We start from the raw sequence: 42,127 nt of genomic DNA, 5'->3' as shown, positions 1-42,127 counted from the left end.
TAATTGGTAATTGGTAATTGGTAATTGGTAATTGGTAATTGGTGATTGGTGATTGAGAAAACGCTTCCCCTGCCCCCTGCCCCCTGCATCTTACTGGGGTAAGTAGGCAATCATCATAGCAACTTGAGGGTGATTGCGGGCGATCGCTTCGGGGACATGACCAAGTAGTGAAAATATCTGGGTTTTTTGCGACACAGAACCATTTAACAATAATAAATCATTTGTTTTTAGTAACCGTGACACTTCTTTAACAAAATTACCCTTGACTTTTTTAATTGGTGTATCCGCTGGTATTCCTGCCTCAGTAAAATCAATATCTACTCCTTTTGTGGTGACGACTTCTAATAGTTGTAACGATGCTTTGAGTTCTACAGCCAGATTTTGGGCTAATTTGATACTTTCCCTAAAGGAACTAGCATTGGCTTGTTGGCTGGTGAAAGCTAGAAATACTCTTGATGTATGCTCAATAGGTAAGGGAAAGCGAGTTACCAAAACAGGTATAGAACTACGTTGTACGATTTTATCAATTACGCCGCCAAATAAGTTTTCTTGGTAAGTAGAGTAGCCTTTCCAACCGCAGACTATCACACTTGCTTGTTTTTCTACTGCTACCCGTGCAATGCCTTTGTCAATTGATTCATCAATTCTACCAATGGGTGTAACACTTGTGACTGATGCATGAGCAATCATTTCTGCGGTGGAAAGTAACTGATTTTGTCTGGCTTTAGCATCTGGAGAAATTGGTTCACCTTCCTCGATGATGATATGTAGAGGTAGAAGTGTACCTGCGGCTGATTTAGCTAAGAGGATTGCTAACTTTAACAAGTTATCTTCAGTATTTGGGTTAGCAACAGGAACTAAAACGCGATCGCCTAAACTTCCACCTTCCTGCTTTTGGGGAGTAACATTTTGTATCCTGATTTTTTGTCCCCATTTTGCTGTCACCCAAGGGGAAGCAATGCAGGTAACTAAAATCATAGCGATCGTACCATTCACCGTTAATTGATCAACCAATTTGATATTGTACGCAACGGTAATTGCTGCCAGAGTAGAAGCTGCTTGCGCTACAGATAGCCCAAACATGACCATAATATTGTCGAAGTTATATCCAAATAACTTACCTGCACCCCACGCAGGGATATATTTAGCGACTATAGCCACTGTCACCATTACACCTGAGACGACAAGCGATCGCGGTTCTTGAATCAAAATACCTGGATTCACCAACATTCCCACAGAAATCAGGAAAAATGGTACAAACAGAGTATTGCCAATAAATTGAATCCGATTCATCAAGGGACTAAGCTGGGGAATCAATTGGGTAATGGCAACTCCCGCTAAAAAAGCACCAATAATCGGCTCAATTTGGACTACTTCTGCGCCATAAGATACTACAAACAGGGTAGCGAGAACGAAGGTAAATTCTGCCCCTTCATCATGTCCAAATTTGCGAAAAAACCATTTTCCTAGACGGGGAACACCCCAGAGTGTCAGGAAGGTATAGATGATTAGTGAAGGGATGAGAAATAACCAAAACTGTAAAGTTAAATTTCCTTGATGCGCTCTGACTACCACAGCTAATACTAACAGTGCCAGGATATTAGTGATCAGAGTACCACCGAGAGTAGTAGTCAAAACGGGCGATCGCATAATTCCCAGTTTACTCACCACCGGTAACGCCAGCAGAGTATGGGAAGCAAAACAAGAAGCAACCAGAATAGCAGGTAAAAAACCGTAACCTATTGCCAACATCGCCCCTGTTCCCAATACCATAGGTACAGCAAAGGTGGCTAATCCAAAGATTAATGCCTTATCTGCGTTATATTTCATGTCATCCAGACTGGTTTCCAAACCTGCCATAAACATGAGAAACAACAACCCAACTGTACCTAAAAGGACAATAGTGTTATCTCGTGCTAAAAGTCCCAAACCATTCGGCCCAACAATCACCCCTGCTAAAATTAACCCCACAATCCCCGGTAGCCGCATTTTTTCAAACAGCAGCGGGGCAATGAGCATAATGCCCAAAATCGTCAAAAATACTGGTACGGGTTCTTTAATGGGCGTAGCTACTATCGCAGGAAACAAAAGAGCGAACACGTCTATAATCATAGATATTTCTTAGCTAGTACGTTGGCACTCCACTAAAATATCTAGTAGTTTCTCAAAACACAAATGCCTATGGTAACTATTTTTAGATATATTTTGAACAAAACCTTCAAAAATTCATTCCCATACAGAGTATGGGAACGAGAGAAAAAAGAAACCTATTTCACAGCAGCTAATTCTTTCTGAAAGAAAGCTTGTAAAACAGTTTCTGCGATTTGCCGACTACTTAAACCTAACGCCGCAAAAGATTGATCAGGTGTCGCATGATCTACCAAAATATCTGGTACACCAATCCGCTTCACAGGAACCAAAACATCAGCATCCATTAAAGCTTCAGCTACAGCAGAACCAAAGCCACCCATTAAACAACCTTCTTCTAAAGTGACAACCCGGCCGATTTGTTTAGCCAAAGGTAAAATCAACTCAGTATCCAAAGGCTTAACAAAACGGGCATTAATCACAGTGGCTTCAATACCGTGTTCACTGAGAATTTCTGCCGCTTGCATACTTGGGTAAACCATTGTGCCGTAACCAAGGATTAACACATCGTCACCTTGACGGAGAATTTCCCCTTTACCGATTTCCAAAGGTTCCCAACCTTCTTCCATTAACGGTACACCGTGGCCATTACCACGAGGGAAGCGCATAGAAATTGGACCACTGGTGTGGTTAATGCCTGTCACCACCATCCGTTGTAATTCTGCTTCATCTTTAGGGGCCATCACCACCATATTCGGAATACATCGCAGATACGCAATGTCATACATACCTTGGTGAGTCGGCCCATCAGCACCAACAATTCCAGCCCTATCTAAACAGAAAAATACAGGTAGGTTTTGAATGCAAACATCGTGAATGATTTGGTCGTAAGCGCGTTGTAAGAAGGTGGAATAGATAGCTGCAACAGGACGCATTCCTTCACAGGCTAAACCCGCCGCTAAGGTGATAGCGTGTTGTTCGGCAATACCAACATCAATATATTGATTAGGCAATTTAGCTTGTAGTTTGTCTAAACCCGTACCTGTAGCCATTGCTGCTGTAATACCGACGATTTTCGGGTTTTGTTCAGCAAGTTTGACTAAAGTGTGAGAAAAGACTTTAGCATAAGCAGGAGGTTTGGGTTTATTGGAAGGAATAGCCTTACCAGTAGATACATTGAAGGGGTTTTGGGCGTGATAGCCTACTTGGTCTTTTTCAGCAATTTCATAGCCTTTGCCTTTAGTTGTCACTACATGAACCAAAACAGGGCCTGTCATTTGATGTGCCTGTTGGAAAGTAGCAATTAATTCTTCTAAATTATGTCCATCAACTGGCCCCATGTAAGTAAAGCCCAGTTCTTCAAAAACTGCACCGACTTTAGGAACCGCCAAACGCTTCATCCCTTCTTTGATGCGATCTAGTTCTGGCGAAAGCGACTCACCAACAAAAGGAATGTGTTTAACTTGTTCCTCAAAATTATCTTTGATAAATTGCACCGGTGGGCTAAGGCGCATTTTGTTAAGATAACGGGGAATTGCACCGACATTGGGAGAAATGGACATCTCGTTGTCGTTGAGAACTACCAGCAGGTTGGTTTTGGGTAAGTGTCCCGCATGGTTGATAGCTTCTAAAGCCATACCACCAGTTAAAGCACCATCTCCAATCACCGCTACAGACTTAAATTTTTCCCCTTTTAAGTCACGGGCTAAAGCCATGCCTAAGGCAGCTGAGATACTGGTAGAAGCGTGTCCTGCCCCAAAGTGGTCAAATTTGTTTTCACAACGCTTGAGATAGCCAGCAACTCCGTCTTTTTGTCTGAGGGTATGGAAGTCACTGTAACGACCGGTGAGTAGTTTGTGGGGATAAGCTTGGTGGCCTACATCCCAAATGACTTTATCCCGATCTAAATCCAGCGTCTGGTAAAGCGCTAGGGTTAATTCTACAACTCCCAAACCGGGACCTAAATGCCCTCCAGTTGCGGCAACGGTTTGTAAGTGTTTATCTCGAATTTGATGGGCAATTTGTTGTAATTGTCGAATCGACAAACCGTGCAACTGGTTAGGATGGGTGATTTCACTCAGATGCATATTATAGGATTTCCCTCTCTAAACTCTATTTTTGGCATTCTTTTGATTTTCTCACCTCAGGTGGCGACAAGAATCCTACTGTTACCAATGTTGTTGTTGTAGTATAACTTTTGTTAACAATACATTGTTGGAACAGGGCTATGGATCAGATTTTTGTTTGAATACAAGATTTCCGATGTCGTACTCTCATAGTCACTTGTCTTGTAAGTAACTAAAAATGCTTGTATTTTATGGTATTTTCTACCTTGACAAAAAATTATGGTTGTTGGGGAATGCCGGGAACTACCGGAGTTTCTGGTTGTTTCTGTTGACGTTGCAAATATTTACTTAAGACGTAAGCCAGATCGCCACGGGTCATGGGACTTAATGGGTTAATCTTACCTTGGGGATCTATATTAATTAAATCTTCGCTGATAACGGTTGCGATCGCTCTTCTAGCCCAATTAGGTATAGATGCTGCATCTGGATATGGTGTCAAAATTTCGTTGACGGTTGGCTCAGAAAACTGAAAAACTCCATAAGCTTGGGCAAAAATCGCTAAACCTTCCGCTCTTGTTACCCTTTGGTTTGGGAAAAACATATTGCCCCGATAACCTTTCATGATATCAGTTTTCAGCACTGTCTGAATATCCTTATATGCCCAATAAGAACTAGGTACATCTGGCACAAATATGGGTTTTTCTTGTTTTGCAGCTTGTCGTTTATCTAAATAAAAAGCTTTAACTAAAACTCCTGCTAATTCTGCACGACTAATTAATCTTTCTGGATAAAATTCTCCGTCGGGAAAGTTATCCATTAATTTTGTTTCCAGCACTTTCTGAATATAATCTGATTTGATTACAGGAATATTTTCTTGTGCTTGTGTCAGTTCAATTAATGGAAAGCTTTGTATTAATACAATCAAAGAAATTGTCCCTAGCAAATACTTCATATTTATCACCCTTTCAAATCTGCTTATTTTGGAGAACAATTACACTAGACGAGCAGTTATGTTGATTTGTTGCTATTGATTCATAATTATTTTAATTACTTGTATTAGTTAGTCTAATACCGTTGTATAGCAATCCTATTTGATTTATGTTCACGTAGTGTGCTGGAGGCATCCTGGATTTTCTGATTCTAAGCTAATTACACCTATTAGGCTTTGTGTCCAGGGGTCAAGTTCAGATAAACCTTCTAGGGTATGTTGAGGAGGAATAGAAAATAGTGTTTCTTGTTGAATTGATGCTAGTAAGGTTTGTACAAGAGTCCAGCGTTCTTTGATTGGTAATTCTAATACCTGTTCTTGCAATTCTTGTAATTTAATCATTACTTTGCGGTTAACTTTATCATTCGCCATTATAACAGATAAGAAGATATAACGTATTTATGTTAATCTGTCACCATTAGAGAATAAGGAATAATTTGATTTAAAATTTCTCCTAAACTTCTTTTTGCCTCCATTATTTCATAAGCATTTTGCAATCTTAAAAAATAACCATCTGAAAGTCTAAAATAGCGACAAAGGCGCAAATCTATATCTGCTGTCATTTTAAGTTTACCTGTAATAATTCCTTGAATAGTAGAATAAGTTAAACCTAAGTTAACAGCTAATGTATTTTCACTGATGTCTAATTCTTCTAAAAATTCATATTTTAAAATTTCACCAGCATGGGGATTATGTAGTAAGTTGTTTTCCATGACTTTTTCTCCTAATGGTAATCCACTATTTCTACATTATAAGCATTTCCATTTTCCCAAATGAAACAGATCCGCCATTGCTTTGTAATACGGATACTGTATTCTCCCATTCTATCTCCAGAAAGGGCTTCTAAGCGATTTCCTGGCGGGATAAGCAAGTCATCTAAATTAGCTGATGCTTCCAACTGTCGCAATTTGCGTAATGCTCGTTCTTGGATATCTACTGGTAATTTTCTTGAACTTACGCCCTGCCATATTTTTTCGGTTTCTTTACAACTAAAGGAAACAATCATTATTTTTAATTATTTATTGTCATTAATCCTGCGTTACGCTATTATTGATTATTCTTGGGTTTCCTTGCATCAACCCAACCTACTAAAATACTAGAACGTTAAAAAAATACCGTTCACAACTCAAATAGGATTGCTATGTCATCTCTAATTTACATGATACCTGGTGATGGTAAAATGATATATACTATATATTTGTTTATGCCTACAAATCCTGTTAGGGATATATTACTTAAGTCAACCTAGTGAGAATTTGAATATATGAATCAGCAAGTTTCTAAAGCTTTATTTCAGAAAAAGGCGTTAAAAAATGCTTTGGGTAATTTTAAATTTCCTTCAGATTTAGAGGAACGTCACAAAATTCTTAAAAAATGGGTCGAGGCTTTAAAATCAGGTACTCTTGATCAAGTAAAAGAAGTTTCTTTGCATGGTGATTTTCTCAAAGATATATTTCAAGATGTTTTAGGATATTGTTCTGTTATTGAAGGTGGTGGTAAAGTTTGGGAAATTCACGCTGAACAAACTATTGCTGACGGTGGTGGTTCTGCTGATGCAGCTTTGGGACTTTTTACCGCAACAGAAAATAATAAAGGTAAGGTAAAGTTACAAGGTAAAGTTGTTGCACCAATTGAGTTAAAAGGTACAAAAGATGATTTAGATAGACCTGCATCAGGCAGAAAAGAATCCGCAGTTGATCAGGGTTGGCGTTATGCTAATTATACGCCTGATTGTCACTGGATTATTATTTCTAATTATCGAGAATTGCGATTATATCACACTAATAAAACTCCGGCTTATTATGAACAATTTTTATTAGTTAATTTAGCCGATTTAGAGGAATTTAAAAGATTTTATTTTCTGCTTTGTCGAAAAAGTTTTTTACCAGTTAAAGATGTATCTACAATTGATAGGTTGTTAGCGACTTCTGAAGAAGCACAAGAAGAAATTACCAAGCAGCTTGATGAAGAATATCAGCAAGTTAGATTAAATATAGTTAAAGATTTTCGTTTTCGCTTTCTTAGCAAATTAGATATTCCTAACCCTGACCAAGTATTAATTGAGAAAGCACAAAAGACTTTAGATAGAATTTTATTTATTGCTTTTTGTGAGGATAGGGGACTATTACCAGAAAAGACAATTGCTAAAGCTCATGATAGCAAAGATGCTTATAATCCTAAACCAATTTGGGAAAATTATAAGGCTGTTTTTCGGTGGGTTGATCAAGGTAATGAAGATCCACCAATTCCGGGTTATAATGGTGGTTTATTTCAACATGATCTAATTTTAGATGAACAATTAGATATTCCCGATTCTTTATGTACTCAACTTAAAAAACTGACGCGCTTTGATTTTGATTCAGAAGTATCTGTAGATATTTTGGGGCGTATTTTTGAACAATCAATTACAGATTTAGAAGAATTAAAAGCTGATGTTGCTAAACAAGAATTTGATAAAAAACAAGGTAAACGGAAAAAGTTAGGCGTATTTTACACTCCTGCTTATATTACCCAATATATTGTCAAAGTTGCAATTGGTGGATATTTGCAAAAACGAGAAGATGAATTAAGAGAGAGGTTTCAATTAGAGGAATTTGCAGATACACCCCAAAATCAAAAACGGGAAATTGAATTTTGGGAAAGTTACCGAGATGAAATATTAGTAAAAACGCGAGTTGTTGACCCTGCTTGCGGTTCTGGTGCGTTTTTAATTGCGGCTTTTGATTATTTTGCAAGTCAGTATCAACGAGTTAATGATAATTTGCTATTTCTGAAACATCAAACTACAGAAAATATTGAATTAGATAAAACTATTCTCAGTAATAATCTTTTTGGGGTTGATTTATCCCCAGAGTCGGTAGAAATTACTAAGTTATCTTTGTGGTTAAAAACTGCAACTCAGGGAAAAACTTTAACTTATTTGGATGATAATATTAAAATCGGTAATTCTATCGTTGCTGATTTAGAATTTACGGATTTACCTTTTATTTGGGAAAGTGAATTTTCTCAAGTGTTTAGTGTTCGCGAAGCGTCTCGTAGAGAAGGTGGTTTTGATGTCGTAATTGGAAATCCTCCTTATATTCGTCAGGAGTTGTTATCACCATTTAAGCCTTATTTACAGGAAAATTATCAAACTTATGACGGGGTTGCGGATATTTATATTTATTTCTATGAGAAGGGTTTAAATCTTCTCAAATCGGAAGGAATTCTTTCTTATATTGTGACTAATAAATGGTTACGTTCTGGATATGGTGAACCTTTGAGACGGTTCTTTTCTCAGAAAAGTGTGTTTGAACAAATTATCGATTTTGGTCACGCACCAATTTTTGAAGACGCTGATACTTTTCCCTGTATTATCGCTGCGAAAAAATCTGAAGTTTCTAATCCAGAGAATGAGAAAAAATCGGTTTTAGTTTGTTCTGTTCCCCGTGAGGAGTTGAAAAATATCAACCTCACTCAATATGTGCAAAATCCAGAAAACAGTTACACTATTCCTTGGTCGCGGTTTACTGCTAATGCTTGGAGTTTAGAACCTCCTGCGGTTGATGAGTTAATACAGAAAATTCAACGGGTGGGAATTCCGTTAAAGGAGTTTGCTGGTGTTAAACCATATCGAGGAATACTTACAGGTTTTAATGAGGCGTTTTTAATAGATGAAGCTACTAAGAATAAGCTTGTTCTAGATGATTCTAAATCGGCAGAAATCATTAAACCATTATTGAGAGGCCAAGATATTAAAAGATGGATTCCTGAATGGGATAAACTTTGGATAATTTTTGCTCACAAAGATATAGATATAGAGCAATATCCTGTTATCAAAGAACATTTAGAAATTTATAGAAATAAGTTAGAAGCTAGATCAGGTAAACAGTTATGGTGGCAATGGCAAGCATCACCATCATTTTATCATCTTTTTGAAAGATCTAAACTCATTTATCAAGAAATACAATTTCATCCAGCTTACAGTTATGATACCGATGGATATTTTACAAATAATAAAGGTTTTATTTTGCCGAAAGGTGATTTATATATTCTTGGAGTTCTCAATTCTCCCCTCATATGGTGGCATAATTGGCGATACTTACCACACATGAAAGATGAAGCTTTAACACCTCTTGGTGAGTTAATGGAAACTTTACCTATTGCACAACCAACAGAAGAACTCCGCGCAGAAGTAGAAACAATTGTCACGCGGTTAATTGAAATTACCAAACTCAACAGACAAGTTTATCAAGAAGTATTAGACTGGCTGCAAATAGAATACAAAATTGAGAAACTGGGACAAAAACTAGAAGATTTTGCTGCTTTGGCATTTGCAGACTTTGTAGAAGAAGTTAGAAAAAGAATGCCAAAACCAAAAACTGCTAAAAAATCTTCAGATCCTTTAAGCATACCAGCATTTGCCGCTTTACGTAAAGCCCATAATGATTATGTTCCAGAAATTCAAAGTCGTAAAAACGAAGCTTTAAAATTAGAACATCGACTTTCTGATTTAGTGAATCAAGCTTATCAACTCAAACCAGAAGAAATTGATTTGATGTGGAAAACAGCACCACCAAGAATGCCTATTTCTAGAGTTGATAACTAACGTAAGTTGCTAGTTAGGGAAAATGTCTGAATCAGGATATCCAGGATTTAAGGATTTACAGGATTAAAACAGAAAATTATTCACTAATGACCAATGACCAATGACCAATGACCCATTACCGTTCTCAACTAGATATACTAAAAACGGGTTAAAAGTGTCATTCTGAACGAAGTGTTCGCGTAGCGTGCCGTAGGCTCTAGAATCTCCGAGATACTTCCCTGCACTACGTTACGGTCAGTATGACATAAGTCCAAGTTTGACTCGTTTGCAGTATAAACCATCATAAAATCTGTAAAACTACCAACGTCATATCATCGGTATTTTGCTTATCTGGCCCAATGAATTCCTCAACCTTATCAAATAAATAATCGACAATTTCCTGTGGGCCGTTGCAATAACGACAAGCGAAGTTAAAAGAAGTGATAAAATTTTCTTCATCAAAGCGATCGCCCCCAGCCGCAGCCGCATCCGTCAAACCATCTGTATAATAAATAATCGTATCCCCAGATTCTAACTGAACATGGGCATCTTCATATTGGCTATTAGCATCTAAGCCAATCAGCATCCCTAAAGTATCCAAACGAGTCACATTTTTTGTCGCCGCGTGCCACCACAAAGGAGGATTATGTGCGGCATTACTATACGACAAAATCCGTGTGTGAGGATTATATTCTGAGTAAAACAAAGTCACAAAACGGTGGGAATTTTCCAAATCCGCGTACATGACTCGATTCAAATTTTGCAAAATTCCGGCTGCGGAATTACCATGCAATACTTCACCTCTAAGCATTCCTCGCATCATCGTCATAATCAATCCAGCGGGAACACCTTTACCCATGACATCCCCAATTACCAAACCCCAACAGGCATCTTCTGCACTGCTTTTATGATTAGTTGAAGGCAATTGATGATGATTTGTAGGAATAAAATCGTAATAATCTCCACCGACTCGATTAGCCGGTTTACATCGTGCAGCTAAAACTACACCAGGAATACTAGGACATTGACGCGGTAAAAGTCGGCGTTGAATTTCTGCACCAATTTCTAATTCTTGATCTAAGCGTTCTTTTTTCCTCAGTTCTACTGCTAGTTCATCGTTTTCAATCGCTACAGCCGTTTGATCTGCAACTAATCTCACTAGTTTTTGTCTGGTTTCTGTCCAACTATAATCAGGATCACGGCTTAAAACGTAAAGCCATCCCCGTTCTGTATGCTTAACTAAAATTGCCGTACCAAAAATTTGGACATCTGGCCCCAAATAGTGATGCATCTGAGCATCTAAAATACCTGTAGTTGTTGTTAAAGGAACTGAATTAGGTGCAAGTGTAATTTGACTACTGGCATTTTCTAAGGCTTTGCGAATATTTTTTCTTTGCTGACTATCTTGCCAATGCAGTTGTTCTAGCCTAATTTGACCATTGGGTTTGTAGAGAAAAAGGGCGCTACCTTCGGCATCAGTTACTCTGGTGGCCATCAGTGGAATCAATTCTAAAAACTGATTCAAATTATTGAAGCTTCTGAGAGCGAATCCTAAAGAACTGAGCAAATCTTGAATTTTGTTCTGTTCACGATGCAGCCTAGCCACAAGTTCTTTGAGTGCCACAACTGGAGTGACATCTGTTGTGGCACTACTATTACTTTCGGTGGGGTGAGAAGGCACTTGAGACACAGGTAAATAATTATTGCACTTGATATTAACAGATTGCAGATTTATGATTTTTTACAAGTCCTTTATCTTGGGCATTGTTCAATCATATTGGACAAAATTAGTCATTTTAGCAAGAGTAAAAAAGCTGAGGATGTGATTTTTATGGGTATTATATTGTTAGGAATTTACAGTAACCTCTATATTTATTTGAATATTGAGCAGTAAAAAACTGTAACTAGGATTACGTTCTAGACGGCTTATAATTTTTTCATGACTTAATTTGGTAATTCCTATACCTTGAGAAATAAAACTTTGTTAGCAAAAAAAAGCCATATATTACACTTACAGAGTAAGCCTGAGGAATCTTGCAGCAGTGAATTTTTAGGTTTGTTTATGAGTGGTTTTTTTAGGAGTAAGAAAAAAAAGATTTACCATCCTGCCTGTAAAAGAAAAAATGCAAGTTTATAGATTGCAAACATCTAACCATTTCTTGTCGATACCTTTTGCAGTAATCAAGTAAACCTGCTGCTGCATTAGATAAACTACTTCGATAATGGGCAAAATGGCTTTAGTGTGCAATTCTAGCAGAAGTTAGCCATTAATTGTAAAAAAAATAATTATTTTAGCAAATATACTGTTTTCAGTATTTAATTTTTGCTGAATGCAAGGCAAGAAAACGCTTTCAGCCATTAGCTATGATCCCAATTTGAACTGTAATTTCTACAAATTTGGGTTGGGTTTCATTAATTGTCATACTAATTCTATGTCAGGCTGCTCTTTATTCATCTACGGGTAATTCATAAATTACCCCTGCTACTGCTTATACTTCTTGGTTTTCTGCTCTAACCATTTAATAGTGCTTCAACAAACTCATAGCTAGAAAATGGACGCAAGTCTTCAATGCCTTCCCCAGCACCAATAAAGCGAATGGGTAAACCTAGTTGCTGCACAACTGCTAGGGCGACTCCTCCTTTGGCTGTACCATCTAGCTTTGTTAAGACAACACCGCTAAGTTGGGCTGCTTGGGAAAAGACTTCAGCTTGGCGCAGTCCGTTTTGTCCCAAGGTAGAATCTAAAACCAAGAGTGATTCTATATGAGCATTTGGGGCTTTTTTGTCAATAATTTTCCGAATTTTACTTAATTCGTCCATTAAGTTTTTCTTGTTTTGCAGTCGCCCGGCGGTATCTATTAAGAGTAATTCTGTTCCTCGTGATTGGGCTGCGGCGATCGCATCAAATACCACTGCGGCAGGATCTGTATTTTTGCCTGGATTGGCTATAACCTCTACACCGCTTCTGCTTCCCCAAACTTTGACTTGTTCTACAGCGGCAGCCCGGAAGGTATCAGCCGCACCAATTAAGCATTTATAACCAGATTTTTGGGCTAAATGGGCAATTTTGCCGATTGTGGTGGTTTTACCAGCCCCATTAACTCCGGTAATTAACCAAATGGTCAGGTTTTCTTTATCCGGGGCAAAACTTGGTCTTTCTGCGACTTGATTTGGTGCATCTAGCATATCCCGGAGAATTTTTTTCAGAAATGCGATCGCTTCTTCCGGTGGAGTCACTTCATCTCGCAGTTTTTTCTGTAAGGCATCAATAATAAAATCTGTTGCCTCTACACCCACATCTGCTTGCAGGAGTAATGCTTCAATTTCTGCTACAGCAGCTTGATTAAGAGGCCCTTGACCAACAATTGATTTAAGTTGGTTGAGAATATTCCGCCGAGTTTTATCTAAGCTTTGGCGTAACTTTTTCAGCCAGGTAATTTCTTCTATGGAAACATCTTCAGCCTTTCTTCCTTGGGCTGCCAACACTTCAACTGACCACACAAAGCCATCATCAAATTCTAATTCAGGAATTTCTACTTCTACGTTTGCTGTGGTTGTACTTGATGAAGGAGTCGATGTTGTCTCTGGTTCCTCCAGTTCAATGGCGTTGGCAATTAATCTTTCTTGCTTGGCTTGTCTTTCGGCTGCTGCCCGTTCTAAAAAGGACAAGGCGGCTGGTTGTGTTTCGCTGACTGGCGTTTCTGTAGTTTCTGATCCTTCTATTGCCGCTACTGGAGTTATTTCTTCTATTGCGGCTATTTCTGTAGTTTCTTCAATAACAGCTACTGGAGTTAATTCTTCAGTAACACGTATTTCTTCTATTGCAGTTATTTCTGTAGTTTCTTCAATAATAGGTGTTGCTGTTTCTTCAGAAATTACTTCTGGTGTATCTTCCGAAACAGTTGCAGGTTCTTGGATCTGGGACTGTTGTTTTTGCTGAATATTTTTGTAAGCCGCTTTCGCAAACGCCAGCAAGTCCTCTGTCTCTGGTGTAGTTTCTGCGGCTGGTTCTGGCTGCGTTTCTGGCGCGGGTTGCGTTTCCCCCTGTGGCTGTTGTTCAGGGGTATCGGGGGTATCGTTATGTTGACGGCGGAACCAATTAAAAACCATTGCAGCAGTATTTTTAGTAACTTATTAGTTTTTAGTTTAATTTAATTAGTCACGTTTTCTGGGGATGGAAGTTTTCGGGTTATCCTCACTTGGAAAAAATTCAGGACAGGTGAAGTGAGGATGTTATCCTATGCCGTTTGTTTCTGCTCTGTGACACGGCGCAAAACACCATTAATAAAGCGATGTCCTTCATCTCCACTGTAGCGTTTAGCTAATTCTACAGCTTCGTTGATAGCTATACTGGCGGGAACTCTCATAAATCGCATTTCTGCCACAGCGATTTGCAGAATATCCCGGTCAATTTGTGCTAGACGAGAGACTTGCCAATCTACTAAAGCTTCAGAAATGAATTGATCAATAATACTGCGGTTGTCGTTGACAGTGATGATGATTTCTTTGGCGTAATTGCGGACTTCTTTGTCTTGATTGGCTAACTGGATTAATTCTGGGAAGTCAATGGCTGTGCCTAATTGATTGATGGCTGTTTGGGTACAAGCGATCGCTTCTTGAAGCATGGTTCTCGCTGTATTCAGGTCTGAAGCCCGTGTTTGGCTAGTTAAAAGGCGATCGTTACTGCGTTGGAGTTCACCCGCAGCGTTATCGAGGGTATCTTGTACTTCTGTGGTGAGAGTGCGTACTGCGCCGAGTACTAATTTGGCTACTAATTGTTCATCTGGCAGTTTCTCCAATTTCTTGGGGTTAACTGGCAACTGACTGAGGCTTAATAAAGCTAATTCGCGTGCTATCTGTTGGGGTTTACGAGGTTGCATGATGGTGGGGGTATTTGGTAGGGAAATTAATGAACTAAAAGGGCAAACTCATAATCATATCAATTTCTGCACATTCTAAAGAATAATTTTACAGCAGATTTCAGATAAATGAGGCTTCGCCATGAGCGTCAGCCGATAGCTTGCGTGGCGTAGCCATACGGTACAGGATCTAAATTCAAAGTCAGACACAAAGCCAGTACAGAGCGATGAGTAATAAACAAGTAATAATTAGGAACGAGATTCAACCACTCAATACTCAATACTCGATACTCGATACTCAGTACTCGGTACTCAATATGAGTTTACTGTTCTTCAACAGGAATCACCTGCTGTTTAGTTTCTATGAGTGATACTGATTTTGGTAAAACTAAGGAGGATAGGGGTGCATTGGAGGCAACAATACCACCAGAAACAACTATTTTAAATGCCTCTTCTACAGATAGTGAAAGGTTGACTACTTCATCTTCTGGAACGACTGCATACCATCCGGTGGTAGGGTTGGGGGTGGTGGGGATGAAGACGCTTAACATGGGACGGTTCATCTGCGCTTGGATGTCATTGCTAATTGCACCAGTCACAAATGCGATCGCCCAAATTCCCCGTCTAGGATATTCTAATAAAACTACACGCCGAAATTTACCATTGGAATCTTTGAGTATAGTTTCCAGTAATTGTTTGAGGGTTTTATATACCTGACCTGCCAAAGGAATTGCTTGCAATAACCGCTCACCAAAATCTAGCAACCACTTACCAGCTATATTCCGAGCCATTAAGCCAATGATCAGGATACTTAGTAGTGGTACAGCTAGTCCAACCACTAAATTAAGCACATTGACTAATATAGGATGCAGACCATCAAAGGGATTCACCTGTTTGGGAATTTTGGTGAGAAAATTAACCACCCAACTGGCAATAGTAATAGTCAGCCAGATTGTAGTCGCTAGGGGAATCACCACCAACAAACCAGCAATCAAGTCATTTTTGAAGTCCTGTTTTAGGCGTTCAATTACCAAGCCCCTATTCTCCTTTTTTTGGTTAGTCAAATTGTTGTGATTTTTATCCACACCATTGATTTCTGGGTATTAAGTTAAGAGTTGTTAGCCCGTCCTTAATAATCAGTCCCTATTAACCTGCATATAGACGTACACCAACCAATATTATGGTTGGTTAATCTTTAATAGTGTTACTTTTCTTTATAAAACCTGTAAATGATTGTTGCAAGTTTCTTAGGTAATACTAATCCTAACGTGCCATATCACCAGATGCTCACAATTATAAAAAAAATGCTGCAACTCAGACCAAAACAGGTTTTTACTCCTGACTCCTGACTCCCGACTCCTGACTCCTGACTTCTGACTCCTGACTCCCGACTCCTGACTCCTGACTCCTGCTATATTTCATCTCCCAAACTTTCAGCAAAATCAAGTATTCATAGAATGCTTGCAAAGTACACCAAGCTAAACCGGGCTGTCCGTCTAAGCAACCACCCAAGAAAAAATACATATAGAGAAAGCGTATTAATGGTCTGGCTGGCATACGTAAAGATAAATCTTTCAGGGCGCGTCGTCTTTCTACTTCCGATTTGCCAAAAAATAAATCTCGCCATTTCACATCGCCATTTTCTAATTGATACAAAGTTTCTTGAGCTTCGTCTGTAGAATAACGGTTATGCTTATCAAGCCAGCGGCTCAAACCTTTGCTAGAAGTGTAATGGGGATAGGTTTCTTTTAAAAAGCTGGTTGCACCATCACAAACTTCCCGTTCCGTATGACCATAGTCTGTAAACCAAACTTTACCATGACGGAAAAGACGCAATTGATAGCGGGGATATTGGGTGCTATAACGAATCCAACGATTCATAAACATCACTCTTTCCGCAACGTAGTAGGCGATGTAATCTGGATTTTGGGTTGCGGCGACACATTCTGCAAAAAGTTCTGGTGTCATGCGCTCATCGGCTTCGAGAATGTACACCCATTCATGTTTGGGAAGGACGGACTCTAGCATCCAGGTACGTTGTTTCCCGTGACTTTCAAAGGCGTGTTGGATGACTCGAATAGGATAACCACTGGCTATTTCTATAGTGCGATCGCTACTACAAGAATCTACAACTATGATGTCATCGGATAACATAGCTGATTCAATACAAGCAGCAATATCTAGCTCTTCGTTATATGTGAGTATGTAAATTGAGAACATTTCTGATTTTATAGAGATTTGACTAACCTATTAATTAGTTTGTAGCAGTGATTCTTATAGCAGTTTTCATACCAGTGAGGTACAGTTTGTCATCGCCAAACCCGTAGGGGCGGGGTCTCCCCGCCCTCAATTGTATTACTGAATGCCTCGTAGATTAACGCGCTGGAACCTTACGTTTACTACCTTGCAAAGTACCCATACCTTTTAATCCTGTCCAACCGATGATGATATAACCAATAGACAATAACAAACTGCTCAAACCAATCCGCAGTCCAGACTTCCAAGCATTATCTTTAGCTTCTTTTTCTGCCGTTTCTTTGCGTTGGCGAATTTCGCTCAGTCTTTGATTAGCAACTTCTTTAGGATCTGTTTGTTGAGCAATAAATTTATCAAGCTCTTGGGGATTGGCTTTAAATTTCTTGAGTAATTCTTTTTGTTCTGCGGGAAGTTGGGGGTTTTCAAGTGCTTGCTTATATCTCTGCTCATCTTTAATTAGTTCACTAAACCTAGCTTTAGCTTGGGTTCGCGCTTGCTCTAATTGAGCTTTGGCCTGATCGTTGTTGAGTTGGGCTTCAAATTGGGATAACTGGTTGTTAAGTTGGGTTTCTGCTTGTTGAGCTTGTTGGGAGATGTCTTTGACAGTTTGTGTACTGGCTTGCCGCACGTTATTCAGGTGCAGAGGAAAAATCAACAAAAACATCAATCCTAAGATGCTTGAGAGAATCAGGACTGGAAATCTTAAATCAATACCTCGTGGGCGATCTTCAACTCCATCCATCCAAGATGCAGCAAATATAAATCCTAAACCGACTAGCGGCACAATTCCTCGGTCAACTAGGGCTGTTGCCAAGCCAATTTGTGCTTGCTTATTAGTGGGACTGAAGCCTAACAACAGGATCAGAAAATCAACGAAAAAAGACAAAACGCAGATTATTCCCACAACTTTGAGTGTGAGTGAAGTATTTGAGGCAGCAGCGCGGTTAACCATATTTTTGTAAATTTGTTGTGAATAAAATTGTTTGCTATCTATAAAGTTACAACTCTTGGAGCATAAAACTGAGCAGACTTATCTGCCTCACTGTGGGCTTCACCATCCTTTCTGTGTGACTATCCAATTATAAAAAGCTAAGACAGATTATACAGCAGCAGTCAAAATGTCCTGATCACAATAAGCCCGTAAAGCAGTAAAACCCTTTTGGGGCATGAATTTTCCACTTCATTTACTGTAATGTTTGGTTTTAAACTATACCACAATAGTAGCTTTTATGGGTGTTGTTGCTAAAAAATACTGAGTCTCATCTTTCGACATTTCCTGTCAGGGTTTGTTCCCAAACAGGTAAATCTTCTGGACGGTCTACATCAGCCAGTGTAGGTAAGTATACAAAATACAAATTAAGTTTTTCGACAATTTCTATAGTTTGTCGGCATACTTGAGCAGTTCCCCAGTCGATATGGGAAAATAGCTCTGGGATTGGTTGCTGCAACCCAATTAAATAATAACCACCATCAATTGCGGGGCCAAGTACAAGGTCAAAAGACTTTAGTTGCTCAAAAGCTGTGGCTAAAATCTGTGAATTTACTCCAGGACAGTCTGTACCAATGATAATTACATATTCTGCACTCTTGTTAAAAGCATCGGCAAGCGATCGCACTATCCGTTCACCTAAATCGCCCTCACCTTGACAATTATAAACCAAATCCAACCCCAACCAATCTTGCATCAGTTGCAAATTACCCCCCGCAAATCTCACTTCCACAGAGATAGCAGATGTTTTTTGTAATTCTTTTACCTGCTTGATAGTATATTCCGTCATCTGTCTTTGCAGATTAGCAGCACCAACATCACCCAAAGCAGGTATCATCCGGGTTTTTGTCTTCCCTGATTCTGGATAGCGGGTAAAAATAATGAGGTGCTGTTTCTCGTTAGTTAGTGATTTCAAAATATACTTGGTGTATTTAAACATAATTTTAATAGCAATACTTACCATTTTGAGCAGTAGGACGATCTTTTGCCGTTCGCATTGCCCCTAAAATAGTAGAAGCTATCACACAACGCTTTGCTGTTCCACCAAACTGACTAGATAAAGTCACTCTTCCTAATTGTTGAAGTTTCACACTACCCATATAATCAAATTGAATCTGCCGAACATTATTGACAAGATCCAAATTTGTTTCACTATCTAAGCGGACACTAGAATCTAAACTATTCCATACAGCATTACTGGGGCTAACTGTTGCAGGATGAACAGCCCATTGGACAATACTATTTTGTTCCCTAAAACTAGCTTGCCAAGTCAATTTCTCTTTTTTAGCTTGGATTTGAGCTTCGCGCATTGCTTGGTAAACTTGACCTTGTGCAACGTTCAAACGACGAATATTCACAAAAGCTAACCAACTAGGAGCTGCTATTGCCGATAATATGCCAATTACAAACACAACCACTAAATTTTCTAGCAAAGTAAATCCGCCATTAGATTTACCAAAAGAGTATTTGCGCCTTGTATTCATTGGTCATAGCTATATATTTTTCATACTTCATATATTCACTTGCTTAAGTTAATTTAAATATGAAATTTTCATAAAGAAAGCTTTAATCTCAACAAAAAATTAGCGTATCCCCTCAATATATCGGGAAAAGAGTTATTCAGGCATCCATGCAAAAAATACTCTTCTTCAACCTAAAACAAATTATGATTTTTTATCACAAACCCTGTAGGGGCAGTGTTTCTCCGTCCCCGTTTGCATAATCAAATTGAGTTAATATCTTACGATATCAGTAAAATGTCAGTCCTAATCACTACAAATAACCATGCTTCCAAAGATAGAAAGGACTCACCAAACTACTTAAAAATAATTGCATTTCACAAGATGCAACTAAATCATTTTTTAACCTGTTTCTATATTTGATTAAGTGTAAACAGACTTTACGCAAATCATTAAGCATATAGAGCAACGAAAAAATCGGTTTCTTCCAAGGTTGGATATTTACCATGCGAGTCACATAACGGCTTAGTCCAATACCTCTAAAAAATGGTATTAAATATTCTCTTTTTAAACGAAAACTAGGTATTTTATGATAAATTTCCATTTCCGGGTTATACCAAACTTCCCACCCAGCTTTTTGGATATAAGACAACATTTCTAAATCTTCACTGGTCAGCATATTGTCAGCTACTCTACCAGTTAAAATTGTTGGACTCTGTGCAATGTCTAAACAAGCCTGACGACGGACAACAATTCCAGCAGAAGGAGGAAGTAATCTTTTCTTATTTTCATATAGCAAAGGTAAGTCCCCTCGCTCTGTAATTGCTAAAAATGGGGCAATTCTCTCGAAATTCTCTGGTGGTTTTACCTCCCAGTTAGGATGAATTTGACTACCATAAGCACCAGCTTGGGGATATTGTTGAGCAAAACTATGAGCGGATGAAACCCAGTTAGGGGTTGGGTAATTGTCATCATCTAGAAACCCAATCAATTCACCTTTAGCTTCTGCAATTGCCTTTTTTCTAGCATAAGCTGCTCCCTGTTTGGCTTCAAAGCAGTATTTTAAAGGAAATGAACACAGCCAATTGTCCTGATAGCTTTTCACAATTTTAGCTGTATTATCCGTACTGTTGTTATCAACAACAATAATTTCCCAAGAGATATTTTCTGTATTAATTTGACTTCTTAGTTTTTCTAGTAGCTCAGGTAAACGATGTTCACCGTTGTAAGTAGGAATAGCTACGGTAAAATCAATGCAATTATTCATTGCTTTTAAAGTTATATTTTTACTGAGAGCAATTTTTTCAAGAAATATACAAATTCCCAAAACAGTTACTCAATTTCCAATTTTGCTACTTTTAGCACTCCTTTAGATATAGTTTTTTTACTGAAATTACCTAATTTATTGCTACTAATTGATTTAAGTACAACTAGTGTCTTTTGCTGTTCGCATTCCCCCAATCAGGGTTTCCAGGATAGCACAGCGTCTCAAGTTACCAGCTTGATTAGTTCCTACTGTGGGTATGGCTACCATTATTTTTAAAGGTATGTCAGCATCATTACCATCAGATTTCCGCGCTAAAGCACCCATGTAGTCAAAAGTAATTGTGCCACTTCCAGTTGTAGTCAGAACTATATTCCCACTAGTAGATTTGGTATTCACACCAGTCATATTGCTATAAAATAAAACCTTACTTTTCTCCAAATCACTTCCTAAACTATTCCAACCCGAACTAGGTAGAGTGGTACCCTGATAAATAACATACTCAGGAATTTGACTGGTACTATTGAATCTAAAACTGGCGCTATAGTTCAATTTGCTATTTTTAGCTGATGTCTGAGCTTGCTGTAAAGCTGATAAAACACCGTCGTAAGCTTTATTTAATCGTTGTCGGTTGAGAAATCCCTGCCAACTAGGAGCTACTATTGCCGATAAAACGCCTATCATCAATATAACTACGAGTAGTTCTATTAAGGTAAAGCCAGCATTCTGATCAGTGCATCCAGATTTTAAATTTCTCAGCTTTCTGATAGTATTATTACGGTCGTGATACCATAACTTGACAAGAAAATTTTCCATTCTATAATCAGCAGCCATTTTTTAATCCTCCAATTTTCAGCATTATTTATACAAGTACCCCCGCCCTTGAACTCTGGTGTTTGCAGTAGGAAAATAAGTTTTTTGTCCATCACTATATGCAATGTTATTTCCCTGAGTATTAATACGAGCGAGAGCATTACCACGTATAAATACTTCTGATGTTGTATTAAGTACATCAATGCAAGCATAAAAACTAGTCCTGCTCGTTGGTGCTACTTTTGACCAAGTGATGTCGGCACTTGCTGAGTTAGGACAAGTTGCAAGCGGCGCACCAGTTGTGGTTTGATCAATATAGTCTACAAGTACTAAAGTATCAGCTGTATAAGTAGTTGAGGCTTTTTTTGTCCAGGCATTCATACTTTCGGTTATGGTTCCTTGTTGACTGAGATCAAAGGGTTCAAAACCTGTACTAGGACAATATTTATCGGGATTGCTAGTGGGTCCCTTAACATACCTAGAAGTATATCCAGTACAAAGTTTGCTATCACTATCACTTGTACTAGTAGTGACTACACCATCCCTAATTTGCCATCTACCAATACGAGCGGCTTTAGACCAAGTTGTATCATTATTTTTAATCAAGTAGTAAGCAACTAATGAATACACAAAAGTATCATCTTTATCCGCAGTTCCTGAATTAGCGATTACATCTTCGACTAATTCTCGTTTCCAAAATACAAGAACAGGCGTTCTATCAGTTGGTGCAGGTATTTGCGGTCCGCTATTTGCTGTGCTAGTAAGAGCATTAATACCATCTGCATCATAGATATAGACTGCTTGTTTTAAGTCACGAGCAATATAATCTAGTCCGGCTTGAATTTCTTGCTCAGAATTGGCTTTGGCTTGCTCCTGTTGCTCTGTATTCATGACACTGATCATAAATCCTAGTAAGGGCGTGATGATCAGAAATGCCATTGCCATACCGATCAACAATTCAATCAGGGTAAAACCACTAGCTTGCTGAATGACCTTTGAGGATTTTAGCTGGTTCCTGAGTAGAAGTTTTAGTGTATTCGTCATCATGTGGTCTTTCCTTTACTGAATAGATGCACGCCTTACACGCGTTAACTTGTCCCAAGCTTTTATTGACAGGTTCTGCCAGGTGCAGCACCTAAACGCTTACAGAAAGCCTGAAATGAAGTAAAACGAGTGCTGACATCAGTAGTCATTTCTACTAATGGGGCTTGTTTATTACCTAATCCACCTGTCATTACTGAGGCTTGATTTTTAGTATTTCCTTGGCTGACTAATATAGGGTTGCTAGAATTTCCAAACGCCACATCTCCCCTATATACCCGAATTGCCAACCGATAACCATCATTTATGCCAGCAGATACTACTTCAATTCGACCAGCTTGGACGAAAAAGTTGATGTTGTTAATATCCGCACAATCTGTTGATATGTTACTGATCACATTATCTTTCCTCAAGCAATAGAGACCAGTTGCTGAGGTGGGAGCAGGCATTTTTGTCGTGTTAACTAAGTAGTCACCTGGTGTGGCCGTAATATTTCTGGGTGATCCTGTTGTAGGAACAGAAAGAGTATCAACTACATCTGGGGTTGTAATTGAGCCGGTTATGACACCATCAATAAATGTTTTGGCCGCTTGAGATGCTAGCTCTATCCGTTTCGCTTGAACACGAGTAGCAGTGGATAGAACAATAACTGGTGCGATCGCAGCTAGTAAGATGCTAACTACAACTATCGCTACCAAAGACTCAATAATGGTAAAACCAGAATTGCTATCAGAATGACTTGTTTGCTGTTGTTTACGTCTAATCATTGTTTATCACCAGCTTCTAAGTTTTATGGGCAAGTACCATATTGATCTGAATCAATAGCAAAAGTGTCATCACTAGTACTTGTTGTTCCCTTTGTATCTTTAGCACACAACAAAGTTGCCACCCAGATATCATCCCGACCAACTTCTCGGACATACTCATCTGGCTTATCAGGTGGTATAGTCACCAATTTTTGGGCAAATAAATCGGGTGATTGAGACAGCAAACCTACATCATAACCCCACTGCCTCTCAGGAGGAAGATAGAAGGAACCTCTACCACCGTTAATCCCAATTTGATACAGAAGACTATTAGCTGCACCTTCTAGAGAAGTAGTAAATGATGCAGTGGCATAAGCACTTTTTTTAAGCTGCATAAAAGAACCGTTAATTCTAGCTTTAACGTTAGTTGACGTTGGGTTCCAGTGTTCTAAAAAGCGGGTAAAGTTATGCAGCCCGCCATTATCTTCAGTAGGACGAGCGGGAGTATCACCAGCAGCCATGATGACGTTGAAAGTAGTTTCTGTAGCTACTTGCAACCAATTACTGTTACTATTAGTACCCACATCAGTTGAACTTGAACTTGGAGGAGTACCAAAAGGTGCATCTACTTGTAAAACTGGCAGCAATCGGGGATGGCTGTCCTTAGTTGGATTCAGAGTCTCGTTAGCAAGCACCAACACCTTCCCAGAGGCAACAACTGGATCGTTATTAGTATCGGTTCTTGGGTTGGTAGTATTTGTCGTTGTTTTGAACCATAAAGCATTATTGTTGGTAACAACCCTGGGATTATTAGTATTACTAGCTCCATAGGGATACTCTGCTACGTTACCACTTGAATCAATACCCAATGGGGTAGGACGTTTAAATGTTGTGTTGTTATCAAGAACCAATATTCCATTAGTTAATGGATCTGTACTACTAAGACGTTTGAAAGCAACTCGACGGGGATAGCGTAGAAGTCCAGTAGCAGGGGCATCAACAGTCGTACCAGCATTTAGTGAGGATGCAGGTACAGTACCATCAGTTAGAAGTACATTAGAAGTTGTATCTCCAGTTGGTTTCCATAAGCGAATATTATTAGCTGAACCTGGTGCGTCGTAATTAACATACCAATCGTCAGCAGTACAAGCCGAAACAGGCAATTTCGGACATATTTCCATCAAATACTCATTGAAGGTTGCCCGTCGTTGAATTGGTGTGACAAAGTTGTTGACGTAAGTACTACCTTGAAACGCATTTGGAGTAGATTCCAAGTCTTTTGGATACCCCCTTAGAGTTGCGCCGGTGTTATACCAACTAGCATTTGTGGCGAAGGTGTTAGCAAAAAAGCCAACATTTTTCAATGCTGTGATAGATTCGCTATCTCCCAAGTTATTGTTTAAGTCATAGTCTCCCTCATTGCGGAAGCCCAATCTAAAGTTATTAGAAAGTGCAGTAATGGCATCTGCCAAAATAGAAGCAGGTCGCCACTTGTCACCAGTTGTACAATTCGGTAGCCTTAAATCATTAGGACGACAGGCAAAATTAGGATTACGGGTACTTTTAGCGCGAGTGTAGAAATTGCCCCAATCATCAGTTAGTGCAGTTGTAAATTCTTGTTCGTCGTGTAGGTTAAAATCACCCTTGAGATATACAGGCAAATTTGTAGTTAAAATTAACCCTTTCTCTGCATCTCGATAATCCTCTTCACGCCAAATTTCTGAACCATTGAGAAGCATGATCCCATTAGGACGGCGAGTAGGGTCAAGCTTATAGTCCACCGTACTTTCTGATTTTTTCGCCGTTGCATCTGTTAAAGCTGAACTTGCATCTATGAGGGCATCATTGCGAGTGGCATATATAATACCGCTATTTGGCAATAAGTATTCCTGTGAAGGAGTTGTCCCACCAATTGCAGTTGTGCGAAGCTGACCTATATTTAAAACAGTGGCACGAATTTCCAGGGGCTGTCTGTCTCTGAGGGGTAGATCATAATCTGCTGCTGCTGGTACTTGCGCTTTGTTTGCAGCAGGTATTCCCAAAGGGCAATCACCGGAGGCTTGAGGACAAAAACCAGCCGCATTAGTGAAAGTTTCTACACCGGGTGTTAAATCATTATGAACTGCCTTAACCTGCCTCGCATCTAGAAATGCTACTTCTTGAATTGCACCGTGAGGAATTGGTAAGGGCGTAGAAGGTGCTGGAATACTGCCATCGAAAATCTGTAGGGCGCAAATTTCTGCATCTATAGCAGATTGCTCGGCAATGGTTCGATTTGCGGCTGTTTTTGCTAGAGCAGTTTTGAGTGGTTCATTCACCCAACGGCCATTTGGATATTTTAATTGGGCTTGGTAATTGAGTACGTTCTGATAGTCACTTACGGCTTTATTAGGCGCACCATAAACTATGCCGTTGTGGGAATTCCCGGCATTTGTATTAAGAGCAGTATTGTAAGGCTGAGTGGTAAGGCGGTCAACAGGAGATACATCAGCTAAACCCGATTTATTTCTGGCTAGATTTTCACTAGTGGGATCATAATAGCTACTAACACAAGCTATTGGGACTGGAGTATCCTCATTGTAACCAGTTGATTTATAATGATAAACCGCTGTAGCCCGCATTCGCAAATAGGGTGTCAGTGCGTTTGGTAGTATAATGGTTGGATCGACTGTACTACTTGGTGATGTCGCTGTACTAGAAGCTACTGGCATCATATCAGACCATATTTTTATAGTCCCAGCTTTAGCTAAATCATAAGTAGTGTCAGTCGTGTCATTTTTACCTGTGGTAGTGTAGCCTTCAGGCAAATAAATTCCTGCACCTGTGATGACTCTCAAACCACCAATAGGTTCTTGTGGGTTATCTGGTACCGTAGCGGCGGCTTGCTCCCAAACTCCATCTCTATCTGTAGATCCTACATCAGCCAGTGTTTCTACAAGAGAGCGACGAGTCCTAGGTACTGTAGGAGTGGTAGGATTATCCCAGTTAATACCAGTAATTGATTGAGTATCAGTGGCATTTGGTCCCACAAATACTCCTCCTTTAAACCAGAGTTGAGGTAAATTATTACCAACAGAAATTCTATCGCCTAAATATTGCTCTTTTCCACCATAGGTTGTTTGTAACCTCGTTGGTTCAGTTGCACTAGGATAAAGCTTGTTAGTACCATTCAGTGCGAGTGTCAATCCTGCGTAGCCAGTACCTACTTTACCATTAGCAGGGTTGGTAGGAAAGCTCCAAATATTTATTGGGCGTAGTGTGTCACCACTACCTTGCAGTGGTGTTGTTGTGGCATATGTACCTAAAGCATCGCCGCCAAAAGCGACTTCTCTATAAGGAACACGACGGGTACGTCTTTGAAAATACAGCTGTAATTGTTCTGTACGAAATCTTTCTTCTTCTTCTGTAGTGTAACTATCTAACCCAAGTTCATTCTTTGTCTTTTGAATACCTTCTTTAACCTCAGTTGGATCAGTATCCCCATCGTTATCTATAGCTATCTGAGCCGCTACTAAGCGGTTGATACGCTGTACATAGGCTAGACTGTTGTAAGCTATGAGTGATGGGTTGTCTGTGACTGTTTTGTGGTCTTTGATTTGAGAGGTAGAGACATTACCTGTGCCGTTAAATAAATGAACTATGGCTCCATTATTTAAATCACCTGCATTTGTAAATCTACCAATACCTATATTGCCCCCAACTATAACCTTGGCATTGTCAGGCTCGTAGAAACAGGAATCTTTGCTACTAATTTGATGTAATGTAATATCTGCACCATCAGAACCCACCAGTAAGTTGCTATTAGTAAAAACCCGTCCATTCAACTTGAAGTCTGCGCCTGGAGTCAGTTCTAAATCATCTTCATAAAGAACAGCATTATTAATTACAGGGATTTGCACTCTGTCTTGTTGATACTCTACGGCAGAAAAGCCTTTGTTACCTTTGTAAACCTCATAATTAGTTGCAGTAGCAGTTGGGATAGTAGCTGTAGTGGTAATAGGAACTGTGGCAGTGTATACAAAAAAAGCTTTTTTCAACCTGCTGCTAAACCTAAACCAACCATTAATACCTACTAAAGTTGCACTTGTACCAAAGGTATCTTCGCACCCTGCCTCCCCATTATTAGCAGCCATAGGTTGAGTTCTCGATTCCAAGGGATTTCTGGCACGAGTATATTGACTACCGCTTAAAGGAGGATTTCTAAAGTAAATACCGTACAGAGTATAGCTGTCAAATTTCCCGTTATTATCGGTATCTACGGGAAATCTCCATGCTGTAAGCGACTCATCTGTACCAGAAACTAGCCTCAGTTTGGTTTCATCGCCAAATGTGTATTCATTGATATTATTCGTCAATGTTTCGTATAATACAGAATCTGCTGGCGTAGCTCTTGGTAGTCGTTTATCTTCAAATAGCTTGTTGATTTTAGCTCTGGCTCGATCAATCGCTGGTGTGGCAGCATTAATAACAGCCTCATTCACGCGGACATTACTGGCATTTTTAGCTCGATCAAATGACCGAAACATAATAGCAATAGTCAGTAAAACAACTACTATAGATACCATTGCTACTGTGGGCAAGATAAAACCGGCATTGGCTGTTTCTCGGTTTCTGTTAATTCTAAAAGTAGTACGCACCAAGTAAATGAGTTGCTTTTTAGCTGCTCTTAAAAACTTCCGAATATTTTTTTTTGATATTCTTAGCATTGCCTGAACTGACTGACGTTTCTGAGACATAGCTGCTTTCCCTGCTAAGTAATTTGGTACTTATTTTTAATGTTTTTTGGATATCGAGAAAATTGGCTAAAACTCTATTTTGTAGACAAAATTTAAACTGTATATTCATCCAAGTACTGCATTTTAGTTGTGCTAATTGCAAATCAAGCAACTATGCAACTAAATACAATTTACACAATAAGGTATAACTTGGTTATAACATTGTTGTAATCTTTGCTTTCATCTGGAAAATACTGAAATTCTTAAAATTAAATAGTTCTAATATGCTATAATTCTGGCATATTGCTCGGTGATTTCACTGATAACTGTGGAATTGTAGTCAAATTTTATGAAGTTTCTATTAACAGTGCAAGTTTATACTACCCAGCTTTTATAAAAAAAATATCACTTATGTGCAGAAATATGCAAAGTAATTAAAAACCTCCCCAGAGAGGAGGTGATTGAGCGAATATTTTCCTACTCTGGTAAATGGGGGTTTAGTAATGGTTCAGGTTGATACCAGCTTCTTTAGCCATTACTTCTATACCTTTTTGGTCTAAAGTTTTGATGGCTTTGGTAGACATTTTTAGTTTTACCCAGCGATTACCACCAGCCCACCAAACGCGCTTGCTTTGCAGGTTAGCTTGTTGCAGACGCTTGGTGCGACGGTGAGAGTGGGAAACGGCCATCGCATTATTAGCTTTTTTACCAGTTAGTTGACAACGACGGGACATGAAAAATATCTCCAGATTACTATTTGAGTACAGCCTTTCTATTTTAGGCGCTTTACAGCAAAAATTTGGGTTTGGGATTTGCTATTGCAAAAATTGAGAAGGGAAGAAGGCTTGTTCTCTTAGATTTTGAACTTTTTTTAAATTTTGGAAGAGCTTAGGTTACATTGTTGCAAAAACCAGTCTTGATTAAAATATAGATGAAACGTAGAAGCGCGATAACTTAATTAGGCGAAGATATAGGGAAGAGCGAAATCAATATCCCGGTAACAAGATACAATTATCGGTTAATATACTAATTCTTTCATCAACTGTTTAGCAGTCTGCACGGATACTTGCCAGTTTAATCGAGATTGATATTGCTCAAAAGATGAATACGCTAGTTGTTGGTACTCACTATAATTTGTCATTAACCTAGTTATATAGTTACAGTATGCGGAAATACTGGCATTAATAGAAAAAGTTTTACCATTGAAGTTATCTCTAACTACTGTTGGAATACCACCAATATTACTTGCTAAAGAAGGCAACCCAAAAGAACTTGCTTCACAAAATACATGACCAAATGCTTCTGCTCTCGAAGGCAAAATTAGAAAATGTGATTCAGCAAATAATCTATTAATTTTCTCCAATCCTTCAGACGTTGATTTATCAATAAACCCCGTAACTTTAACAAATTCTGGTAGAGGTTCATTGATTTCTGGTTGACATCCCACTACTATTAATTCAGTATTTAATCCTGCTTTATTTAACTCTTTCGCTACTTGAAAAGCTGTATTTCCACCTTTTCTCAACCAATCAACACCCATAAAAAGTAATTTGCATTTGTTCTCCTCTCTAGATCCTACAATTACTCGGATATCTTCCCAGGTTCTATCACATTCTAAATTAGCTCCATAAGGAACTATTTTGATTTTTGATTTAGAGATTCCATAGGTATCAATTGCTGTTTGAGCCGCCCATTCAGATGTATATATAATTAACTGACATCGATTAAGAGCTTCTGCCTCCATTGCATATATATTTTTAATATTTTCATCACATAAATTTTCCATATGTCGATAGAAATTTATGAGAGAACTGAGAGTTGCATCAGTCCACAAAACCAGTGGTTGATGACAATTAAGATAAGCAATTGGGACTATATTTTCTGGACATAAAACTATATCTGTATCTAGTAATTTTAATCTTTTTTCAATTTGAAAAGCATAATTTTTAACAACTATTGGCTCTGCCCAGCGATAATATTTTTTATGAAATATATAGTTATATAAGCTCCATTTTGCTCTAGTTAATAGGGAAAATTCTTTGCTAAGTGGGCTAATATAATCTATGTATGTAGATTTATCTGCCAGATTTTTAGCTATGTAATATTCAGCAGCACAACGCCCTTGTAGATGTTTTGTCCAAGAGTTTTTATTTAAAAAATTATCTACCGCTACATATGCTATTTTCATGTTCATAATTTACTGATTGTTATTAACTAACTCATGCAACAAAATTTAGTGCCAGATTGTAATTTCTTATTTGTGATTTCCAATTAGCTGGAAGATTTTGTGGATGGGAGATTAGTTTTTATATAACCAAAAAATGTACTAATATTAGAAATTTTGGAAAACTTATTCAGTAATAACATTGCTTGTTGAGGAGTTAGTAGAGTCATGATCATTAGTTTTAATAAAGCTTTGTAGATAATTGGCTTCTGTAAGAGAGTAGTGTCATTTATAATGGTTAGCCATAAAATTCGAGTTGCTTGGATGCTGTTTTGTTTTCCTGGAGGAACTGTCAGAGCTTTATAGCTAAGGTATTTATATAGATTAGCAATTCTGTAAGGCTTTAGATTTTGATAAGATTCAGCTTTCTTATGAGCGAAAGCACGATGAATAACTTGCAAATTTGATTTCTCCAGTCCCAAAATGTTAGAGGACATAGAATTTGGCAGTATACGATATAAAATTTGAGTTTTTGGTACGCACATAAAATCTGTAATTGCTGATAAGCGTAACCACAGATCAGTATCTTGAGCATTTGTCAGATATTCATCAAAACCACCTACTAAAGTAAAAACATTTCTACGAATCATGACATTGGAACCACTACCAATAAAATCATCCAACAATAGTTTTGCATAAACATCACCGCACCAAGTAGCATGACTGCATGGACGCAAAAATTTACCTAGTTCGTCAATCGCATCAGTCCAACTGTATGCAACAGTCGCTTGGGGATTTTCTTGTAACACCCTATATTGTGCTTCAAGTTTATCTGATGTCCAAATATCATCTGCATCTAAAAAGGTAATAAACTCACCACAAGCGTGTTTGAAACCACGATTTCGATTAATTGCTGCATTTGCTTGAGGATAAGAAAATAGTTTTATACGTGGATCTTTGATTTGAGAAATAACTTCTAACGTTGAATCTGTTGAATCAGAATTTATTACTATTAACTCAAATTGACCAAATGTTTGATTTAAAACTGAGTTAATTGTTTCATGAATAGTTTTTTCAGCATTAAATACTGGAATAATTACAGATATAATAGACATTAGTGTATTTTCAGTAATCTGTTAATTTTTATCCATCCTAAATAAAAAGGACTAATAAAAGTGGCAAAAAGTCTTTCCATTTCACAATCTGCAACGACTTCGCTTTTAATCATTTTGCGATGACGAATATAATATAATATTGCTTTACGTCCATCATTTAACAGGTATACAAAAAATAAAAAAGGTCTTTGCCAATTTGCAAGCATTAACATTCGCAGGTAAAAGCGGCTCCAACCAATTCCACGCATCAAGGAAATTAAGTAATCTCTTTCTAATCGCCATGCTGGGATAATATGTTCTATTCGCATTTCTGGATTATACCAAATTTCCCATCCAGCCCGATAAATATACAACATAGCTTCTACATCTTCACCAGCTAACATTGATGACCCAACTCTACCTACTAGAAACAGCTTTTTGGGGACATAATTTTTCCACAGATGACGACGTACAACCAAGCCTGCACCTGGGGGAAAACCTTGTTTACTAGGTTCATACAAGAGGGGTTGGGAACCTCTTTCCGTAATAGCTAGGTAAAACAGGATTGGTTTGAGATGTTCTGGAGGTGGGACTTCAAATAAACCATGAATTTGACTAGCATATATTCCTGCTTTAGGATGTTCTTGTCCAAATTTATAGGACTCAATCACCCAATTAGATGCGGGTAAGTTATCATCATCTAAAAAACCAACTAATTCACCTTTTGCTTCTGTGATGGCTTTATTTCTAGCAAAGGCTAATCCTTGTTCTGGTTCAAATATGTAACGTAAGGGTATGTCGTTACGCCAATTAGCTTGATATTCCTGAATCAGCTTTGCTGTACCATCGGTACTATTATTATCAACGATGATAATTTCCCAATTAAGGTTTTCAATACCTCTTTGAGTTTGCAGCCGTTCTAAAACTTGAGGTAAACGGCTTTCTCCATTGTAAGTAGGTATAACTACAGTTAATTTAGGAGACATATTTACTACTATTTACTTTTTTTCACAAACAAAAGGAACCATAGCATGCATTAATCTTGAGAACTAATTTTCTGACACTTTGATATTGGGGGAAGCAGTTGAATATGAAGGACGGTTATATAGTGGGTTATAATTTTTAGGACGGAAAGTGCGTTGTGCTATGAATTTTTTTTATTTGATTTTTGGTAATTTTATTGCTGAATGAGCTATCTGTATTAGGGTAGATTACGGTGAGTATCGCTCCAATGAATAATTAGTAACTTGAGTCATCACCATGTTTAGCATAATATCATACTTGTGACCATTATCCAGATACTTCAATCTTACACTTAGATATGGATCAAAAGCGACTGAGAAAACTGTTAATTGGTGATTTTACCTGGAAACGGATGCTCAAATCTTTAATTTTTATCTACATTTTGTTTGCTATCTATGTATATTTTCGGGCAGATAGTATGATTTTTCTACCTCAAACATCTAGCTATGAAGATACAACAGAGATTATCAAGCTGAAAACTAGAGAAAATCAGCAAATTTCAGCAGTTTATTTACCAAATCTTCAAGCTAAATACACAATTCTTTACATCCACGGGAATGCGGAAGATTTGGGAGACATCAAAGAAAGATTAGAAAAATTACGCGATTTCGGTTTTAGCATCTTTGCTTATGACTATCGCGGTTATGGTACGAGTGAGGGAACACCTACAGAAAATCATGCTTATGAAGATATTGATACTGCTTACAATTATTTAACGCAAGAATTAAAAATAGCACCCCAGCAGATTATCGTTTTTGGACGTTCAGTTGGGGGTGGTTCAGCGGTAGATTTAGCAGTAAGAAAACCGATAGCTGGTTTAATTATTGAAAGTGCTTTCACTTCAGCTTTTCGGGTTGTTGTACCTTTTTCTATTTTACCTTTTGATAAGTTTAACAATTTGGATAAAATCAAAAAAGTAAAATGTCCTGTGTTGGTGATGCATGGTAAATCAGATGAAATTATTCCTTTTACTCATGGTGAAAAGTTATTTGGTGCTGTCAATTCACCTAAGCTTTATTTGTGGGTAGAAAATGCACATCATAATGATTTATTTTCGGTTGCCGGAGAACAGTATAAGAAGACTTTGCGCGAGTTTACTGATTTGCTTTTGAAAAATTAGAACTCATTTAAAATTACAGACTAAAGCTATAAAATTCCTATTTTAAAAAATAATTACTCCTCCTAATTCTTGCATCATCTCTTCTAGAAGTTCTTCCATCATATCTTCTCTCATTGAGCGCAAACTTGGAGGACCAGCGAGAAATTCTTTAATGGTAATTTTCTGTTCTCTAAAGTTTTTGATGAAATCACGAATATCAACAATTATATTAATCTGAGATTCTAGAGTTTCTAACATTAAATTAACAGAATTAATTCCTTGTTTTGCAGCTTTGCGAGAATCAGAAACCATTGCTCCTTCAGGAGTATTTTTAGCTAGTCTTAGTTCTTGTTTTAATTTTTCATATTGAGTTTTGAGAATTTCATTTTGTTGTTCTAGATTTTTGCATCTGCGAGTTAAATCATCTTCACTGTTGTTATCAATAGTTTCTCCTAATTGATGTTGACGTTCAATTTCTAAAAGTCTTGCTAAGTCTCCTTCTTGGTAGGCTTTATTGATTTCTTTCATGATTTCTGTATGAGACTTATGGGTTTCACTGTCTTGTACTTTATCGGGGTGAAAGATTTCTGCTAATTTCAAGAATGTCTGCCGAACTTTCCTTGATTCCTCGGTTCTGCTTGCAGAAGTAGATTCAGTTTCATGATTTGATTCCCAATAGTTCTGACGATTTTGATTATTTTCATCGTCATCTTTTTCTGGGTTTTCAAATAGTTCATCTAGTTCTGTATCATTATCTTCTTCTTTGGCAGATTTGGGGCTGATTATCCCGGACATCTGGAGATTTAAATAAAGCCCTTCTATATTTTTTTTAGTTTGTTTGCCAAATTTTCTGGTAGTAAAAATTTCATTAAAAAGCGCATGAATTTCTTGGTCGAGGTCTGATATTTTTTTGAAGCATGGGGTGGCTTGATGAAATACCTCAGTGGCTAAAGAACGCATTTGTTCAACAAAGTTGTTTAGTTCTGTGCGTTTTCTCTTAATCTGTTTGAGTAGTGATTGGTGTTCTTTTTCTAAACCTTCTAAATGGATATGTAGTTCTGAGAGTGCAAGTAGGGGTACTTGGTTGGTTGAAGATGCAGACTTGGTTTTTCTAGCCATGAGAAATGTCAGTAAGTTGGAAATTTACAAGATTGCGGTGAGTGGACAGGAGAAATTATGATTATTAGTGAATTTATATTTTTACTTTACTATTTTTTGAATGGGTAATTGTGTTAATTAAATTTAATCTAAACTAATGGTTTATTTTATCTCTTAGGATGCTATTTTAGCAAAGGAAGGCAGAGCCTTCTAGAATTCATTCCCATACAGAGTATGGGAACAAGAAGGGATGAGAACGAGAAACGAGATGAGAAAGAGAAGGGATGAATTAGATAGAATTTCTCAACTGTGATTCTGATATCCAAGCACCGTGGAAACCATAGGGTACTCGTTGGGGAATGATGACTCGTGCGACGGGTTCGCTGGTGACATCTTGAGCATTTATTACTATTAATTCGGAAGTTTCTGAATTTTGATCATAAATAAAGGTTATAAGCCAGCCATCATCTTCTGTGGTGGCATGAAGACGGGGTGCAAATACTGCTTCACCTCCGTAGCGTCCTTGTCCAAATTCATGGGTTTGGGATTTGCCATTACTGAAATTGTACTTAATTACTCCCTCAAATAAAGGTACAGGAGTATTGGCCATTTTTCCAGTGTAGCCGTATTGGGTTTTTCTTCCTAAAAAATTTTCGTTAATGCGAGGAAATTCGGCTGGTACGTCGTCTAGCATTTCTTCTTTGACTACACCTGTGCTGAGGTTAAAGCGCCAACGGTGTAGTAGGGGTATGTCTGCTGTGGGATCTGTTGATTGACTCATTAAAACGTTTGTGGAACTCATGCGACAGGCGATAAGTACTACTTCGTCTTGATCTTCGTAGGCGTTGAGGGTGTGGAAGATGAAGCAGGAGGGGGTTTCAAACCAGCGGATGTTGCTGTTGTCTCCATGACGTGGAACAATGCCAAAGCGACTGGGACGTTGGTTTTCAAACATCATCATCGGTTCTCCCTTTTGCATTCGTTCTGGGCTGAATGTCAAAGGTAAATCCATGAAGATGGTGTAATTTTCAGTAATGGCAAAATCGTGCATCATTACTCCCATTGGTATGTCAATGGGGACTGTTTTTAATAACTCTCCTTGGGCTGATACTACGCTATATTGCAGGTATGGTGGGGAAAATGAGTAGCCAAAGAACATCATTTCTCCTGTAACTGGGTCTACTTTAGGGTGAGCAGTAAAGGGAGAAACGAGTTGATTATTATAAGTGTATTCACTAATTGTTTCTAGGTTAGGAAGTCGGATATTATGCGGCGCACCTCCTTCCCACACGGCTAAAAATTGTCCGGCGTGCCATACTAATGCGGTATTAGCTGTATTTTTACCTGGTCCGTAGGGGTTATCCATTTGGGGTGGTTCTAACATTCCACTCCAAACAGCTTTACCCGCTTCATGTTCAATATTCCAGCCTCTGGTGTGGACGTAGCGATTGCGATAAGTGGCTTTACCGTTGCTAATTTGTACACCATGTAACATTCCATCACCGTCAAACCAGTGATATTGACCTATGGGTGAATGCTGGGGGTTGGGGCCATTGCGGACAAATATCCCGGAAAGATAGGGTGGTAATTCACCTATAACTTTTAGGCTGTCTGTGGTGATTTCTTGGTGGACTGGGGCAAAATTGCCGTCAAGATAGGGATTTACTGCGGTTGCTACCATTGTGAATATTGAGTTTTATAACGACACTTTCTTTATTTAATATAATGAGGAAAGCAAGCGATCGCTACCCATCGGAAAAGCCTCTATCTACGACACGCTACATGAACCATAAACAGAGAAATGCGATCGCTCTTTTTGCTAAATAATCATACATACGGTTATTCTCTGAATATTCGGACTCCTAAATTCAACTTCAACGAGAATATACCGTGAGCCTAACTCTTTATCTACTCCGTCATGGACAAACAGAATCTAGCCGCATGAATGCCTATTGTGGTGCAATAGACACAGCACTCACTCCAGACGGTATAGAAATGGCAAATGCTTTTGCTGCTGCTTACAGTTCTACCCATTGGAAGGCAGTTTTTTCTAGTCCCATGCAACGAACCAGAGCAACAGCGAAACCTCTATGTACAGCTATAGGAATGCAACCTGAACTACGAGATGGTTTGAAGGAAATTAACTATGGTGAATGGGAAGGTAAAACCCCAGAAATTATCAGCCGTGAATATCATGATGATTATATCCGTTGGTCAGCCGACCCTGCTTGGTATGCTCCTACTGGTGGAGAATTAGCGGTAACAATTGCTTCTCGCGCTATGCAAGTAATTGAAGAAATTAAGCATCTTTATGACAATGGTAATGTTTTAGTTGTTGCTCATAAGGCAACTATCAGAATTATTCTCTGTAGTTTATTAGGAATTGATGTAGGACGCTTTCGTTATCGTTGGGGATGTCCAGTTGGGTCTTTAAGTATTGTCCAGTTTACAGATCATGGTCCAATGTTACAGGCTTTGGCTGACCGGACTCATTTAGATGATAGATTGCGAAATTTACCCGGAACTTAATAGTTATAGCGGTTTTTGGGTGAATGCACTAGCACTAATATCAAGGGCGGGGAAACCCCGCCCCTACGGGATTTGTGATTTAGAACTGTTAAGTTGCTAATCTGACAACTGCTATGTCAGTTTCAATTGTTTAAATTAATATCTGTCTAGGAAAATATTATTTGTTTATCTAGCTTTTTATATATTCAAAACTTTTTTAAATTAATTTTTGTAAAAATTCTTTTGGGTTCATTTGATAAGTAAGGGTTTAGCATTTAATTGTATCTATGCAATACATTTAGGTTTTTCTGTGATTTTGTAAAAATTAAAATTCCAACTAAGCGCAGTATATTTAAGGTGAGTTAGTTTTAAAAATTTGGAAGTAGTGAAGTGATAATTATTGACTTTTTGGTTTTTAATGTTTGAAAAAGTATACTATTTAAGTAGTCGCATAAATTTAAGGTAAGAAAATATCTGGAAGTGTCAGGGTGATTTTATGTCTATTTTGGATTACAGCAAGAAACCCATTTATACCAATTGTGAAATATGAAGGTGGAGTCTAAGGTGAGTAGTATTGATAATTATACATTCTCTTTCGCAGGAGAAGTGACAATTCCCCAAGCTCCTCCTGAATTTAAATCAGGTTTTATTGGCATTATTGGTCGTCCTAATGTCGGTAAATCTACTTTAATGAATCATTTAGTCGGTCAAAAAATTGCAATTACATCACCAATATCCCAAACTACGCGGAATCGGTTACGCGGCATTTTAACTACAGAAACAGCACAGTTAATTTTTGTTGATACCCCAGGAATTCATAAACCTCATCATCAATTGGGGGAAGTACTGGTAAAAAATGCCAAGCTGGCAATTGAGTCGGTAGATGTGGTGCTGTTTGTAGTTGATGGCACAGTAGCTTGTGGTGGAGGCGATCGCTATATTGCTGAATTACTAAGTCGTAGTCAAACCCCTGTGATTTTGGGTATAAATAAAATCGACGAACAACCTTCAGATTTCCAAAAGCTAGATGATAGTTACACTCAGTTAGCAACTGAACATCAATGGCAAATGGTCAAATTTTCTGCCAAGACTGGGGTAGGATTACCAGAACTGCAAGAATTATTAATTGGCAATTTAGAAACAGGCCCGTTCTACTATCCACCTGATTTGGTTACAGACCAACCCGAACGGTTTATTATGGGGGAATTAATCAGGGAACAGATTTTGCTGTTGACTCGTGAAGAAGTACCTCATTCAGTAGCGATCGCAATTGATCTAGTCGAAGAAACCCCAGCTATTACCCGTGTCCTCGCTACCATCAATGTTGAAAGAGATTCACAAAAAGGAATACTCATTGGTAAAGGTGGCACAATGCTCAAAGCGATCGGTAGTGAAGCTCGTCAACAAATTCAAAAGCTAATTACCGGCAAAGTTTATCTAGAATTATTTGTCAAAGTCCAACCAAAATGGCGACAGTCACGAATCAGGTTGGCAGAATTGGGGTATCGCGTGGAAGAATAGGGAATTGGGGAGTTGGGACAGTTAAGCTGACTCTATACCCCCTTCTCCAGGCATAATTACCGCCAAATATTCAAGCAGAAGGTAGGAAGAAGATAAATATTCCTCCATCTTCCCTAATATGTACAATTAACCACATCATTTACTGATAATATTACTGTATCAGTACTCTTGAAAATCAACGCCAAAGATCAGAAGCTATGATTAAATCTTGGATGGTAATCGGGGGTGTGGCTTTTTTAGTTGCCTTAGGGGCTAACCAGATTACACCTAGCGATCGCCAGTGGTTCAGGCACTTACAAAGACCCAGATGGCTTACTTTTGAGGCCGCAATTCCATTAATCTGGACAGTAATATTTATTTGTGGTGCTTGGTCAGCTTATATTATCTGGGAACACAGCCCAGGTACTGCTGTAACTTGGTTAATGATGATTTTATACCTACTTCTGGAAATATTTACAATTGCTTACACACCTGTAATGTTTCGGTTTCGTAGTTTAACGGTGGGTACAATTCTTGGGGGTACAGGTTTTATGATCTGTCTTTTAGTAACCATAGCAGTATTACCTGTTTCTGTTTGGGCTGCATTATTACTAATTCCTTATTTACTGTGGAGTCCCATTGGTACATATACAACTTGGGAAATGATTCGCCTTAATCAACAAGATGCGTAAGGATTAAGGCAAGGAACAGCAAACAGAAGAGAAAAATATTCTTCTTCCTTCTTCCTTCTTCCTTCTTCCTCCTAACTCCTAACTATCTATTCAGAAATTAAACTAGGACAAGTAAGTACAAAAACATCTCTAGTTCCTGGTGCTGGATTGTGAGATTTAATAGGAGTTGTAAAATGGAAAAAATCATGGTCATTAACCACAACTAGTTCTCCTGGTTGCAAGATTTTGTTAAAAACTGGTTTCTCTTTTTTAGCAGTATATAAATGTGTTTCTCCACCTTGAATGTTTTCTCTAGCAACAGAAAAAATTCCAATAAAATCACTTCCATCTTGATGGATACCTTCAGGTGCAGGATTTCCTAAATGACCTGGTGAACAGGCGGTTCTGATTTGATGAATACCAATTTCGGCTTCTGGGTGCAGTTTACAAGCATCGCTAAAAGCTAAAACCAAGTTCTTAAAAATATCTAGTTCTACAAGTGCATCTTCTAATTCTGCAAAATCTCTTTTTATATCACCCAATAAGGAATTATAATCTTGGCTTTGAAATAGGTATCCATGTGGGAGTTTCATGATCTTGTTTTCAGAAACAATGACCCGTGATAACCTTCTTGAGCGATATTTACCCTTAATGTAAGGATCAACAGGTAAGTTCTGAAAAAATGGCTGAAAACCTTCAGTATTAATCGAATTTATTTTTTTCAGGGTAAACAGAAAAGCATATTCTAATTCTGTAGCATATGAGACTTTTTGCATAGGACTTCTTTCCTTGCATTTTAAAATTCTTCCCGATTTTTTAACGCGGAAGGTCTGTAATATCTATTATATGCAACTATTATTTAACTGTCGTAAATTTGACTACAAAAATTGTTAAATTACCGAAATATTGCTATCAAGTCTACCTACTTAGCTGTACCTGACCAATTATTGAGGGTTTTCGGATTTGGCTGATTTTTTTTGATGGATATTAAGATGAGCTAATGCAATCAGGTCATCTAGTGAAATAGTCTGATTGGAATCGTAGGGATAGACACCAATATTTACAGATATGGGAAACGGTAACTGTTGATTCTGATTGAATTGGTGGATATTAGCTTCCATTCGCTGCTCTATCACTTCACAGGCAAGCTGGTATCCTTGTACGAGAACAACAAATTGATCTTTTTCTATCCGTCCTAGCGTATCAGAATTGCGTAAACTTCGTTTGAGCAAATTTGCAGTTATAACAATAGTGTCCTCAGCGAATTCATGACCAAAGGTTTCATTAATGTATTCAAGTCTACTCAGTTCAATAAACATGACACTAGTGTACATTTGCGATCGCTTGGCTAATCGTATTTGCTGTTCGGCCATTAGGTAAAAGCCTCGCCGATTATGGAGTCCAGTCAGTTCATCAGTGTGAGAGATGCGGCGAATTTCTGCTTCAATAGCTTTACGTTCTTGGGTTTCTTGTAGTAAGGTGGTTTGAGCAATTTCTAGGGCTGTAGTGCGATCGCTCAATTTTTTCTCCAGTTTTGCATATATGGCGACATTATCCATTGCGATCGCTGTACTATCTGCAAGTAATTGCAGCAACTTAACCTCTTCATGAGTCGGTTGATGGTGTTGTCCCCAATAAGTACCAATAGCACCAATAGCACTAATACCTCCTTTAGTACAAATAGCAACCATAGCCATACTTTTAACAAATGTGTTTTCATACAAAAAATGGGAACTCCTTGGATCAACAGATACATCTTCAATAATCCCTGGTTGACAGTTCCTCATCACCCAACCACTAATGGTTGTATCCATCGGAAATCGCTGACCTTTCCACATCGAACTAATAGCATCTTCATCCACATAGTAAGAAAAGCCATTATCTGATAACACAAAAGTAGCTCCATCAGAACTTGTCAGTTTTCGTACTGCTACTAGTACAATTTTTGTAATCTCCTTTAAGGTATGCGCTGAACAAAGTTCTTGAACTACTGTCAGTAAATGCTCCATTGAACGTAAATAGTACTCAGTAGCAGCAAGTGCAGAATTATATTCATTGCTCATAACATTTTTTTAACGAGTATTTTTTATAGTTACCTAATGTGAGTCACTATATCAAAATATTCTATAAAATTATGATGATATTTATTTCGAGTTTAATCGTATTATTACTAATACCTTAAAGAAATAATTTACATATTTCCATGATTGATTGGCTTTATAACTATCCAGTACTCTACTCTGGCGTATTGCTCAAACGCTACAAGCGTTTTTTTGCTGATATTCAACTTACTTCTGGGGAAATGGTGACAGCCCACTGTCCTAATACAGGGCCAATGACTGGAGTGTCTACTGTTGGTAGTCCAGTACAAATTTCTAAAAGTGATAATCCTAACCGTAAATTAGCCTACACCTTAGAGTTAATTCAAGTACAAGAGCCAGAACCGACTTGGGTAGGTGTGAATACAGCTTTACCTAATAGAGTAATAAAACTAGCTTTAGAAAAATATCTTTTTCCAGAGTTAAGTGAATATACACAAATCAAGGGTGAAGTAGTTTATGGAAAAGATAAAAAAAGCCGTGTAGATTTTTACTTAACCGGAATTGATCAACAACGTCCGATTTATTTAGAAGTTAAAAACACTACTTGGACACAGGGAAATTTAGCACTTTTTCCCGATACAGAGACCACAAGAGGACAAAAGCATTTACGCGAATTAATGGAGGTTTTACCCCACAATCGTGCAGTAATGCTGTATTTTATCAATCGGGGTGATTGTCCAGAGTTTGCTCCCGGTGATAGCACAGATCCAATATATGGTCAATTGTTACGACAAGCCATAACCCTCGGTTTAGAAGTTTTACCCTGTCGTTTTGATATTTCTCCAGAAGGTATTCGTTATTTAGGTTTAGCAAAATTGAAAATTTGACCGCTGTTACTGAAGCTGAAAACTCCATGTAAAAATTGAAAATAAATATAAAATTTAGTGTTGCGTTATCATAAAATTCTGTAACAAATTAGCTGCTTTAGCAGCAGCCCTCTAAATATTGACAAATAACATATGATATGATTGGAGTCACGGGATAACATCTTGAGAGGCTTTGTATTGCTGAAGCTTT

33 protein-coding genes are annotated in these 42,127 nt (G+C 38.2%); 6 read left to right on the top strand and 27 right to left on the bottom strand.

Annotation, left to right across the window (positions count from 1 at the left end):
* Positions 1–90 precede the first annotated feature (90 nt).
* From VB713_RS09950 to VB713_RS09925, 6 genes are all read right to left on the bottom strand, one after another.
* Positions 91–2,112 carry a cation:proton antiporter gene (locus VB713_RS09950; protein ID WP_323311400.1) on the bottom strand — a complete coding sequence of 674 codons (2,022 nt, stop codon included), beginning with the start codon at positions 2,110–2,112 and terminating at the stop codon, positions 91–93.
* A gap of 155 nt (positions 2,113–2,267) precedes the next feature.
* Complete coding sequence (gene dxs / locus VB713_RS09945; RefSeq protein WP_323311399.1) at positions 2,268–4,175, bottom strand: 1-deoxy-D-xylulose-5-phosphate synthase; 1,908 nt, start codon at positions 4,173–4,175, stop codon at positions 2,268–2,270.
* A 256-nt stretch (positions 4,176–4,431) separates the two neighbouring features.
* Positions 4,432–5,106 (bottom strand): S-layer homology domain-containing protein, encoded by a 675-nt coding sequence (locus tag VB713_RS09940; RefSeq protein WP_323311398.1) that lies wholly within the window; start codon positions 5,104–5,106, stop codon positions 4,432–4,434.
* A 150-nt stretch (positions 5,107–5,256) separates the two neighbouring features.
* Complete coding sequence (locus VB713_RS09935; protein WP_323311397.1) at positions 5,257–5,514, bottom strand: hypothetical protein; 258 nt, start codon at positions 5,512–5,514, stop codon at positions 5,257–5,259.
* A 32-nt stretch (positions 5,515–5,546) separates the two neighbouring features.
* The gene (locus tag VB713_RS09930; protein WP_323311396.1) at positions 5,547–5,855 is read right to left on the bottom strand and encodes a HigA family addiction module antitoxin; all 309 of its coding nucleotides are present in this window, start codon (positions 5,853–5,855) and stop codon (positions 5,547–5,549) included.
* An 11-nt stretch (positions 5,856–5,866) separates the two neighbouring features.
* Positions 5,867–6,148, bottom strand: a complete 282-nt coding sequence (locus VB713_RS09925; RefSeq protein WP_323311395.1) for a type II toxin-antitoxin system RelE/ParE family toxin — start codon at positions 6,146–6,148, stop codon at positions 5,867–5,869.
* Positions 6,149–6,406: 258 nt separating this feature from the next.
* Between VB713_RS09925 and VB713_RS09920 the strand changes: the two genes are divergently transcribed.
* Positions 6,407–9,730 (top strand): Eco57I restriction-modification methylase domain-containing protein, encoded by a 3,324-nt coding sequence (locus VB713_RS09920; protein WP_323311394.1) that lies wholly within the window; start codon positions 6,407–6,409, stop codon positions 9,728–9,730.
* A 280-nt stretch (positions 9,731–10,010) separates the two neighbouring features.
* On the opposite strand, the gene VB713_RS09915 is transcribed toward VB713_RS09920, so the two are convergent.
* From VB713_RS09915 to hpsE (VB713_RS09835), 17 genes are all read right to left on the bottom strand, one after another.
* Positions 10,011–11,399 (bottom strand): PP2C family protein-serine/threonine phosphatase, encoded by a 1,389-nt coding sequence (locus VB713_RS09915; RefSeq protein WP_323311393.1) that lies wholly within the window; start codon positions 11,397–11,399, stop codon positions 10,011–10,013.
* An 821-nt stretch (positions 11,400–12,220) separates the two neighbouring features.
* Positions 12,221–13,819, bottom strand: coding sequence for a signal recognition particle-docking protein FtsY (gene ftsY, locus VB713_RS09910; RefSeq protein WP_323311392.1), 1,599 nt, complete (start codon positions 13,817–13,819; stop codon positions 12,221–12,223).
* Positions 13,820–13,947: 128 nt separating this feature from the next.
* Complete coding sequence (nusB, locus tag VB713_RS09905) at positions 13,948–14,589, bottom strand: transcription antitermination factor NusB (RefSeq protein WP_015213101.1); 642 nt, start codon at positions 14,587–14,589, stop codon at positions 13,948–13,950.
* Positions 14,590–14,891: 302 nt separating this feature from the next.
* Positions 14,892–15,602, bottom strand: a complete 711-nt coding sequence (locus tag VB713_RS09900) for a DUF502 domain-containing protein (protein ID WP_416242429.1) — start codon at positions 15,600–15,602, stop codon at positions 14,892–14,894.
* Positions 15,603–15,900: 298 nt separating this feature from the next.
* Positions 15,901–16,788 (bottom strand): glycosyltransferase family 2 protein, encoded by an 888-nt coding sequence (locus VB713_RS09895; protein WP_323311390.1) that lies wholly within the window; start codon positions 16,786–16,788, stop codon positions 15,901–15,903.
* Positions 16,789–16,942: 154 nt separating this feature from the next.
* Positions 16,943–17,776 carry an HpsJ family protein gene (locus VB713_RS09890; RefSeq protein ID WP_323311389.1) on the bottom strand — a complete coding sequence of 278 codons (834 nt, stop codon included), beginning with the start codon at positions 17,774–17,776 and terminating at the stop codon, positions 16,943–16,945.
* Between the two features lie 307 nt (positions 17,777–18,083).
* Positions 18,084–18,752 (bottom strand): TIGR04282 family arsenosugar biosynthesis glycosyltransferase, encoded by a 669-nt coding sequence (locus VB713_RS09885; protein ID WP_323311388.1) that lies wholly within the window; start codon positions 18,750–18,752, stop codon positions 18,084–18,086.
* 4 nt (positions 18,753–18,756) lie between these two features.
* Positions 18,757–19,296: a type II secretion system protein gene (locus VB713_RS09880; RefSeq protein ID WP_323311387.1), complete on the bottom strand. Its 540-nt coding sequence runs from the start codon at positions 19,294–19,296 to the stop codon at positions 18,757–18,759.
* A gap of 289 nt (positions 19,297–19,585) precedes the next feature.
* Complete coding sequence (gene hpsE, locus VB713_RS09875) at positions 19,586–20,539, bottom strand: hormogonium polysaccharide biosynthesis glycosyltransferase HpsE (protein WP_323311386.1); 954 nt, start codon at positions 20,537–20,539, stop codon at positions 19,586–19,588.
* A 153-nt stretch (positions 20,540–20,692) separates the two neighbouring features.
* On the bottom strand, positions 20,693–21,370 hold the full coding sequence (locus VB713_RS09870; protein WP_323311385.1) for a type II secretion system protein: 678 nt from the start codon (positions 21,368–21,370) through the stop codon (positions 20,693–20,695).
* Positions 21,371–21,394: 24 nt separating this feature from the next.
* Complete coding sequence (gene hpsC, locus VB713_RS09865; RefSeq protein WP_323311384.1) at positions 21,395–22,396, bottom strand: hormogonium polysaccharide secretion pseudopilin HpsC; 1,002 nt, start codon at positions 22,394–22,396, stop codon at positions 21,395–21,397.
* Positions 22,397–22,455: 59 nt separating this feature from the next.
* The gene (gene hpsB, locus VB713_RS09860; RefSeq protein WP_323311383.1) at positions 22,456–23,157 is read right to left on the bottom strand and encodes a hormogonium polysaccharide secretion pseudopilin HpsB; all 702 of its coding nucleotides are present in this window, start codon (positions 23,155–23,157) and stop codon (positions 22,456–22,458) included.
* A gap of 23 nt (positions 23,158–23,180) precedes the next feature.
* Positions 23,181–27,872, bottom strand: coding sequence for a hormogonium polysaccharide biosynthesis protein HpsA (hpsA, locus tag VB713_RS09855; protein WP_323311382.1), 4,692 nt, complete (start codon positions 27,870–27,872; stop codon positions 23,181–23,183).
* 476 nt (positions 27,873–28,348) lie between these two features.
* Positions 28,349–28,585, bottom strand: a complete 237-nt coding sequence (gene rpmB / locus VB713_RS09850) for a 50S ribosomal protein L28 (protein WP_015213089.1) — start codon at positions 28,583–28,585, stop codon at positions 28,349–28,351.
* A 284-nt stretch (positions 28,586–28,869) separates the two neighbouring features.
* On the bottom strand, positions 28,870–30,039 hold the full coding sequence (locus tag VB713_RS09845; protein ID WP_323311381.1) for a glycosyltransferase family 4 protein: 1,170 nt from the start codon (positions 30,037–30,039) through the stop codon (positions 28,870–28,872).
* 83 nt (positions 30,040–30,122) lie between these two features.
* Positions 30,123–31,130, bottom strand: a complete 1,008-nt coding sequence (locus tag VB713_RS09840) for a glycosyltransferase (RefSeq protein WP_323311380.1) — start codon at positions 31,128–31,130, stop codon at positions 30,123–30,125.
* A complete protein-coding gene (gene hpsE / locus VB713_RS09835) occupies positions 31,130–32,095 on the bottom strand; it encodes a hormogonium polysaccharide biosynthesis glycosyltransferase HpsE (RefSeq protein ID WP_323311379.1) in 966 nt (321 codons plus the stop codon). The genes VB713_RS09840 and hpsE (VB713_RS09835) overlap by 1 nt, the downstream gene beginning before the upstream one ends.
* A 335-nt stretch (positions 32,096–32,430) precedes the next feature.
* Between hpsE (VB713_RS09835) and VB713_RS09830 the strand changes: the two genes are divergently transcribed.
* Positions 32,431–33,252: an alpha/beta hydrolase gene (locus VB713_RS09830; RefSeq protein WP_323311378.1), complete on the top strand. Its 822-nt coding sequence runs from the start codon at positions 32,431–32,433 to the stop codon at positions 33,250–33,252.
* Between the two features lie 42 nt (positions 33,253–33,294).
* On the opposite strand, the gene VB713_RS09825 is transcribed toward VB713_RS09830, so the two are convergent.
* On the bottom strand, positions 33,295–34,350 hold the full coding sequence (locus VB713_RS09825) for a J domain-containing protein (protein WP_323311377.1): 1,056 nt from the start codon (positions 34,348–34,350) through the stop codon (positions 33,295–33,297).
* Between the two features lie 268 nt (positions 34,351–34,618).
* Positions 34,619–36,010: a carotenoid oxygenase family protein gene (locus tag VB713_RS09820; RefSeq protein ID WP_323311376.1), complete on the bottom strand. Its 1,392-nt coding sequence runs from the start codon at positions 36,008–36,010 to the stop codon at positions 34,619–34,621.
* A gap of 209 nt (positions 36,011–36,219) precedes the next feature.
* On the opposite strand from VB713_RS09820, the gene VB713_RS09815 reads away from it, so the two are divergent.
* The 3 genes from VB713_RS09815 to VB713_RS09805 all read left to right on the top strand — a co-directional run bounded on the left by VB713_RS09815 (position 36,220) and on the right by VB713_RS09805 (position 39,029).
* Positions 36,220–36,858 carry a histidine phosphatase family protein gene (locus VB713_RS09815; protein WP_323311375.1) on the top strand — a complete coding sequence of 213 codons (639 nt, stop codon included), beginning with the start codon at positions 36,220–36,222 and terminating at the stop codon, positions 36,856–36,858.
* A 525-nt stretch (positions 36,859–37,383) separates the two neighbouring features.
* Positions 37,384–38,358, top strand: a complete 975-nt coding sequence (era, locus tag VB713_RS09810) for a GTPase Era (RefSeq protein WP_323311374.1) — start codon at positions 37,384–37,386, stop codon at positions 38,356–38,358.
* Positions 38,359–38,555: 197 nt separating this feature from the next.
* The gene (locus tag VB713_RS09805; protein ID WP_323311373.1) at positions 38,556–39,029 is read left to right on the top strand and encodes a TspO/MBR family protein; all 474 of its coding nucleotides are present in this window, start codon (positions 38,556–38,558) and stop codon (positions 39,027–39,029) included.
* A gap of 86 nt (positions 39,030–39,115) precedes the next feature.
* Here the strand turns inward: VB713_RS09805 and VB713_RS09800 are convergent, their stop codons facing one another.
* Positions 39,116–39,784, bottom strand: a complete 669-nt coding sequence (locus tag VB713_RS09800) for a 2OG-Fe dioxygenase family protein (protein ID WP_323311372.1) — start codon at positions 39,782–39,784, stop codon at positions 39,116–39,118.
* A 168-nt stretch (positions 39,785–39,952) separates the two neighbouring features.
* Positions 39,953–41,071 (bottom strand): diguanylate cyclase domain-containing protein, encoded by a 1,119-nt coding sequence (locus VB713_RS09795; protein ID WP_323311371.1) that lies wholly within the window; start codon positions 41,069–41,071, stop codon positions 39,953–39,955.
* A gap of 140 nt (positions 41,072–41,211) precedes the next feature.
* Here VB713_RS09795 and sfsA point away from each other — a divergent pair, with 140 nt between their 5' ends.
* Complete coding sequence (gene sfsA / locus VB713_RS09790; RefSeq protein ID WP_323311370.1) at positions 41,212–41,937, top strand: DNA/RNA nuclease SfsA; 726 nt, start codon at positions 41,212–41,214, stop codon at positions 41,935–41,937.
* The last annotated feature ends 190 nt before the right edge of the window (positions 41,938–42,127 follow it).

Origin of the sequence: Anabaena cylindrica UHCC 0172 (assembly GCF_034931625.1) — a bacterium.
Taxonomy (GTDB): Bacteria; Cyanobacteriota; Cyanobacteriia; order Cyanobacteriales; family Nostocaceae; genus Anabaena; species Anabaena cylindrica_A.
Note: the sequence above shows the minus strand (reverse complement) of the source record. Positions and strands in the feature narration are given on the sequence as shown.

Excerpts from the sequence above, each read along its gene's own strand:
- VB713_RS09950 (WP_323311400.1), bottom strand. The coding sequence starts at position 2,112 with ATGATTATAGACGTGTTCGCTCTTTTGTTTCCTGCGATAGTAGCTACG.
- dxs (WP_323311399.1), bottom strand. The coding sequence starts at position 4,175 with ATGCATCTGAGTGAAATCACCCATCCTAACCAGTTGCACGGTTTGTCG.
- VB713_RS09940 (WP_323311398.1), bottom strand. The coding sequence starts at position 5,106 with ATGAAGTATTTGCTAGGGACAATTTCTTTGATTGTATTAATACAAAGC.
- VB713_RS09935 (WP_323311397.1), bottom strand. The coding sequence starts at position 5,514 with ATGGCGAATGATAAAGTTAACCGCAAAGTAATGATTAAATTACAAGAA.
- VB713_RS09930 (WP_323311396.1), bottom strand. The coding sequence starts at position 5,855 with ATGGAAAACAACTTACTACATAATCCCCATGCTGGTGAAATTTTAAAA.
- VB713_RS09925 (WP_323311395.1), bottom strand. The coding sequence starts at position 6,148 with ATGATTGTTTCCTTTAGTTGTAAAGAAACCGAAAAAATATGGCAGGGC.
- VB713_RS09920 (WP_323311394.1), top strand. The coding sequence starts at position 6,407 with ATGAATCAGCAAGTTTCTAAAGCTTTATTTCAGAAAAAGGCGTTAAAA.
- ftsY (WP_323311392.1), bottom strand. The coding sequence starts at position 13,819 with ATGGTTTTTAATTGGTTCCGCCGTCAACATAACGATACCCCCGATACC.
- nusB (WP_015213101.1), bottom strand. The coding sequence starts at position 14,589 with ATGCAACCTCGTAAACCCCAACAGATAGCACGCGAATTAGCTTTATTA.
- VB713_RS09895 (WP_323311390.1), bottom strand. The coding sequence starts at position 16,788 with ATGTTCTCAATTTACATACTCACATATAACGAAGAGCTAGATATTGCT.
- VB713_RS09890 (WP_323311389.1), bottom strand. The coding sequence starts at position 17,776 with ATGGTTAACCGCGCTGCTGCCTCAAATACTTCACTCACACTCAAAGTT.
- VB713_RS09885 (WP_323311388.1), bottom strand. The coding sequence starts at position 18,752 with ATGTTTAAATACACCAAGTATATTTTGAAATCACTAACTAACGAGAAA.
- VB713_RS09880 (WP_323311387.1), bottom strand. The coding sequence starts at position 19,296 with ATGAATACAAGGCGCAAATACTCTTTTGGTAAATCTAATGGCGGATTT.
- hpsE (WP_323311386.1), bottom strand. The coding sequence starts at position 20,539 with ATGAATAATTGCATTGATTTTACCGTAGCTATTCCTACTTACAACGGT.
- VB713_RS09870 (WP_323311385.1), bottom strand. The coding sequence starts at position 21,370 with ATGGCTGCTGATTATAGAATGGAAAATTTTCTTGTCAAGTTATGGTAT.
- hpsC (WP_323311384.1), bottom strand. The coding sequence starts at position 22,396 with ATGATGACGAATACACTAAAACTTCTACTCAGGAACCAGCTAAAATCC.
- hpsB (WP_323311383.1), bottom strand. The coding sequence starts at position 23,157 with ATGATTAGACGTAAACAACAGCAAACAAGTCATTCTGATAGCAATTCT.
- hpsA (WP_323311382.1), bottom strand. The coding sequence starts at position 27,872 with ATGTCTCAGAAACGTCAGTCAGTTCAGGCAATGCTAAGAATATCAAAA.
- rpmB (WP_015213089.1), bottom strand. The coding sequence starts at position 28,585 with ATGTCCCGTCGTTGTCAACTAACTGGTAAAAAAGCTAATAATGCGATG.
- VB713_RS09845 (WP_323311381.1), bottom strand. The coding sequence starts at position 30,039 with ATGAAAATAGCATATGTAGCGGTAGATAATTTTTTAAATAAAAACTCT.
- VB713_RS09840 (WP_323311380.1), bottom strand. The coding sequence starts at position 31,130 with ATGTCTATTATATCTGTAATTATTCCAGTATTTAATGCTGAAAAAACT.
- hpsE (WP_323311379.1), bottom strand. The coding sequence starts at position 32,095 with ATGTCTCCTAAATTAACTGTAGTTATACCTACTTACAATGGAGAAAGC.
- VB713_RS09830 (WP_323311378.1), top strand. The coding sequence starts at position 32,431 with ATGGATCAAAAGCGACTGAGAAAACTGTTAATTGGTGATTTTACCTGG.
- VB713_RS09825 (WP_323311377.1), bottom strand. The coding sequence starts at position 34,350 with ATGGCTAGAAAAACCAAGTCTGCATCTTCAACCAACCAAGTACCCCTA.
- VB713_RS09820 (WP_323311376.1), bottom strand. The coding sequence starts at position 36,010 with ATGGTAGCAACCGCAGTAAATCCCTATCTTGACGGCAATTTTGCCCCA.
- era (WP_323311374.1), top strand. The coding sequence starts at position 37,384 with ATGAAGGTGGAGTCTAAGGTGAGTAGTATTGATAATTATACATTCTCT.
- VB713_RS09805 (WP_323311373.1), top strand. The coding sequence starts at position 38,556 with ATGATTAAATCTTGGATGGTAATCGGGGGTGTGGCTTTTTTAGTTGCC.
- VB713_RS09800 (WP_323311372.1), bottom strand. The coding sequence starts at position 39,784 with ATGCAAAAAGTCTCATATGCTACAGAATTAGAATATGCTTTTCTGTTT.
- VB713_RS09795 (WP_323311371.1), bottom strand. The coding sequence starts at position 41,071 with ATGAGCAATGAATATAATTCTGCACTTGCTGCTACTGAGTACTATTTA.
- sfsA (WP_323311370.1), top strand. The coding sequence starts at position 41,212 with ATGATTGATTGGCTTTATAACTATCCAGTACTCTACTCTGGCGTATTG.